At 71.8% G+C, this 55,906-nt stretch carries 49 protein-coding genes and 2 pseudogenes (2 of these 51 cut by a window edge); 38 read left to right on the top strand and 13 right to left on the bottom strand.

The features are described 5' to 3' along the window. Both KCQ71_RS07415 and KCQ71_RS07410 read left to right on the top strand, forming a co-directional pair. Window positions 1-609: the 3' portion of a phage major capsid protein gene (locus KCQ71_RS07415; RefSeq protein WP_223404402.1), read on the top strand. Its footprint begins 549 nt before the window's first position; 609 of the gene's 1,158 nt are visible here — the last part of the coding sequence; its start codon lies off the left edge, out of view; it ends in the stop codon at window positions 607-609. A 566-nt stretch (window positions 610-1,175) separates the two neighbouring features. Further along, window positions 1,176-1,742: a DUF4145 domain-containing protein gene (locus KCQ71_RS07410; protein WP_223404400.1), complete on the top strand. Its 567-nt coding sequence runs from the start codon at window positions 1,176-1,178 to the stop codon at window positions 1,740-1,742. On the opposite strand, the gene KCQ71_RS07405 is transcribed toward KCQ71_RS07410, so the two are convergent. Further along, on the bottom strand, window positions 1,739-2,482 hold the full coding sequence (locus KCQ71_RS07405; protein WP_223404398.1) for a hypothetical protein: 744 nt from the start codon (window positions 2,480-2,482) through the stop codon (window positions 1,739-1,741). The two genes, KCQ71_RS07410 and KCQ71_RS07405, sit on opposite strands and share 4 nt — an antisense overlap. Window positions 2,483-2,576: 94 nt before the next feature. Between KCQ71_RS07405 and KCQ71_RS07400 the strand changes: the two genes are divergently transcribed. Beyond that, entirely contained in the window at window positions 2,577-3,224 is a 648-nt protein-coding gene (locus tag KCQ71_RS07400) for a DUF8453 domain-containing protein (RefSeq protein ID WP_223404396.1), read from the top strand. On the opposite strand, the gene KCQ71_RS07395 is transcribed toward KCQ71_RS07400, so the two are convergent. Then, window positions 3,221-4,648 carry a recombinase family protein gene (locus KCQ71_RS07395; protein WP_223404394.1) on the bottom strand — a complete coding sequence of 476 codons (1,428 nt, stop codon included), beginning with the start codon at window positions 4,646-4,648 and terminating at the stop codon, window positions 3,221-3,223. The two genes, KCQ71_RS07400 and KCQ71_RS07395, sit on opposite strands and share 4 nt — an antisense overlap. A 64-nt stretch (window positions 4,649-4,712) precedes the next feature. Here KCQ71_RS07395 and KCQ71_RS27870 point away from each other — a divergent pair, with 64 nt between their 5' ends. The 4 genes from KCQ71_RS27870 (at window position 4,713) to KCQ71_RS07380 (ending at window position 7,966) form a co-directional block, all read left to right on the top strand. Then, entirely contained in the window at window positions 4,713-4,820 is a 108-nt protein-coding gene (locus KCQ71_RS27870; RefSeq protein WP_372453963.1) for a magnesium chelatase subunit ChlI family protein, read from the top strand. Beyond that, window positions 4,813-5,985 (top strand): DNA-processing protein DprA, encoded by a 1,173-nt coding sequence (gene dprA / locus KCQ71_RS07390; RefSeq protein WP_223404392.1) that lies wholly within the window; start codon window positions 4,813-4,815, stop codon window positions 5,983-5,985. The genes KCQ71_RS27870 and dprA overlap by 8 nt, the downstream gene beginning before the upstream one ends. Window positions 5,986-6,119: 134 nt before the next feature. Next, window positions 6,120-7,088, top strand: a complete 969-nt coding sequence (locus KCQ71_RS07385; RefSeq protein ID WP_223404390.1) for a tyrosine-type recombinase/integrase — start codon at window positions 6,120-6,122, stop codon at window positions 7,086-7,088. 86 nt (window positions 7,089-7,174) lie between these two features. After that, entirely contained in the window at window positions 7,175-7,966 is a 792-nt protein-coding gene (locus KCQ71_RS07380; protein WP_223404388.1) for a class I SAM-dependent methyltransferase, read from the top strand. A gap of 136 nt (window positions 7,967-8,102) precedes the next feature. Here KCQ71_RS07380 and KCQ71_RS07375 read toward each other — a convergent pair. After that, window positions 8,103-8,627 (bottom strand): annotated as a pseudogene (locus KCQ71_RS07375) (M23 family metallopeptidase); the annotation flags it as partial. A gap of 344 nt (window positions 8,628-8,971) precedes the next feature. Between KCQ71_RS07375 and rpsB the strand changes: the two are divergent. The 5 genes from rpsB (at window position 8,972) to KCQ71_RS27560 (ending at window position 13,716) form a co-directional block, all read left to right on the top strand. After that, on the top strand, window positions 8,972-10,036 hold the full coding sequence (rpsB, locus tag KCQ71_RS07370) for a 30S ribosomal protein S2 (RefSeq protein ID WP_223404386.1): 1,065 nt from the start codon (window positions 8,972-8,974) through the stop codon (window positions 10,034-10,036). 42 nt (window positions 10,037-10,078) lie between these two features. After that, window positions 10,079-10,924 carry a translation elongation factor Ts gene (gene tsf / locus KCQ71_RS07365; protein WP_223404384.1) on the top strand — a complete coding sequence of 282 codons (846 nt, stop codon included), beginning with the start codon at window positions 10,079-10,081 and terminating at the stop codon, window positions 10,922-10,924. A 196-nt stretch (window positions 10,925-11,120) separates the two neighbouring features. Beyond that, a complete protein-coding gene (gene pyrH / locus KCQ71_RS07360; RefSeq protein WP_154793560.1) occupies window positions 11,121-11,882 on the top strand; it encodes a UMP kinase in 762 nt (253 codons plus the stop codon). Beyond that, window positions 11,879-12,436 carry a ribosome recycling factor gene (gene frr, locus KCQ71_RS07355; protein ID WP_223404382.1) on the top strand — a complete coding sequence of 186 codons (558 nt, stop codon included), beginning with the start codon at window positions 11,879-11,881 and terminating at the stop codon, window positions 12,434-12,436. Before pyrH ends, frr begins: the two co-directional genes overlap by 4 nt. 11 nt (window positions 12,437-12,447) lie before the next feature. Beyond that, a complete protein-coding gene (locus KCQ71_RS27560) occupies window positions 12,448-13,716 on the top strand; it encodes a phosphatidate cytidylyltransferase (RefSeq protein ID WP_308116617.1) in 1,269 nt (422 codons plus the stop codon). Window positions 13,717-13,856: 140 nt separating this feature from the next. Here KCQ71_RS27560 and aztD read toward each other — a convergent pair whose 3' ends face one another. Then, window positions 13,857-15,140, bottom strand: coding sequence for a zinc metallochaperone AztD (aztD, locus tag KCQ71_RS07345; protein ID WP_223404380.1), 1,284 nt, complete (start codon window positions 15,138-15,140; stop codon window positions 13,857-13,859). Window positions 15,141-15,226: 86 nt separating this feature from the next. Here aztD and rlmN point away from each other — a divergent pair, with 86 nt between their 5' ends. From rlmN to KCQ71_RS07315, 6 genes are all read left to right on the top strand, one after another. Further along, window positions 15,227-16,384: a dual-specificity RNA methyltransferase RlmN gene (gene rlmN, locus KCQ71_RS07340; RefSeq protein ID WP_223404378.1), complete on the top strand. Its 1,158-nt coding sequence runs from the start codon at window positions 15,227-15,229 to the stop codon at window positions 16,382-16,384. Window positions 16,385-16,476: 92 nt separating this feature from the next. Continuing rightward, entirely contained in the window at window positions 16,477-17,025 is a 549-nt protein-coding gene (locus KCQ71_RS07335) for a DivIVA domain-containing protein (protein WP_223404377.1), read from the top strand. Then, the gene (gene dxr / locus KCQ71_RS07330; RefSeq protein ID WP_223404375.1) at window positions 17,022-18,206 is read left to right on the top strand and encodes a 1-deoxy-D-xylulose-5-phosphate reductoisomerase; all 1,185 of its coding nucleotides are present in this window, start codon (window positions 17,022-17,024) and stop codon (window positions 18,204-18,206) included. The genes KCQ71_RS07335 and dxr overlap by 4 nt, the downstream gene beginning before the upstream one ends. 148 nt (window positions 18,207-18,354) lie before the next feature. Further along, window positions 18,355-19,716: a M50 family metallopeptidase gene (locus tag KCQ71_RS07325; RefSeq protein ID WP_223404373.1), complete on the top strand. Its 1,362-nt coding sequence runs from the start codon at window positions 18,355-18,357 to the stop codon at window positions 19,714-19,716. A 35-nt stretch (window positions 19,717-19,751) separates the two neighbouring features. Further along, entirely contained in the window at window positions 19,752-20,912 is a 1,161-nt protein-coding gene (ispG, locus tag KCQ71_RS07320; protein WP_223404372.1) for a flavodoxin-dependent (E)-4-hydroxy-3-methylbut-2-enyl-diphosphate synthase, read from the top strand. A 26-nt stretch (window positions 20,913-20,938) separates the two neighbouring features. Next, window positions 20,939-21,817, top strand: coding sequence for a GNAT family N-acetyltransferase (locus tag KCQ71_RS07315; RefSeq protein ID WP_223404370.1), 879 nt, complete (start codon window positions 20,939-20,941; stop codon window positions 21,815-21,817). Window positions 21,818-21,944: 127 nt separating this feature from the next. Here the strand turns inward: KCQ71_RS07315 and KCQ71_RS07310 are convergent, their stop codons facing one another. Next, window positions 21,945-22,820 carry an Fpg/Nei family DNA glycosylase gene (locus tag KCQ71_RS07310; RefSeq protein ID WP_223404368.1) on the bottom strand — a complete coding sequence of 292 codons (876 nt, stop codon included), beginning with the start codon at window positions 22,818-22,820 and terminating at the stop codon, window positions 21,945-21,947. A 76-nt stretch (window positions 22,821-22,896) separates the two neighbouring features. Between KCQ71_RS07310 and KCQ71_RS07305 the strand changes: the two genes are divergently transcribed. After that, window positions 22,897-24,711, top strand: a complete 1,815-nt coding sequence (locus KCQ71_RS07305; RefSeq protein ID WP_223404366.1) for a proline--tRNA ligase — start codon at window positions 22,897-22,899, stop codon at window positions 24,709-24,711. Here the strand turns inward: KCQ71_RS07305 and KCQ71_RS07300 are convergent. Next, window positions 24,703-25,689, bottom strand: coding sequence for a hypothetical protein (locus KCQ71_RS07300; RefSeq protein ID WP_223404364.1), 987 nt, complete (start codon window positions 25,687-25,689; stop codon window positions 24,703-24,705). The two genes, KCQ71_RS07305 and KCQ71_RS07300, sit on opposite strands and share 9 nt — an antisense overlap. Window positions 25,690-25,820: 131 nt before the next feature. On the opposite strand from KCQ71_RS07300, the gene rimP reads away from it, so the two are divergent. From rimP to rbfA, 5 genes and pseudogenes are all read left to right on the top strand, one after another. Then, window positions 25,821-26,327: a ribosome maturation factor RimP gene (gene rimP, locus KCQ71_RS07295; protein ID WP_223404362.1), complete on the top strand. Its 507-nt coding sequence runs from the start codon at window positions 25,821-25,823 to the stop codon at window positions 26,325-26,327. 13 nt (window positions 26,328-26,340) lie between these two features. Continuing rightward, window positions 26,341-27,348, top strand: a complete 1,008-nt coding sequence (gene nusA, locus KCQ71_RS07290) for a transcription termination factor NusA (RefSeq protein ID WP_223404360.1) — start codon at window positions 26,341-26,343, stop codon at window positions 27,346-27,348. A gap of 102 nt (window positions 27,349-27,450) precedes the next feature. Then, on the top strand, window positions 27,451-27,816 hold the full coding sequence (locus tag KCQ71_RS07285; protein ID WP_154793574.1) for a YlxR family protein: 366 nt from the start codon (window positions 27,451-27,453) through the stop codon (window positions 27,814-27,816). A 57-nt stretch (window positions 27,817-27,873) separates the two neighbouring features. Beyond that, window positions 27,874-30,783 (top strand): annotated as a pseudogene (gene infB / locus KCQ71_RS07280) (translation initiation factor IF-2); the annotation flags it as partial. Window positions 30,784-30,915: 132 nt separating this feature from the next. Then, the gene (gene rbfA / locus KCQ71_RS07275; RefSeq protein WP_223404356.1) at window positions 30,916-31,359 is read left to right on the top strand and encodes a 30S ribosome-binding factor RbfA; all 444 of its coding nucleotides are present in this window, start codon (window positions 30,916-30,918) and stop codon (window positions 31,357-31,359) included. 31 nt (window positions 31,360-31,390) lie between these two features. On the opposite strand, the gene KCQ71_RS07270 is transcribed toward rbfA, so the two are convergent. After that, entirely contained in the window at window positions 31,391-32,809 is a 1,419-nt protein-coding gene (locus KCQ71_RS07270) for an MFS transporter (RefSeq protein ID WP_223404354.1), read from the bottom strand. A gap of 81 nt (window positions 32,810-32,890) precedes the next feature. Between KCQ71_RS07270 and KCQ71_RS07265 the strand changes: the two genes are divergently transcribed. Together KCQ71_RS07265 and truB are read left to right on the top strand one after the other, a co-directional pair. After that, window positions 32,891-33,478: a TetR/AcrR family transcriptional regulator gene (locus tag KCQ71_RS07265; protein ID WP_223404353.1), complete on the top strand. Its 588-nt coding sequence runs from the start codon at window positions 32,891-32,893 to the stop codon at window positions 33,476-33,478. Then, window positions 33,475-34,362, top strand: coding sequence for a tRNA pseudouridine(55) synthase TruB (gene truB, locus KCQ71_RS07260; protein ID WP_223404351.1), 888 nt, complete (start codon window positions 33,475-33,477; stop codon window positions 34,360-34,362). Before KCQ71_RS07265 ends, truB begins: the two co-directional genes overlap by 4 nt. A gap of 16 nt (window positions 34,363-34,378) precedes the next feature. Here truB and KCQ71_RS07255 read toward each other — a convergent pair whose 3' ends face one another. Both KCQ71_RS07255 and KCQ71_RS07250 read right to left on the bottom strand, forming a co-directional pair. Further along, entirely contained in the window at window positions 34,379-35,575 is a 1,197-nt protein-coding gene (locus KCQ71_RS07255; protein ID WP_223404349.1) for a hypothetical protein, read from the bottom strand. Further along, window positions 35,572-36,075, bottom strand: a complete 504-nt coding sequence (locus KCQ71_RS07250) for a hypothetical protein (protein WP_223404347.1) — start codon at window positions 36,073-36,075, stop codon at window positions 35,572-35,574. Before KCQ71_RS07250 ends, KCQ71_RS07255 begins: the two co-directional genes overlap by 4 nt. A gap of 206 nt (window positions 36,076-36,281) precedes the next feature. On the opposite strand from KCQ71_RS07250, the gene KCQ71_RS07245 reads away from it, so the two are divergent. The 9 genes from KCQ71_RS07245 to KCQ71_RS07205 all read left to right on the top strand — a co-directional run bounded on the left by KCQ71_RS07245 (window position 36,282) and on the right by KCQ71_RS07205 (window position 45,687). Then, complete coding sequence (locus KCQ71_RS07245; RefSeq protein ID WP_223404345.1) at window positions 36,282-37,013, top strand: D-Ala-D-Ala carboxypeptidase family metallohydrolase; 732 nt, start codon at window positions 36,282-36,284, stop codon at window positions 37,011-37,013. A 25-nt stretch (window positions 37,014-37,038) separates the two neighbouring features. Continuing rightward, the gene (locus tag KCQ71_RS07240) at window positions 37,039-37,626 is read left to right on the top strand and encodes a hypothetical protein (RefSeq protein ID WP_223404343.1); all 588 of its coding nucleotides are present in this window, start codon (window positions 37,039-37,041) and stop codon (window positions 37,624-37,626) included. A gap of 86 nt (window positions 37,627-37,712) precedes the next feature. Then, complete coding sequence (locus KCQ71_RS07235) at window positions 37,713-38,438, top strand: PadR family transcriptional regulator (protein WP_223404341.1); 726 nt, start codon at window positions 37,713-37,715, stop codon at window positions 38,436-38,438. A gap of 82 nt (window positions 38,439-38,520) precedes the next feature. Then, window positions 38,521-39,510 (top strand): bifunctional riboflavin kinase/FAD synthetase, encoded by a 990-nt coding sequence (locus KCQ71_RS07230; RefSeq protein ID WP_223404623.1) that lies wholly within the window; start codon window positions 38,521-38,523, stop codon window positions 39,508-39,510. 136 nt (window positions 39,511-39,646) lie between these two features. Next, a complete protein-coding gene (gene rpsO / locus KCQ71_RS07225) occupies window positions 39,647-39,916 on the top strand; it encodes a 30S ribosomal protein S15 (RefSeq protein ID WP_133108806.1) in 270 nt (89 codons plus the stop codon). 206 nt (window positions 39,917-40,122) lie between these two features. Beyond that, entirely contained in the window at window positions 40,123-42,360 is a 2,238-nt protein-coding gene (locus KCQ71_RS07220; RefSeq protein WP_223404339.1) for a polyribonucleotide nucleotidyltransferase, read from the top strand. Beyond that, window positions 42,353-43,735, top strand: a complete 1,383-nt coding sequence (locus tag KCQ71_RS07215) for a M16 family metallopeptidase (protein WP_372453954.1) — start codon at window positions 42,353-42,355, stop codon at window positions 43,733-43,735. The genes KCQ71_RS07220 and KCQ71_RS07215 overlap by 8 nt, the downstream gene beginning before the upstream one ends. A gap of 38 nt (window positions 43,736-43,773) precedes the next feature. Continuing rightward, window positions 43,774-44,544, top strand: coding sequence for a 4-hydroxy-tetrahydrodipicolinate reductase (gene dapB / locus KCQ71_RS07210; RefSeq protein ID WP_223404337.1), 771 nt, complete (start codon window positions 43,774-43,776; stop codon window positions 44,542-44,544). Between the two features lie 159 nt (window positions 44,545-44,703). After that, window positions 44,704-45,687, top strand: coding sequence for a sigma-70 family RNA polymerase sigma factor (locus tag KCQ71_RS07205; protein WP_283248622.1), 984 nt, complete (start codon window positions 44,704-44,706; stop codon window positions 45,685-45,687). A 37-nt stretch (window positions 45,688-45,724) separates the two neighbouring features. Here the strand turns inward: KCQ71_RS07205 and KCQ71_RS07200 are convergent, their stop codons facing one another. The 4 genes from KCQ71_RS07200 to KCQ71_RS27215 form a co-directional block, all read right to left on the bottom strand. Further along, window positions 45,725-46,066, bottom strand: coding sequence for a hypothetical protein (locus KCQ71_RS07200; protein WP_223404335.1), 342 nt, complete (start codon window positions 46,064-46,066; stop codon window positions 45,725-45,727). 150 nt (window positions 46,067-46,216) lie between these two features. Further along, complete coding sequence (locus KCQ71_RS07195) at window positions 46,217-46,843, bottom strand: TIGR00645 family protein (protein WP_223404333.1); 627 nt, start codon at window positions 46,841-46,843, stop codon at window positions 46,217-46,219. A gap of 200 nt (window positions 46,844-47,043) precedes the next feature. Next, complete coding sequence (locus KCQ71_RS07190; RefSeq protein ID WP_223404331.1) at window positions 47,044-50,709, bottom strand: ATP-binding cassette domain-containing protein; 3,666 nt, start codon at window positions 50,707-50,709, stop codon at window positions 47,044-47,046. A 40-nt stretch (window positions 50,710-50,749) separates the two neighbouring features. After that, window positions 50,750-52,963 (bottom strand): alpha-amylase family protein, encoded by a 2,214-nt coding sequence (locus KCQ71_RS27215; RefSeq protein ID WP_283248621.1) that lies wholly within the window; start codon window positions 52,961-52,963, stop codon window positions 50,750-50,752. 171 nt (window positions 52,964-53,134) lie between these two features. On the opposite strand from KCQ71_RS27215, the gene KCQ71_RS07180 reads away from it, so the two are divergent. The 3 genes in view from KCQ71_RS07180 to KCQ71_RS07170 are tightly spaced (each overlapping or abutting the next) and all read left to right on the top strand, a layout consistent with a single transcriptional unit that may run on beyond the window. Next, a complete protein-coding gene (locus KCQ71_RS07180) occupies window positions 53,135-54,784 on the top strand; it encodes an extracellular solute-binding protein (RefSeq protein ID WP_223404329.1) in 1,650 nt (549 codons plus the stop codon). After that, complete coding sequence (locus tag KCQ71_RS07175) at window positions 54,781-55,770, top strand: ABC transporter permease (protein ID WP_372453953.1); 990 nt, start codon at window positions 54,781-54,783, stop codon at window positions 55,768-55,770. The genes KCQ71_RS07180 and KCQ71_RS07175 overlap by 4 nt, the downstream gene beginning before the upstream one ends. Next, window positions 55,767-55,906, top strand: partial view of a carbohydrate ABC transporter permease gene (locus KCQ71_RS07170; RefSeq protein WP_223404326.1) — the beginning only. The gene runs 841 nt beyond the window's last position; the window shows 140 of its 981 coding nt (coding positions 1-140); its start codon is at window positions 55,767-55,769; the stop codon falls past the right edge of the window. Before KCQ71_RS07175 ends, KCQ71_RS07170 begins: the two co-directional genes overlap by 4 nt.

The following is a 55,906-nucleotide window of genomic DNA, read 5'->3' as shown; positions in this document are numbered from 1 at the left end:
GAGGAGGCCCGGCTCCGGGTCATCGCGGTGCTGTCCGAGCCGGTCGACAAGTACCTCCTGGAGGATGCCTCCAACCTCCGCACGTGGGTCGGCGCCGAGCTGGTGGACGCCATCCTGGACGCGCTGGAGCTGGAGGTCCTGGCCGGGGACGGCACCGGTGAGCACTTCACCGGCCTCGCCAACACCAGCGGCATCCAGACCCAGGCGTTCGCCACCGACCGCATCACCACGCTGGCGTCCGGCCTGTCCAAGGTGGAGGACATCGGCGGAGCGGCGTTCATCGCGCTGGCCTCGACCGACTGGCTGGCCATCCAGACCGCTCGCAACAGCGGCGGCAACTTCGACCTCGGCGGGCCCATCGACGCCTCCGCGCGCACCGCGTGGGGCACCCAGGTCGTGACCGTGCCGGGCCTCGCGGCGGGGGATGGGTACGTGGTCGGCAACGACAGCGTCGAGGTCACCACCGACGGCGCTGGCATCCGCGTCGAGTGGGGCATGCCGGGCGACACGTTCACCCGCAACCAGGTGGTGGCCCGCGTCGAAGGCCGGTTCAACCTGGACGTGACGCGCCCGCACCGGGTGGTCCGGCTGGCGCTGACCGGCGCCTGAGTCCCGGAGCGTGGCCGGGCTCCCCGAACCGGCCACGCTCCATCCCGACCGACCCCCGCGAGCCACCCGTGCCGCGGGGGTCGGTCTCGCTACAGCTCCACCCCCGCTCGCACGCGAGTTGGGCCAGTCTCAGCCCCTCACCCACGCAGCGCCCTACGGCCGCGAGAGAGGCCATCTCGCACGCGAGAGCGCGACCGTTCCAGAGCGTTCCAGTCCACTCCCATTTCAACGCCTTCGCGCACGCGCGCGCGAGAGGGCCCAGACCGTTCCAGAGCGAGACGGTTCCACTGACCTGGGGTGGGGGTCCCGTCGCGGTAAGGATCGCTGCCGGCGGAGGGCTCCGCTGTGCGCGCACGCTGTGATGGAGACGCCCCCATACTCCCCGATAGCGATGCGACTCTCCACTAGGCTCGGTTTCCATGGCGACGAGGACCTGCTGGAACTGTGGCAAGGATGCGCACCAGACCCAGCGCTCGACCGAACCGCACCACGAGAGTGCGGCCGAGCTCGATAGTGTCCTGCGGTGGTTCGCGCTCTTCCGATGCGATCAATGTGGTTGTGGAACTATGGGCGAGATCAAGGTCTCTCGGGCTGCAATTATCCCGAGCAACGCAATGCAAAGCTCGGGTTGGCAAATGACCGCGCTTAGCGCGGATGGCGCCGTAGTGAACGCGATCAAGGACGTCTTTGAGCGTGGAGTCGGAGTGCTATGGCATCCCTTTGCCTCGGGACATGGCGAGCCGGAGGACGTCCCCAGCCCGATCTCCGAGGCGGCTGCGGAGGCATGGACCTGTCACGCGGCCGGGCTGCACCGGGCGGCGGCGATCATGGCACGCGCGGTGGTTGAGGCGACAGCCAAGGACAAGGGCGCTACTTCTGGCAGTCTCATGGCCAAGATCGACAAGCTGTACGACGACGAGGTCATCGGGAAGGGCGTCAAGGGAACGGCCCACGAGATTCGGTTCATTGGTAACGAGATGGCGCACGGTGACTTCGTGATCAACATCGGCGAGGACACTAGCGCGGACTTGCTGTCGTTCATGGACGAGCTCTTGTATGAGGTCTATCAGCGAGACGCGAAACTGTCCCGGTTCCGAGCGGCGCGGCAGAAGACGGCACCTGGTAGTCCTTAGTCCCCCTCGGCGCTCACGCGCTGCTCGTCGTTGTCGACTGCGGGCTCATCGGACGACGGTTCAGCAGCACGTGCCCGGACGGGGAGGCGCCGCCTCAGCCATGCCGCTGCTCGTCGTAGCGGGCTCGGCGGTCTGGGGCGTGACGCCTCCGCCAGGTCCCGAAGGCGTCGATGCATCTCGTCCGTTGTCCCCAGCTCTTCAACCTCGTCGCTGTACGAGCGCCACCAGCGACGGCCACGGACGTCCTTGAACGAGACGTAGCACGGTGGCACAACCTCCCAACCAGGGTGCGCCGAGGCGTAGCCGAACCCCTCAAGGCGTGCCCCCATCTGATGCTGAGGGAGCAGCAGGACTTGGTGCCCGATCACGTCAGGTAGCGGTCGATAGCCGGGCACCGGTGTCGCAGCCTCGGGAGGGAAGTTGTTGTACGTCTTGGCGACGTGGAGCTTCACGTCGAAGATCGGGTCGGCCGAGAGGTTGTGTGCATAGACCTCGACGTCGACGGGCTGCCGCACCACGCCGTCCGAGCCCGGCACCGGCAGGCCTATCTCCACGTACTGGTACCAGACGGGGACTCGCCGGACCTCGGCGGTCTCGTCCGTCGTGACGCGCTCGGCGAGCTTCGCCTCCGCTGCCTTGCGCCCGCGCAGCTCAACGAAGAACAGCACGCCAGGCACGAGGGCGGCCAGGATCGTGGCGCCTGCCGTCACCCACACCGCCCAGAGCTCCTCGGGAGTCATGCCGGTCAGCGTAGGAGCCACCACCGACGCGCGTGGGCGAACTGGGTGTGTCGTTCGGCTAACCCGCCGACTCCAACGCTGATACCCATGGGCTATGGAACCGTCAACGTGGATAGCCATCGCCAGTGCAGTCGTGGCCCTGGTAGCCCTGTTCTTCACAGCGATAGCTGCCTCCGCAGCCAAGCGCCAAGCCGATGCGGCCGTGGCCCAGACCGAGGTCCAGCGCGCCCAGGCAGACGCTGCGATCGCCCAGACTCAGCTACAGCAGGAGCTGGCGAGGCAGAGCCAGCAGCCCTACGTGTGGGCTGACATCCTGCCCGACATGCAGCAGGGCACCACCTTGCAGCTCGTCGTGGGCAACGCCGGGCCGACTCTGGCAACCAACGTCCGGGTGACGGTCGACCGCCCGCTGCCGTCGGTCGGTAGGACCGCCGAGTGGGTCACACGGGTGCAGGAGCGCCTCGCCGATGGCATCAAGTCGCTGTCGCCGGGACGTACGATCCATTGGGCCCTCGGGACGGGCCCCGAGTTGCTCAAGGACGATGGCTCGCAGACGTACCACATCGTGGTCGAGGCGGACGGGCCGAGCGGGCCGCTCGACCGGGTGGAGCACGACGTGGACGTGTCGGACTGGCGCGAAGCACGTGACGCCCCAGACGGCTCGCTGCACCACGTGCGAGGCTCGATCAAGGACCTCAACAAGACCGTCGACGAACTCGGGAAGAAGCTCCTCGCGCGCTAGCCGTCTGACGCCTCGGCGCCTCGCCAGTCGATGCCGACCGACTCCGGCCGGAACGTCCGGGTGCCTCGGCCGGGCGGGTGCAGCGTGACCGTCATCAGCGCGTCAATGACCACGCGGCGCCGGTCGGTCTCCATCGCCTCCCACGCCGCGGCGACGTCCTCGGCGCCCACGAGCGGCCCGAGCTTGTCCACCCGGCCAGCGTCGGCCATGTCGGCGTCGATGGCGGCGAGGCGGTCGGTCAGTCGGGCGGTGATGGTGCGGAGCTGAGCGGAGGTCACCGCGCCGTCGGCGAAGTCGATCGCGACCGACTCCAGCCGGGCTCGGAGTGCACGGGCCTCGGCGCGGAGTGCGGAGGCGTCCGGCTTGGTGTGGTCCACCAGGAGCTCCGCAGCGTCCGGCTGGGAGAGTCGAGCCACCACGAGCTCGCCCACGTAGGCGTCGACCGGGTCGCTCTGGCGTCCGACGTGACCACTGCTGCCCGAGCAGCGGTACATGCCGTACTTGGCGACGGCGCCCCCGGCGTGCACGGTCGCCCCGCACACACCGCAGCGGGCCAGCCCGGTCAGGAGCCGCTTCGACCCGCGCGGGCCGGTGCGCCGCGTCGGGTTGGTCAGGACCTCGCTCGCAGCACGCCAGGTCTCCTCGGGGACCAGTGCGGGCCACTCCGCCCGGACCACCTGGCCGTCCTCACCGATCACCAGAGCGCGCTTGTGGGCACGGAGCCCGGCGTAGCGGGCGTTCATGAGGACCGCGCGGACGTTGTCGTGACGCCACAGGCCACCCGGCGCGTCCGGTCCGGCGCCGCGGGCGGTCCGGGGAGCCTGCCCGGTGCGGAAGCCAGCGGCGTTCCAGCGCCGAGCGATGCCGCCGAGGGGCACACCGGACAGCAGCAGGTCGTAGCCCTCGCGGACCGCAGCGGCCTCCTCGGGGCGCACCGTGACGCCGTCGGCGTCATACCCGAACGGGCGGCGCCCCGAGGTCCGCAGGCCCTTGCGAGCGGCCGAGTCCTGGGCGCGTCGCTGGCGCTCGCCCTTGCGCCGGACCTCGAACCGGGCGAGCGCCGCGGTCATGGTGGCGCGGAACTCCCCGTCGGCCGTGGTGAGGTCGATCTCACCGTCCACCGTGGCCACCATGGCGCCGGTCTCGATGATCGTTGCGAGGTCCTGGATGGTGCGGAGCAGCCGGTCGATGTCCACCGCCACCACGACGGTGTCGTCGGTGCCCGCGTCGAGCTCGGTCATCAGTGCGGCCCATGCCGTGCCCGCACCGCGAGGCTTCGACGCCGACGTGTCGTTGTCTACGAACTCCCGGTGGACTGTCCATCCGCGCGCCTCCACCAGGGCCCGGCACCGTGCGCGCTGTCGCTCGATGCCCTCGGCGGCGTCGAGCGATTGCCGGTAGTACAGGAGTGCGCGGCGGGTCATGGGGGCTCCTCGGGCGGGTCGGGTCGGGCAGGACCTAGTATGGCTTCACTTACGCCGTTTGGCAGTGCACTGGGTCGCGTGGACGCTGGCCGATCTCGCCGAGCGGGACCAACCGACGAGTACCGACGTGGGCGAGGCGCTCGCGCTGCGGATGGTGGGCACCCATGCCTGACCGGCTGCCCTTCGACCACCTCGACGAGCATCTCGCCCGCGCTGCCTGGAGCCGACTCGCGGAACCGGACGACCGGGCTGCGAACCGGCTGGTGGCCACCCTCGGGGCGGGCCCGGCCCTGGATTGGCTGCTTCATGCCAACCGGGGCTTGTTCCCAGCGGTGCCGGCGCAGCCGCCGCGCGGCGACTGGCGTACCGCGGTCGCTCGATGGACGCCACGGCTCGCCGATCTCGACCCCCGGCGCGAACTCGACGTGATCGCCCGCCGCGGTGGGGACCTGATCCTGCCCGGCTCGCCGGCCTGGCCCGCCGGTCTGGACGAGTTGGGGGAGTCCGCGCCGATGTGCCTGTGGGTGATCGGTGCCCGTGACCCGGCGACCCTGGCGGCCTCGTCGGTCGCACTCGTCGGTTCCCGGGCGAGCACCGCCTACGGGGAACGGGTCACCACCGACCTCGCGATGGGCATGGCCGACAAGTCCATCACCGTGGTGTCCGGCGGCGCCTACGGCATCGATGCAGCCGCGCACCGGGCCACGCTGAGCGTGCACGGACCGGCGTTGGCGGTGATGGCCGGCGGACTCGACCGGTACTACCCGAACGGGAACTCCCAGCTCCTGGCGCAGGTCGCGGCCACCGGAGCCGTGGTGGCCGAGGTACCGCCGGGCACCGCGCCGATGCGGACCAGGTTCCTGTCCCGGAACCGGCTCATCGCGGCGCTGGCCCGGGCCACCGTGGTGGTCGAGGCGGCCTGGCGATCGGGTGCGCTCAGTACCGCCGCCAAAGCCGCCGAGCTGCTCCGGCCGGTCGGGGCGGTGCCGGGACCGGTGACCTCCGCGGCCTCCGCCGGCTGTCATCGGCTGCTCCGGGAGTCCGATGCGATCTGCGTCACCGACGCCGCCGAGGTCGCCGAGCTCGTCCAGCCTGTCGGGACGGCGCTGCCCGAGGAGCCGGTGGTGGCCGCCGGACTCCTCGACGATCTCGACCCCGAGCAGGCCCGGGTGCTCGACGCACTCCCTGCCCGAGGCGAGGCGGTGTTCGGCGCCGTCGTTCGTAGCGCCGGGCTGGACGAGGTCTCGGTGCGGGCCGCGCTCGGGTTCCTCGAGCTGGCCGGTCGGGTGACCCGGGACGGTAGCGGGTGGCGGCGGGTGCGCGTTCGTCGCGGCTGAGGGTGCGTGCCGTGGCCCACCCCGCCTGACGCGCGGATGCGGGCCGTGCGCCGTAGTCCGGCCCGACCCTGCCGTGTGGACGAAGGTGCGTGCCGGTGGCCCGGTCCCACCCTGCCCCGTGGCAGGCTGATTCCATGTCTGCACCGCGCTCGCGTGCCGGCGCGACGCGGCCGCGCCGGGTCCCCGAGCGCCCCGGCGACGCCGCCATGCTCGCCGCCTTCGTCGCACACCTGCAGGCCCAGCGCGGGCTGTCCGAGCACACCAGCCGGGCGTACCGCGGCGACGTGCGCACGCTCCTGGACGCCGTCCCGACCGTCGACGCCGACACCCCCACCGACCTGGACGCCCTCGACCTGACCGCACTGCGTTCCTGGTTGGCCGGCCAGTCGGCACGAGGCCTGTCCCGCTCCACCCTCGCTCGCCGCGCCGCGGCCGCGCGCACGTTCACGGCGTGGGCGAAGCGGACCGGCCGGATGGCCGAGGACCCGGCGCTCCGGCTGCTCGCGCCGCGCCCGGACTCGGTGGTGCCGGCCGTGCTCGCCGTCGACGAGGCCGACACGCTGCTGACCGTGGCCAGGACCCGCGCCGACGACGGCGAACCCGCCCACGTGCGCGACTGGGCCGCGCTCGAACTCCTCTACGCCTCGGGTCTGCGGGTGTCCGAGCTCGTGGGTCTCGACCTCGCGGATGTCGACCAGGGCCAACGACTGGTGCGGGTGCTCGGTAAGGGCAACAAGGAACGCATGGTGCCGTTCGGGGTGCCGGCCGCCCGGGCGCTCATGCAGTGGGTCGACGTCCGCGGGGGACTGGTGGACCCGGCGGCGACGACGAACGCCCTGTTCCTCGGGCACCGGGGCCGGCGCCTGGGGACGAGGCAGGTCCGTAGCGCGGTCCATGAGCTGGCGGCTGCCGCCGGGGTCCGCGACCTGGCGCCCCACGGCGTCAGGCACTCCACGGCCACCCACCTGCTCGAGGGCGGATCCGACCTGCGCTCGGTCCAGGAGGTCCTCGGGCACGCGTCGCTGGCAACGACGCAGCGGTACACCCACATCTCGGCGGAGCGGCTGCGCGCCTCGTTCCAGCAGGCCCACCCACGGGCCTGACCCCCGTCGCCTCTCCGGCGTGGCCACCTCACGTAGCCCCGGCATCTCACGTTGCCGCCGCGGGCAGGCCGACTAGCCTGTGAGGTATGGCACAGGAGCCGGAGTCCCGTTCCGCCCTGGACGTGGCCCGAGACTACGAGGACGCGGTCTCGCCGATCGTCGCCCCGTTCGTGGCGGCGCTGATCGACGCCGCCCGGATCCCCGTCGGCGGCTCCGTCCTCGACCTGATCTGTGCCACGGGCGTCGCGACCCGGGCCGCGGCCGAGGCCGCCGGGCCGATGGGCCGGGTGGCCGGCCTGGACGACGATCAGGACCTGCTCGACGTCGCGGCCGATCATCGCGGTCTCGTGATCGAATGGGTGCAGGCCCACCCCGACGCCCTGCCGTTCCCGAGCCGGACCTTCGACCGGGTGATCAGTCAGCAGGGGCTGCAGCGGATCCCCAGCCTGCGCGTGAGCGTCGAGGAGGCCTGCCGGGTCCTCCGGGTGGACGGCGGGTTCGCCGCCACGATCTGGCTGCCTCTGGACCGAAACCCGTTCTTCGCCGCCGAGGCGCGTGCCATCGCCGCCGTTGCCGGGACCGAGGCGCTCGTCGGAGTCGAGGAACTCCCGGACCGGCTGGCGCTCGTGGCCCACGAACTACGCGCCGGTGGCCTCGTGGACGTCACCACGGCGGAGGTGACCACCACCGTGGACGTCCCCGCCGACGAGGGGTTCATCGCCGACCACCTGGCCACCTCCTACTGGGCCAGGGACCTCGACGTGACCGGCCGAGCGGAGGCCGCCGCGGCGGTGCTGGCGGACCTGGCCGACCACCGCACGAACGCGGGCACCCTGAGTCTGCCGTTCGCGTCCGCGGTGGTGCACGCCTTCCCGTGAGCCACGCGATCGCGTCCGGAGCGGGCGCCCGACCGCTCGGAGCGCCGGCGTCGTCGACCGGATAGAGGCGGATCACCGGATCCGCGACCAGCAGCGTCAGCGGATCCAGGTAGCGCTGTCGACCCAGCCGGGCTCCCCAGTGCAGACACCACTGGGCCGGCCCACAGTGTGGGCCGGCGTCGCCGCGGGCGAGCTGGCCGATCACGTCGCCACGGCGCACCACCGTGCCTACCGGCAGGGTCGTGGAGACCGGTTCGTAGGTGGTGCGGATCCCGTCGGGATGGTCGACGGAGAGCACCGGCCGGTCCACGACGCGGCCCGCGAACGCCACCACACCGTCCGCCGCGGCCAGGACGTCCTGACCCGGCGTGCCGGCGAGGTCCACGCCCCGGTGCCCGGGCGACCAGACCTGCTCGGGTTCGCTGAACGGTGTCAATACCGCCGGTTCCGGGGTCAACGGCCAGCCGTACCCGCCGGCCACGGGCGGTGATGTCGGTGCGGTGCCGGCCTGCGTGCCCGGCTCGACGGTGGGCGAGTCGATCCGGGGTCCTCCTGGTGGCGCCCCGCTCACAGCCGAGGGGTCCAGCGGTGCCAACAGGGCGAGCCCGGCTGCCAGCGTGATCGCGACGACGCCGAGGGTGGTGGAACGGGTACCGGCCATCGGCTCAGCCAACCCGACGTCGCCCGGTCGGTCGCCGGCGCGACGGGGGCCTGGGGACGGCGAGTCACCCGGCGCGGGGCTGTGTGGGGCCGCCCCGAGGATCCGGTAGACTCGCACCTGCAGGTGGTACGTCCTTCGGGACTGCCGCCTGACATCGCGCGCTCACAGACCACTCCCAGCGAGTGGGGTCGTGCGGCATGGTCCGGATCCTCGATCCGGTGCCGAACGGCCGTGAGCACCAGGAATGAGCACCACCCGGTGACTCAGGGACAACCGAGTTGTGCCCGGCCCAAGCGCCGCGGCACGTGATGTGTGGGGTCCGCCCCACGTCGAAAGGACGAGCCATGGCCGTCGTCAGCATGCGTCAGCTCCTCGAGAGCGGTGTCCACTTCGGGCACCAGACCCGCCGTTGGAACCCCAAGATGAAGCGCTTCATCTTCACCGAGCGCAACGGCATCTACATCATCGACCTGCAGCAGTCGCTGCTGGACATCGACCGCGCGTACGAGTTCGTCAAGGAGACGGTCGCACGTGGCGGCACAATCCTCTTCGTCGGCACCAAGAAGCAGGCGCAGGAAGCCGTGGCCGAGCAGGCCACCCGCGTGGGGATGCCCTACGTGAACCAGCGCTGGCTCGGCGGCATGCTGACCAACTTCGGCACCGTGAGCAAGCGCCTGCAGCGCCTCAAGGAGCTCGAGGAGGTCGACTTCGACGACGTCGCCTCCAGTTCCTTCACCAAGAAGGAGCTGCTCATGCAGCGCCGTGAGCGCGACAAGCTCGCCCGTACCCTCGGCGGCATCCGCGACATGGCCAAGGTGCCTTCCGCCGTCTGGGTCGTGGACACCAAGAAGGAGCACCTCGCCGTTGCCGAGGCGCGCAAGCTCAACATCCCCGTCGTGGCCATCCTGGACACCAACTGCGACCCCGACGAGGTCGACTTCCCGATCCCGGGCAACGACGACGCGATCCGCGCCGTCAGCCTGCTGACCCGCGTGGTGGCCGACGCCGCCGCCGCGGGTCTGGTCTCCCGTCACGGTGGCGGCAGCGATGCGGCCACCACCGAGGCCGAGCCGCTGGCCGAGTGGGAGCGCGAGCTGCTCGCTACCCACGAGGCGCAGCAGGGTGCCGAGGCCAGCGCCGAGGGCACGGCCGCCGAGGCGGCCGCTGCCGAGGCGAGCGCGCCTGCCGCGCCCGAGGTCGTCGTGGAGGCGGCGGAGGCCGCTGACGTGACCCCGGCCGTCGAGGAGACCCCGGCTGCTGAGGAGACCCCGGCTGCTGAGGAGACCCCGGCTGTCGAGGAGACCCCGGCTGTCGAGGAGACCCCGGCCGTCGAGGAGACCCCCGTTGCCGAGGAGACCCCGGCCACCGAGGCCGCCGAGGAGAAGCCGGCCGCTCCCGAGCAGGCCTGACGCACAGTCCCCAAGACACCAAGGATCTGGGAAGGATCAGACATGGCGAACTACACCGCTGCCGACATCAAGGCCCTGCGCGAGCGCACGGGTGCCGGCATGCTCGACGTCAAGAAGGCTCTCGACGAGGCCGACGGTGACGCCGAGAAGGCGATCGAGATCATTCGGGTCAAGGGCCTGAAGGGTGTGAGCAAGCGCGAGGGCCGCTCCGCCTCGGACGGTCTGGTGGTGGCCTCCATCGACCCCACGCCCGACGGCGAGGGTCAGGTCGGCGTGTTGGTCGAGATCAACTCCGAGACCGACTTCGTGGCCAAGAACCAGGTGTTCATCTCGCTCGCCGACCGCGTGGTGGCCACTGCGGTGGCCTCCGGTGCGGCGGACGCGGACGCGCTGCTGGCTGCCGAGTCCGACGGGGTGCCGATCTCCTCCGTGGTGGACGAGACCGCCGCAACCCTTGGCGAGAAGATCGTCGTCCGCCGGGTGGCCCGACTGGCCGGTGAGCACGTCACCTCGTACCTGCACCGCACGGCCAAGGACCTCCCGCCGCAGGTGGGCGTCCTGGTGTCCTCGGACGCCGCCGGCGCCGCGGTCGCGCACGATGTGGCGCTGCACATCGCGGCCTACTCCCCGCAGTACCTCAGCCGCGACGAGGTCCCCGCCGACAAGGTGGCCGACGAGCGTCGGATCGCCGAGGAGACCTCCCGCAACGAGGGCAAGCCGGAGCAGGCACTGCCGAAGATCGTCGAGGGTCGCCTGAACGGCTTCTTCAAGGAGGTGGCTCTCCTGGACCAGCCCTTCGCGAAGGACCCGAAGAAGTCGGTGGGCCAGGTCGTCACCGAGGTGGGTGGCACGATCACCGGCTTCGCGCGGTTCCGCGTCGGCGCCTGAGCAGCAACCTTCGGCGGTGGGCCCGGTACGGAAACAGCGCACGGGGCACCCCCGTGAAAAGCTCAACCCAACCCGGGGGCGCTTTCCCACCACCCGGGGGGGGGGGCCCGGGGCCGGACCCGGGGCGGGGCCCACCGCTGTCATACGCTCACCCCAGCACATCCACTCAGCGTTCTCACCCAGGAGGATCTCGCCGATGCCTGCGCTCACCCCTGCCCCGACCACACGTCGGGTCCTGCTCAAGCTCTCCGGAGAGGTGTTCGGCGGTGGCAGCGTGGGGCTCGACCCCGACGTGGTCGCCTCGATCGCACGTGAGATCGCCGAAGCCGTCCACGAGGGCGTCCAGGTCGCGATCGTGGTCGGCGGTGGGAACTTCTTCCGAGGTGCCGAACTGTCCCAGCGCGGCATCGACCGTGCCCGGGCCGACTACATGGGCATGCTCGGCACCGTGATGAACTGTCTGGCCCTGCAGGACTTCCTCGAGAAGGCGGACGTCACCACGCGAGTGCAGACCGCCATCACGATGGGCCAGGTCGCCGAGCCCTACATTCCGCTGCGCGCGATCCGGCACCTCGAGAAGGGCCGCGCCGTGATCTTCGGCGCCGGCGCCGGGATGCCCTACTTCTCCACGGACACGGTCGCGATCCAGCGTGCGCTGGAGACCCACTGCGAGGAGGTCCTCGTCGGCAAGAACGGCGTCGACGGTGTCTACACCGCGGACCCCCGCGTGGACCCGACCGCCACCAAGCTCGACTTCCTCACCTTCGACGACGCCATCCAGAAGGACCTGCGGGTCGTGGACTCCACCGCCCTGGCGATGTGCCGCGACAACCAGCTCTCCATGCGCATCTTCGGCATGGAAGGGCCGGGTAACGTGGCCGCTGCCCTCCGAGGTGAGAAGATCGGCACATCAATGACGTCCGGTGCAGGAACCGACCAGAGCAAGGAGCAAGCGTGATCGACGAGACCCTCTTCGAGGCCGAGGAGAAGATGGACAAGGCCGTCGAGGTGGCGCGTGAGGACTTCGGCAACATCCGCACGGGTCGCGCGAACGCCGGCATGTTCAACAAGCTCGAGGTTGAGTACTACGGTGCCCCCACGCCGCTCCAGCAGCTCGCCTCGATCACCATTCCAGAGGCCCGCACCGTCATGCTCACCCCCTATGACAAGACCTCGATGACGGCGATCGAGAAGGCCCTGCGCGAGTCCGACCTGGGCGTGAACCCCAGCAACGACGGCATCCAGATCCGGATCATCCTGCCGACCCTCACCGAGGAGCGGCGCCGCGACTACGTCAAGCTCGCCAAGACCAAGGGCGAGGACGCGCGGGTCGCCGTGCGGAACGTGCGCCGGCGCGCCAAGGAGGAGCTCGACCGCATCGCCAAGGACGGCGAGGCCGGCGAGGACGAGGTGAACCGCGCCCAGGCCGAGCTCGACGCGCTCACCAAGAAGCACACCGACACCGTCGACCTGCTGCTCGCCGGTAAGGAGAAGGAACTGCTCGAGGTCTGAGCGGCCCGGCCATGGTTGATCCAAGTCCGCCACCTGCCACCGGGAGCGACGGCGCGCCGCTCTCGCGGCGCGCCCTGCGCGCCGCGGAACGGGCCGCACGGCTCGAGGCGGAGCTCGACGGCACCGCCGCCGACGCCGAGCCGTCCGGGCCCGCTGCGGCGGCAGACCGTGCCGCAACGACGGGCCGCGCCGACAAGCCCGCGCCGCTCGCGGCGCGGGCAGGCTCTTCGGGCTCGGCCGCGTCGCCCGAACCCGCGACGACCTCACCCAACGGCTCCGCCGGCAGCGCCGCGACGCCGTCGGGCAGTCCTGCGGACCCGGCGACCGGAACTCGCGGCGCCGCGCCCGATCGGCTGACGGCGACACCTGGCGCACGGCCGACCACCGGCGCCTCGACGCCCTCCGCCGAACCCGCAGGCTCCGGTGACTCGGCAGCGTCCGCGGCCTCCGCCGAGGAACCCGCGCCGGCCTCGCGCGCCGGCCGCAACCTGCCCGCTGCGATCGGGGTCGGCCTCGGCCTCGGTGCCGTCCTGATCGCCTCCCTGTTCATCCGCAAGGAGGCCTTCGTCGTCCTCGCCGTCGTCGCGTGTGCGATCGCGCTGTGGGAACTCGAGCGGGCGCTGCGCACCCGGGACATCCGGCTGCCCTACCTGCCGCTCGTGGTCGGCACCGTCGGCATGCTCGTCTCGGCCTACCAGGCCGGCATCGAGGCGTTGCTGGTCGCGTTCCTGCTCACGGCCGGTGGTGTGTTCGTGTGGAGGGTCCTGGACGGCGGGGGCGGCGACGCGTTGCGTGATGCCACCGCCGGCATCTTCGCAGCCGCGTACATCCCGTTCCTCGCGGGTTTCCTGATGATCATGCTGTCCGCCGACGACGGGCAGTGGCGGGTCCTGATGTTCGTGGCGCTCGTGGTCGCCAACGACACCGGGGGCTATATCGCCGGGGTCCTGTTCGGCCGGCACCCGATGGCACCCTCGGTGAGCCCGAAGAAGTCGTGGGAGGGTGCCGCCGGGTCCGTGGTGCTGGCCGCCCTGGTGGGGGTCGGCTTCGCGATCTTCGCCATCGACGCCACGTGGTGGGCGGGTCTGGCCATCGGAGTGGTGGCCGTGGCCGGGGCGACCATGGGCGACCTGTCCGAGTCCATGCTCAAGCGCGACCTCGGGGTCAAGGACATGGGCAAGATCCTGCCCGGGCACGGCGGCATCCTGGACCGGGTGGACTCGATCCTGATCTGCTCCCCGGTCGTGTTCGCCCTGCTCCTGGTGGTCGCGCCGGCCTGAGTCGCCTGACGCGCCGGCCGGTCCATCCGAGCACCCACCTCGGCCACGGCGTCGTCCGGGGCCGGTACCGTACCCGTTCGGCCGTCCAGGCCCGAACGGGTACGGCTCCCTCGTCCGGTGGACGAGGGTCGTGACGGTCGTCAGCCGGCCACGGAACTGAGTTCGTTCGGGACCACCGGCAGCACGGCGCTGTCGATCACCTCGGCGCCGGGCAGATCCACCACGAACACGGTCGACGTGGCCGGCTCGGTGACGTACGCGAACGAACCCTCGACCCGTAGCGTCGGGCGCGGGTCCTGCCACTGCTCGGGCTCGGTCCAGGGTCCGGTCACCGGGACCTCGGCGGTCACCGTGCCCGCCTCGGGATCGATGATCCGCAGCGTCCCATCGGTGCCGAGCACGAGCGCCTCGCCGCCGGGGCCACGGGCGAGCGAGCGGAAGCTGTAGCTCACGCCGAGATCCACGAGCCGGATCTCGGCCGTCCGGGTGTCGATCAGGGAGATCCGGGTGGGCCGTTCGAGGTCGGCCTCAGGGTCGGACTTGTAGTCGCCGAGCACCACGGGGGAGGCGTCCGAGCCGGCCAGGTTCCCGATCCGCCCGTACGCGTCCGGCGCCGCCGCGTGGGTGAACGCCGAGCCGGTCACGATCAGCGCGCCGTTCTCGCAGCCGAACACGACCGTCTCGTCGGCGGCCACTGTCTCACCGTGTACGCCGGGGCAGGTCTCGGCGCGCGCGACCTCGGCTCCCTCGGCGTCCAGGAGCACCACGCCGGAGCGGGACTCGGAGTCGCCGATGGTGTGCAGGAGGCTGTCGTCGGTGCGCACCACTGCGACGCCGTGGTGGGCCTGCGGGGTGCTCGTGGTCGCCAGCACCGGGGCCTGTGCACCGGCTGCCAGCTCGTGCGGGTCCAGCACGGTGATCTCGCCGGTGCCATCGGCGAACAGCACGGTGCGCTCGGCGTGGGTGACGACGTGGCCGGGGTGGTCCGCCGTGATCACGACGTCGGTGAGGAGTGGGTCGGTCGTGTAGGAGTGCGAGTGGTCCCCGTGCGCTTGGCTGAACGCGCCGGTGTCGAGCAGCCGGAACTCCTCGCCGAGGGTCAGGAACAGGTGCCGCCCGTCCCCGGCGGGGTTCACGCGGACGAACCCCTGCGCCGGGAAGTCCGCGAGCACCTCGAGCGAGAGGGCGTCGACGATCAGCACGCCGCCGTCATAGGTGACGGCCAGCCGCGGTGACGGTCCCGCCGCCTCCTCGGTGGGCCGGCCGTCCTCGGGCGCCGACTCCTCGCCGTCGTGGTCGTGTTCGTCGTGGGTCGCGGTGCCGCCGGCGTCCTCGGTGGTCGCCGTCGGGGCGGCGCAGGCGCCGAGGAGGACGACGGCGGAGGTCAGCAGGGCGAGTGGGGCCAGTTTTCGTGTTCGTCTCATAGCGAGAATGATTCTCACTCTGTTTAGTCCACGTCAAGTCGGGTGGCGGCGCGGCGTCGCCGAGCGTCTGGGAGACTGGTGGCACCATGACCACTCCCGCACAGCCCCAGGTCCTACCCGGACACGCTCCCGATGCCGGTGACCGCCCGCGCCTGTCCTTCGCGGTGCCGCGCCGCGGCAAGCCGCCCCGGCACCTGGCCGACCTCACCTCCGCAGAGCGCGCCGCCGTCGTCACCGAGCTCGGCCAGCCCGCCTACCGGGCCAAGCAGATCGCCACGCACTACTTCGGCCACCTCACCCGCGACCCGGAGGCGATGACCGATCTGCCCGCCGGGATGCGCGAGGACCTGGTCCCGCAGCTCCTGCCCGAGCTGCTCACCGAGGTGCGCCGGCTGGAGGCCGACGGCGGTGACACCGTCAAGATGCTCTGGTCCCTGTTCGACGGCGTCAAGGTCGAGTCGGTCCTGATGGGCTACTCCGACCGGGCCACGCTGTGCGTGTCCAGCCAGGCCGGCTGCGGCATGGCCTGCCCGTTCTGCGCCACCGGCCAGCAGGGCCTGACCCGGAACCTGTCCACCGCCGAGATCATCGAACAGGTGCGCCGCGCCGCCGTCAGCTGCCGCGACGGCGAACTGCCCGGCGGCTCCCGCCGGCTCACGAACATCGTGTTCATGGGGATGGGTGAGCCGCTCGCGAACTACCGCACGGTGATCAACGCCGTGCGCCGGATGGTGGACCCGACGCCGGACGGCCTGGGCATGTCCGCCAGGCACATCACCGTCTCCACGGTGGGTCTGGTGCCGGCCATGAAGAAGCTCACGGCCGAAGGCATCCCGGTCACGCTGGCGCTCTCGCTGCACGCCCCGGACGACGAGCTGCGCTCGCAGCTGATCCCGATCAACAGCCGCTGGACCGTCGGCGAAGCGCTCGACGCCGCCCGTGAGTACTTCGAGGTGACCGGCCGCCGGGTCAGCATCGAGTACGCCCTGATCAAGGACATGAACGACCACGGGTGGCGCGCGGACCTGCTCGCCGCCGAGCTGCTCAAGCGGGGCAAGGGCTGGGTGCACGTGAACCCGATCCCGCTGAACCCGACGCCGGGCTCGATCTGGACCGCGAGCGAGAAGGACGTCGAGGACGAATTCGTGGCACGCTTGCGCTCGGCGGGGATCCCGACCACGGTGCGGGATACTCGCGGGAGCGACATCGACGGGGCGTGTGGGCAGCTCGCCGCGGAGGTGTGAGCGCCGATTCACCACCGTGAGTCGGGCCCGGGGCACCCGGGCCACCCCCATAGGCTGGGCACGTACGCGCCGGAACGAGGAAAGGATCGTCGATGGAGGGCCTGTTCTCCACCGTCGGGAATCTGTCGAGCGGGTATGACCGTGAGCAGGTCGATGAGTTCTTCGAGCGGGCCAAAGCCTCCTACGAGGGCAGCGGCGAGGAGACCTTGAGCGCCGCGGACGTGCGCCAGGTCGCCTTCGACCTGGTCCGGCACGGTTACAACCCCGCGGCCGTGGACGCCGCCCTGGACCGGCTCGAGGGTGCGTTCATCCAGCGCGACCGTGCCGACTTCATCGCCACCCACGGCCAGGAGGCCTGGATGGAGCAGGTGGCCGAACGGGCGACCACGCTCTACCCGCGCCTCGTCCGGCCCGACGGCGAGCGGTTCGCCCCACCCGAGCGGGGTCGCGGCTACGACGCCGAAGCCGTGGACGAGGTCCTGGACCGGCTCGTGGACTACTTCGACTCCGGCGCCAAACTCTCGGCCGCGGAACTGCGGCAGGCCACCTTTCCCTCGGCGCCGCGCTCGCGTGCGTACGGCGAGGGCCCGGTGGACGCCTACCTCGACCGCGCCGTGGACGTGCTGCTCGCGGTCGAATGACCCGCACCGTCGCGCTGCTCGGGTCCACGGGGTCTGTCGGGACCCAGGCGCTCGACGTGATCGCCGCGGCGCCGGAGACGTTCCGGGTCACCGCGCTCGCGGCCGGCGGCGGCCACCTCGAGCTGCTCGCGGAGCAGGCGGTCCGGTTCGGCGTCGAACTGGTCGCCCTGGCCGACGGGAGCGCTGCAGCATTCGCCGACCACCTCGACGACGCCGCGCGGCGGCTCCGCCGGCCCCGGCCCCGGCCCGAGGTCCTCGTCGGTGCGGACGCGGCCTGCGCCGTCGCCGGCGTCGGTGCGGACGTCGTCCTGAACGCGATCACCGGCTCGATCGGGCTCGCCCCCACCCTGGCCGCGCTGCGCGCCGGCTCCACGCTCGCGCTCGCGAACAAGGAGTCGCTGGTGGCCGGGGGAGCCCTGGTGCACGCCGCCCAGCAGCACCCGGACCAGATCGTGCCGGTCGACTCCGAGCACTCGGCGATCGCGCAGGCGCTGCGCTCGGGCACGCCGGCGGAGGTCGCCCGGCTGATCCTGACCGCCTCCGGCGGGCCGTTCCGGGGGCGGACCCGCGCCGAGCTCGCGGACGTGACGCCGCAGCAGGCGCTCGCGCACCCGACCTGGGCGATGGGTCCGATGGTCACCACGAACTCCGCGACACTGGTCAACAAGGGGCTCGAGCTCATCGAGGCGCACCTGCTGTTCGGTGTCCCGGTCGCGGACATCGTGGTGGTGGTGCACCCGCAGTCCGTGGTGCACTCCATGGTCGAGTTCGTGGACGGTTCCACGATTGCGCAGGCGTCCCCGCCGGACATGCGGTTGCCGATCTCCCTCGGCCTCGGCTGGCCGGACCGGGTGCCCGGTGCCGCGGCCGCGTGCCGGTGGGACCTGGCCACGTCGTGGACCTTCGAACCCGTGGACGACGGCGTGTTCCCGGCTCTCGGGCTCGCCCGCGCCGCGGTCGCCGCGTCCGCCACCCACCCCGGGGTGCTGAACGCCGCGAACGAGGAGTGCGTGACCGCGTTCCTCGGAGGGCGGATCGCCTTCCTGGACATCGTGGACACGGTCGCCGCCGTGCTGGACGAGCATGCCGGCACCAGCGCCGCGGACCTGAGCATCGAGGCCGTGGCGGACGCGGAGCGGTGGGCGCGGGCGCGCACCGGGGAGCTGCTCGCCCACCGCTGAGAGCCGCACGTCCTCGCCTCGCCGACCGGTGGTGCGATCTGCCCACCGGCACGTGGGTGATTCGGTGGCTCGCTCTCAGCAACGCGACGTACTCTGAGGCGGCACTGCGCAGCCGGGACGGTCCCGGGCCCGGTGCGCTGGGGTAGGAATGGACTTCTGGTTGGGTGTGCTGTTCGTGGCGGTGGGGTTGATCATCTCCATCGCGCTGCACGAGATCGGCCACCTGGTGCCGGCGAAACTGTTCGGCGTCAAGGTCTCCCAGTACTTCGTCGGGTTCGGCAGGACGCTCTGGTCCACCAAGCGCGGCGAGACCGAGTACGGCATCAAGATGCTGCCGCTCGGCGGGTACGTGCGGATGGTCGGGATGTTCCCACCCGCCCGCGAGGAGGTCGGCGAGGACACTGATGGTCGACCGGCCGAGGCGAGGCTGCGCCGTCGGGGCCTGCGCGGACTGATGGACTCGATGGCCGAGGACGCCCGCTCCGCCAGCGCCCAGGAGATCGGCGAGGAACTCGCCGACGGGCAGCGGCACCGGGTCTTCTACCAGCTCAGTACCCCGAAGAAGCTGGCCGTGATGTTCGGCGGTCCCGTGGTGAACCTGATCATCTCCACGGTGTTGTTCGCGATCATCCTCACCGCGTTCGGGACCGCGACGGCCAGCAACCGGATCAGCAGCGTCTCCGAGTGCGTCGTGCCGGTGACCGAGCAGCGCGAGTGCGCCGCCGGCGACGCCGAGTCGCCCGCGGCGATGGCAGGCTTCGAGGCGGGGGACCGGATCGTCTCCTGGAACGGGGAGCCGGTGACCGAGTGGGCGGACATCTCCACCTCGATCACCGACGGCGGCACCGAGGCAGCGACGGTCGTCGTCGACCGCGGCGGCGAAGAGGTCACACTCACCGTGACGCCGGTCCTCGAGGACCGGCCGGTCGTCGAGGACGGTGCCGTGGTTACCGACGCCGACGGCGAACCGGTGCTCGCGCCGGTGCCGTTCGTGGGCATCTCGGCGGCCTACGAGCTGGTGCCCCAGCCGCTGTCCGCGGTGCCCGCGTTCGTGGGGTCGGTGTTCACCGGCACGGTCGACGTGGTGATCTCGCTCCCGCAGCGCCTGGTCGCGATCGCCCAGGCCGTGTTCGGGACCGAGGAACGCGACCCGGGGGTGGTCGGGCTGATCGGTGTGGGCCGGTTCGCCGGCGAGATCGCCTCCATCGACTCGGCCGACTACGGAGCCGCCGAGCGCACCGCGGACCTGCTCTCGCTGGTCGCGTCGCTGAACATGGCGCTGTTCGTGTTCAACATGATCCCGTTGCTGCCGCTGGACGGCGGGCACATCGCCGGGGCCCTGTTCGAAGGGGCCCGGCGCCGCCTCGCGCAGGCGTTCGGGCGCCCGGATCCGGGGCACGCGGACACCGCGAAGCTGATGCCGCTCACGTATCTGGTCATCATCGTGCTGGGCGGCATGAGCCTGCTGCTGGCCTTCGCGGACATCGTCAAACCGGTCACCCTGGGCTGAAGCGCCCGCGGCGGCCACGGTGTGATACTTGACGCGTGAGCGTTCCGATCAGTCTGGGCATGCCCGAAGTCAAGGAGACCCCGCCGGTGCTGGCGCCGCGGCGAGCCACCCGCAGGATCCGGGTCGGCACGGTGGACGTCGGCGGCGGCGCCCCGATCTCGGTGCAGTCGATGACCACCACGCCGACGAGCGACATCAACGCGACCCTGCAGCAGATCGCCGAACTCACCGCGGCCGGGTGTGACATCGTCCGGGTGGCCGTGCCCACCACCGAGGACGCGGCCGCGCTGCCGGTGATCGCGAGGAAGTCGCAGATCCCGGTGATCGCGGACATCCACTTCCAGCCCAAGTACGTGTTCGCCGCCATCGACGCCGGCTGCGCGGCGGTGCGCGTGAACCCGGGCAACATCCGCAAGTTCGACGACCAGGTCAAGGAGATCGCCCGCGCCGCGGCCGACGCCGGCACCTCATTGCGGATCGGGGTGAATGCAGGCTCGCTCGACAAGAGGCTCCTCGAGAAGTACGGCCGGGCCACCCCGGAGGCGCTCGTGGAGTCCGCCGTCTGGGAGGCCTCGCTGTTCGAGGAGCACGACTTCCACGACTTCAAGATCTCCGTCAAGCACAACGACCCGGTGGTCATGGTGCGGGCCTACGAGCTGCTCTCCGAGGCGGGGGACTGGCCGCTGCACCTCGGGGTCACCGAGGCCGGCCCGGCGTTCCAGGGCACGATCAAGTCCGCGACCGCGTTCGGCGCCCTGCTCAGCCAGGGCATCGGCGACACGATCCGGGTGTCCCTGTCCGCACCCCCGGTCGAGGAGGTCAAGGTCGGCATCCAGATCCTGCAGTCGCTGAACCTCGCCGAGCGCAGGCTCGAGATCGTCTCCTGCCCCTCGTGCGGGCGTGCGCAGGTGGACGTGTACTCGCTCGCCGAGCGCGTCACCGCCGGCCTGGAGGGCATGGAGGTGCCCCTGCGCGTGGCCGTCATGGGCTGCGTCGTCAACGGGCCGGGGGAGGCCCGGGAGGCCGACCTCGGGGTGGCCTCAGGGAACGGCAAGGGCCAGATCTTCGTCAGGGGCGAGGTCATCAAGACCGTGCCCGAGGCGCTGATCGTCGAGACCCTGATCGAGGAGGCCATGCGGATCGCGGACACCCAGCCGGCCGGTGCGACCGGCGGCCCGGTCGTCACCGTGTCCTGACCCGCCAGGTGAGGCACAATCGCACCATGCCCACGTGGCCATGGCGCACACCCCTGCAGACCCACCCCGATGTGGTGGTCCAGGACGCGCGCTCGGCGGACGTGGCCGAGCTGATCGCGTTCGCCAAACAGGACCCGGTCGACGCGGCGCTGCTGGGGGAGCACGTCGAGGCGATGTCCTCCTACGGGTTCTACCGCGACCAGCTCCTGTGCATCCGGGAACCGCAGGGGCTGACCGGCCTGTGCTGGACCGGCGGGAACCTGGTGCCGTTGCGCCTGTCCGACGTTGCCGTCGAGGCCGTCGCCGATCACGTGCGCCGACGCTCCCGCCGGTTCTCCTCCGTGGTCGGTCCCGCCCACGACGTGATGCGCCTGTGGGAGGCGATGCGCGGCTTCGCACCCACGCCCAGGGACATCCGCCCGGACCAGCCGTCCATGGTGATCGACGGCGACCCGCTCGTCGCGCCCGACCCCGGGGTCTCACTGACGTCCGTGAACGACCTCGACCTGCTGCTGCCGGCGTGCGTGGCGATGTTCACCGAGGAGGTCGGCTACTCCCCGCTCACGGCCGGTGGTGGGTATGAGCGCCGGGTCCGGTCCCTGGTCCAGGGCGGCCGGTCGCTGTCCAGGATCGAGGAAGGCCCCGAGGGTCGACGCGTGGTGTTCAAGGCCGAGCTCGGCACCGTGGCGCTCGGCGTCACCCAGGTCCAGGGGGTCTGGGTGCACCCGGACCTGCGCGGCCAGGGCCACGCCGTGGCCGGCATGGCCGCCGTGGTCGCGTACGCCCGCGCCCAGGTCGCCCCGCTGGTGTCCCTGTACGTGAACTCCTACAACGCACCCGCGCTCGCGGCCTACCGCAAGGTCGGCTTCCGTGAGGTGGGGACGTTCGCGACGATCCTGTTCTAGGGCGTGCCTGCCCGGACGCACCGCCGCCGCGAGAGTGCTGTGGTGGTTGCCACTCGTGCCCTGTCGGCGAGCCGGCTCCGGTGCACCGACGGCGCGGTTGGGTGCGAGTGCCATGGCGGCCGCGGGCTCAGCGCAGCAACCTGGACATCCGCCGGTCGGCGAGGATCTTCCCGCCGGTCTGGCAGGTCGCGCAGTACTGCAGCGCCGAGTCGGCGAAGGAGACCTCCCGGATCACGTCCCCGCAGACCCCGCACTCCGCTCCGGCGCGACCGTGCACGCGCATCCCGGACCGCTTCGCGTCCTTCAGCTCGGCCGCGGGGCGGCCCGAGGACGCCTCGATCGCGGGCCGGAGCACCTCCCCGATGGCGTCGTAGAGCCGGGTCACGGCCTCGTCGTCGAGCGAGGAGCTGATCGCGAACGGGCTCATCCGGGCCGCGTGCAGGATGTCGTCGCTGTAGGCGTTCCCGATCCCCGCGATCGTGCCCTGCTCGCGCAGCACGCCCTTGATCTGCTGCTTGCGCCCGGACAGGATCGCCGCGAACGCGTCCCGGGTGAACTCCGCCGAGAGCGGCTCGATGCCGAGGCTCGCGATCGCCGGAACCTCCTCGGGGGAGGCGACCACGTACACGGCCAGGCGCTTGCGGGTACCGGCCTCGGTGAGGCTGAAGCCGGACCCGTCGTCGAGGTCCACCCGCAGTGCCACCGGCGACTTCGGGGACCGGGACACGCCTCCCGGGAGCTTCTCGTGCCAGCGCAACCACCCGGCCCGGGCGAGGTGGAAGACCAGGTGGAGGTCGCCGTCGGGCAGGTCCTCGACCCGCAGGTCGAGCCACTTGCCCCGACGAGCGACCCCGGCCACCGTGCCGCCGGCGAGCGCATCCGGCGCGGGGGAGAACGTCTTCAGCGTCTGGATCCCGAGCACGTGCACGGCGGCGACCCTGCGGCCGACGGTGCGTTCGGTGAGGAAGTCGACGAGGCCCTGGACCTCCGGTAGTTCCGGCATCGTCCCAGTCTGGCAAGGGAGTTCGGCACATGCCAGGGAGAATCTCGGCCCGTTGCAGCGAGATAGACTCGCCCGCGTGCTGATGCGGATGTCGAAACTGTTCCTGCGGACCCTGCGAGAGGACCCGGCCGACGCCGAGGTCGCGAGCCACCGCCTCCTGGTGCGGGCGGGCTACATCCGCCGCACCGCCCCTGGGATCTACTCCTGGCTGCCGCTCGGACTGAAGGTCCTCGCCAAGGTCGAGGCGATCGTGCGTGAGGAGATGGATGCGACGGGGGCGCAGGAGGTGCACTTCCCGGCGCTGCTGCCGCGGGAACCGTACGAGGCGACCGGTCGCTGGACCGAGTACGGTCCGAACCTGTTCCGGCTCCAGGACCGTAAGGAGGCCGATTACCTCCTCGCGCCCACGCACGAGGAGATGTTCACCCTCCTGGTCAAGGACCTGTACTCCTCGTACAAGGAACTGCCACTCACGCTCTACCAGATCCAGACCAAGTACCGCGACGAGTCCCGCCCCCGCGCCGGCCTGATCCGTGGCCGTGAGTTCATCATGAAGGACGCCTACTCCTTCGATATCGACGAGGCCGGCCTGGCTGCCTCCTACGACGCCCAGCGGGCCGCGTACGAGCGCATCTTCACCCGACTCGGCCTGGACTACGTGATCGTCTCGGCGATGTCCGGGGCGATGGGCGGCTCGCGTTCGGAGGAGTTCCTGTTCCCGTGCGAGATCGGTGAGGACACGTTCGTGCGCTCGCCCGGCGGGTACGCCGCGAACGTCGAGGCGGTGCATACGCCGTCGCCCGAGCCCGTCGAGGCGGCCGTGGTCGCCGGCCTGCCCGCCGCGTACGTCGCGGACACGCCGGACACCCCGACGATCGAGTCGCTGGTCGACGTGGCCAACGCCACGCAGGCCAAGCCCGACGGCGTTCTGTGGACGAGCGCAGACACGCTGAAGAACGTCGTGGTCACCCTGGTCTCGCCCGCCGGTGCCCGGGACCTGCTCGTGATCGGCCTGCCGGGGGACCGGCAGGTGGACGCCAAGCGCCTCGAGGCCGCGGTGTTCCCGGCCGAGGTGGAGCAGGCCACGGCGAAGGACCTGGCCACCCACCCCGAACTGGTCGCCGGGTACATCGGGCCGAGCGTGCTCGGGCCGAACGGTGCGCCGCGTGGTTCCGACGGCACCGACAGTGCCCAAGGGGCAGTGCGCTACCTGCTCGACCCGCGCGTGGTGGACGGCACGGCCTGGATCACCGGGGCGAACGAGTCGGGCAAGCACGTCTTCGGGCTCGTCGCCGGGCGCGATTTCACCGCCGACGGCGTCATCGACGTCGCCGAGGTGCGCGTCGGTGACCCCGCCCCGGACGGTTCCGGTCCGCTCGAACTGGCCCGTGGCATCGAGATCGGTCACATCTTCGCGCTCGGGCAGAAGTTCGCCAAGGCCCTCGACCTGAAGGTTCTGGATCAGAACGGCAAGGCCGTCACGGTCACCATGGGTTCCTACGGGATCGGGGTCACCCGGGCGCTGGCGGCCATCGCCGAGAAGACCTGCGACGACAAGGGTCTGTCCTGGCCGGTCCAGGTCGCGCCCGCCCACGTGCACGTGCTCGCCGCAGGCAAGGACGAGGCCGTCCTCACGACGGCGGAGGGGCTGGCCGCGCAGTTGGCGGCGGCCGGCGTCGAGGTGCTCTACGACGACCGGGTGAAGGTCTCGGCGGGCGTGAAGTTCGCCGACGCCGAGCTGCTCGGACTGCCGTTCGCGCTGGTGGTCGGTCGCGGGCTGGCCGACGGTGTGGTGGAGGTCCGTACCCGCGCCTCCGGCGACCGCGAGGAGCTCGCGCCGGACGCCGCGGTGGCCCGGCTGCGGGAGCTGCTGGCGGCGGCGTCAGCCTAGGCCAGGATATGTCGCGACCCGCAGGTCCGGGTCCTGGCTGAGGAACGCGGCCTGGGTGGCGAGCGCGATCAGCGGCGCCCGGTCGGCACCCTCGGTGTCGGGCACCTGGGCGAGCCAGCCGGGCAGCAGCTCGGCGATGAGTGTCGCCCGGGCGCCCTGCAGGTCCTCGGTGTCGATCGAGTACGCGGCCGCACGGGGGTCGGCGTCGGTGCCGTCGATGCCCGCCGCGATGGCGACGTCCTCGGCCATGTCGCGTAGCGTCACCGCCGCACCGGCGGCCTCGCTGCGCTCGGCCTCGTCGCCGCGGGCCGCGATGACCTCCTGCGTGTAGCCGAGCGCGTCCAGGGTCCGGACCACCGGCGCCGCCGACGCCGGGAGCGTGTCCGGTATGTCGAGCTCGGCGGTCGCCGGATCGGCTGTGCCGTCGGGAACGTCCGACAGGCCCAGGTCGGCGCGGAGTTCGGCCGCCCACAGGGCCCGGTTGATCGCGATCGAGGCGAGCAGGGTGGCCAGGTCCGCGTCGGCATCCGGATCGGCGGCGCGGTCGACGGCCGTGGAGCCCTCGAGCGCATCGAGCACGTCCGCGCCGGTGACCGGGCCCGACGGCGTGGTGCCGGCATCGGTGGGCTCCTCGCCGGAGTCCGTGCCGTCGGTCGCGGAGGGCCGCGGCGGCGCGGTCCATACACCACCGAGATCGGTCAGGTGGGTGGTCGCGTCGGAGGCGATGTGCGCGAGATCACCCGGCACGTCCCCGGTCGCGCCGGACGCCTGCGCGTCGGCACCGGCCGCCTCGGCGAGCGCCAGGATCTCGGCCGTCTCCAGCGCGGCCTCCTGCCGCAGGATCTCGCCGGGTTCGGGGCTCGGGACCTCCGGGGGCGGCCCGTCCAGGCGCACCCCACACCCACCCAGGAGGAGGGCACCGGACACCAGCAGGGCGCCGAGTAGGCGACCCGGGGAGCGGCGGGTGGAGGTGTGCACGCGTTGATCCTGCCACGGCGCACACCTACGCTGGGGTGTTCGCCGTGGGACCGCGCGCCCCCGGAGCGGGGCGGGCATGATTGGTCCACACACCATCACTGAGACAGTGACAACTTCACAAGGAGAGTCCGATGAGCCGATCGCAGGGCCCTGGCGCCGACGTGGGCGCCCTGTTGTTCGAGGCACTTGAGCCGGTCGTCACCGATGGCGGGCTGTTTCTCGAGGACGTGTCCGTGGTCGGCTCGGGCCGGCACCGGGTGGTGCAGGTCACGGTCGACCTGGCCGACGGTCCGGGCGGGGTCGACTCCGACCTCCTCGCCGACGTGTCCAAGGCCGTGTCCACGCGCCTGGACGAGGTCGACGACCTGATCGACGGCGCCTACCTGCTCGAAGTCTCCACCCCGGGTGTGTCCCGGCCGCTGACCGAGCCGCGCCACTTCCGCCGCGCCGTGGGCCGGCTGGTGACGCTCACCACCTCCGGTGGCACACTCACCGGCCGGATCCGTGAGGCAGATGGCACGACGATCGTCCTGCAGCCCACCGCGGATCCCGCCGAGCCCATCACCGTCCCCCTGACCGACGTGGTCCGGGGCACGGTCGAGGTCGACTTCCGCCGCGTCGACGACGCGCAGGACTGAGAGGAACGCTGTCATGGACATCGACATGAACACCCTGCGCATGATCGAGCGGGAACGGGACATCCCGCTGGACGTCCTCGTCTCCGCGATCGAGCAGGCGCTGTTGTCCGCCTACCACCGCACGGAGGGCGCCGCCGAGGACGCCCGCGTGGAGCTGGACCGCACCAGCGGTCACGTCACCGTCTACGCGCGGGAGCGGCTCGAGGACGGCGAGTACGGCCCCGAGTACGACGACACCCCGGCCGACTTCGGCCGGATCGCCACCTCGACCGCGCGCCAGGTGATCCTGCAGCGGCTGCGGGACGCCGAGGACGACGCCGTGCTGGGGACCTTCCGCGGCAAGGAGGGTGACGTCGTCGCCGGTGTGATCCAGCAGGGCTCCAACCCCAAGGTGGTCCTGGTGGACATCGGCGGGATCGAGGCGGTCCTGCCGGCCCACGAGCAGGTGCCGACCGAGACCTACACCCACGGCGAGCGGCTACGCGCCTATGTGCTCGAGGTCACACGCGGGCCGAAGGGTCCGTCCATCACGATCTCGCGCACCCACCCGAACCTGGTCCGGCGGCTGTTCGCCCTCGAGGTGCCCGAGGTCGCCGACGGCAGCGTCGAGATCGCGGCGCTGGCCCGGGAGGCCGGGCACCGCAGCAAGATGGCGGTGCACTCCAACGTGGCCGGACTGGGCGCCAAGGGTGCCTGCATCGGACCGATGGGGCAGCGGGTCCGGGCGGTCATGGCCGAGCTGCACGGCGAGAAGATCGACATCGTCGACTACAGCGAGGACCCCGCCACGTTCGTGGCGTCGGCGCTGTCCCCGGCCCGCGTCAGCAGCGTCGAGATCGTCGACGAGGCGTCCCGGTCGGCCCGCGTCGTGGTCCCCGACTACCAGCTCTCGCTGGCCATCGGCAAGGAGGGCCAGAACGCACGGCTGGCCGCTCGTCTGACCGGGTGGCGCATCGACATCCGGCCCGACACCCCGGTGCCGGGCGACGCGTACCCGGGATCGCCGGGCGAGCAGGAGTAGTACACTCGTCTGTGGGCCTCCGCGCCCGACCCTCCCACCTGCAGACGCACGCCGTTCAGGTGTGCCGGATTCCGGCCACCCGTGAGCTAAGAGGTCATTGCGATGACTGAGAGCATCCGACGGTCCCAGACCGCCGGACCGGTACGCACCTGCGTGGGATGTCGAGAGCGGGGTCCACGGTCCGGCCTGGTACGCCTGGTGGCAGATCGAACGATCGCGGCTCACGCCGTCGTCGTCGATGTGACCACGAGCGCACCGGGACGGGGAGCCTGGGTGCATCCGCACCCCGACTGCCTGGACCGCGCCGTCAACCGCCGAGCGATCGGACGCGCGCTTCGACTCGAAGCGCCGGCCGAGGTCTCCCGGGTGGAGGAGTGGTTCGTCCGGAACGTCCGCACGACACCGTCGATCATCGAACAAGAGAGCGGGTCAGAAGCCGATGGGCACCCGATGAGTACCCAGCGATGAGTAAGCAGCACTAACGACGGTCCGTCCCTGTCTTGGGCGGACCGAGACAGGAGAGTTGTGGCAAAGGTCCGCGTCCACGAGCTAGCGAAAGAGCTCGGCGTCGACAGCAAGTCTGTGATGGCGAAGCTGAACGAACTCGGAGAGTTCGTCAAGTCCGCCTCCTCTACCATCGAGCCGCCCGTCCAGCGGCGGCTCCGCGAGGCCTTCCCGGCCGCGGAGGCCGCACCGGCCGCCCCGGCGAAGAAGGCCGCAAGCAAGCCCGCCCCGGCCCCGCGCCCGGCGACGGCGAAGCCTGCCCCCGAGGCCGCTCCGGCGGCTCCGGTCGCCAGGCCCGCCGAGCAGCCCGCACCGGCGCCGAGCGAGGCCGCACCGGCCGCCGAGGCGCCCACGACGCCGGCACCGGCTGCCGCACAGGCTCCGGCGGCACCGGCGGCGGAGGCCCCGGCCCCCGGCCCGCGGACCCCGCAGGAGCGTCCCGACGAGGCCACGGCCGGCGCTGCCGACCGGCCGACGCCGGGCGCCCGCCCGGCGCCGCGCCCGTCGACGGCACGTCCCGGCAACAACCCGTTCGCGCCGTCGCAGGGCATGCCCCGCCCCGGCGCCCGACCCGAGCGTGGCGAGCGCCCCGATCGTGGCGACCGCCCCGAGCGTGGCGACCGCCCCGGCGGTCCTCGGCCGCCCCGACCCGGGAACAACCCGTTCGCACCGTCGCAGGGCATGCCCCGTCCGGGCGGCACCGGCGCTGCGGGACCGCGTCCCGGTGGCACCGGTGGCCCGCGCCCCGGTGGAGCGAACCGGCCGACGCCGGGCATGATGCCCGGCCGCAGCGCCGTGTCCCGGCCCGGTGCACCCGCCCGTAGCGGCGGTCCCGGCGGTGGCCGTGGTGGCCCCGGCGCCGGCCGTGGTGGTCCCGGCGGCGCTGGTGGTGGCGGTGGCTTCGGCGGCCGTCCCGGCGGCGGTGGTGGCCCCGGTGCTGGTGCTGGTGGCGGTGGCTTCGGCGGCCGTCCCGGTGGCGGTGGCCGTGGCGGCCGTGGCGGCACGCAGGGTGCGTTCGGTCGCGCCGGTGGCCGTCCCGTCCGTGGTCGCAAGTCCAAGCGGGCGAAGCGTCAAGAGTTCGAGCAACAGTCCGCGCCGTCCATCGGCGGCGTCCAGGTCCCCCGAGGCGACGGTTCCACCGTCATCCGGATCCGGGCCGGTGCGTCCCTGGCGGACTTCGCGGACCGGATCGATGCGAACCCCGCGAGCCTGGTCACGGTCCTGTTCCACCTCGGTGAGATGGCGACCGCGACCCAGTCGCTGGACGAGGACACGTTCCAGTCCCTCGGCGCCGAGCTCGGGTATGTCATCGAGATCGTCTCGCCCGAGGAGGAGGACCGCGAACTGCTCGGCACCTTCGACATCGACCTCGAGGCCGAAGAGGCCGCCGAGGACGACTCGGACCTGCAGCCGCGGCCGCCGGTCGTGACCGTCATGGGTCACGTCGACCACGGTAAGACCCGGCTGCTCGACGCGATCCGCAGCACCGACGTGGTGGCCGGCGAGGCCGGTGGCATCACCCAGCACATCGGTGCCTACCAGGTGCAGACCCAGCACGAGGGCGCCGACCGTGCGATCACGTTCATCGACACCCCCGGTCACGAGGCGTTCACCGCCATGCGTGCCCGTGGTGCGCAGGTGACCGACATCGCGATCCTGGTGGTCGCCGCGGACGACGGCGTGATGCCGCAGACCGTGGAGGCGCTGAACCACGTGCAGGCCGCTGGTGTGCCGATCGTGGTCGCCGTGAACAAGGTGGACAAGCCGGACGCGAACCCGGACAAGATCCGCCAGCAGCTCACCGAGTACAACCTGGTGGCTGAGGAGTACGGCGGCGAGACCATGTTCGTGAACGTCTCGGCGCGCAACCGCACCGGCATCGACGACCTCCTCGAGGCCGTCCTGCTGACTGCGGATGCCGCACTGGAACTGCGGGCGAACCCCAACAAGGACGCCCGTGGTGTGGCCATCGAGGCCAACCTGGACAAGGGTCGCGGCGCCGTCGCGACCGTGCTGGTCCAGTCCGGGACGCTGCGCGTCGGGGACGCCATCGTGGCGGGCACGGCCCACGGCCGGGTCCGGGCGATGTTCGACGAGCACGGCGAGACCGTGCCCGAGGCAAGCCCGGCTCGTCCGGTGCAGGTCCTCGGTCTGACCTCCGTGCCGCGCGCCGGTGACACCTTCCTGGTGGCCCCGGACGACCGCACGGCACGCCAGATCGCCGACAAGCGTGAGGCTGCGGAACGGGCCGCCACGCTGGCCAAGCGCCGCAAGCGGATCTCGCTCGAGGACTTCACCCAGGCGCTCGAGCAGGGCAAGGTCGAGACCCTCAACCTGGTCCTCAAGGGCGACGTCTCCGGTGCCGTGGAGGCACTCGAGGACGCGCTGCTCAAGATCGACGTGGGCGACGAGGTCGAGCTGCGGATCATCCACCGCGGTGTCGGTGCGATCACGCAGAACGACGTCAACCTGGCGACGGTGGACAACGCCGTCATCATCGGCTTCAACGTGCGGCCCGCGGAGCGGGTCACCGAGCTGGCCGACCGTGAAGGTGTCGAGATCAAGTACTACTCGGTCATCTACTCCGCGATCGAGGACGTCGAGGCTGCGCTCAAGGGCATGCTCAAGCCCGAGTTCGAGGAGGCTCAGCTCGGCACCGCCGAGGTGCGCCAGGTGTTCCGTTCCTCGAAGGTCGGCAGCATCGCCGGTTCGATCATCCGCTCGGGCACGATCCGGCGGAACACGAAGGCCCGGCTGTTGCGCGACGGCGTCGTCATCGCCGACAACCTCACGGTCGAGTCCCTGCGTCGCGAGAAGGATGACGTCACCGAGGTCCGCGAGGGCTTCGAGTGCGGTATCGGCCTCGGGTACCGGGACATCCAGGAGGGCGACACCATCGAGACCTTCGAGATGCGCGAGAAGCCGCGCGCCTGCGCGTCGCGGATCGGCAGGGCGGTGGCTCCGCGTGGGCCGGGCGGGATCTCTCCCGCCCGGCCCACGCAGCCATCGTGATCAGAACACCGGTGCCGCTCGGGTACCGACCACAGGAGGAGGAGCACGGTCATGGCAGACAGCGGACGTGCGCGCAAGCTCAGCGAGCGGATCCAGCAGATCGTCGCGACCATGCTGGACACCCGGATCAAGGATCCGCGGCTCGGTTTCGTGACCGTGACCGACGTCCGGGTCACCGGTGACCTCCAGCACGCGACGGTGTTCTACACCGTCCTCGGCGACGACGAGGCGCGGTCCGACTCGGCCGCGGCCCTGGAGTCCGCCCGCGGGCTGATCCGGTCGGAGGTGGGCAAGCAGACCGGGATCCGGCTGACCCCCACCCTGGAGTTCGTCCTCGACGCGGTGCCGGAGACGGCCGCCCACCTCGAGGAAGCGCTCCGCAGGGCGGCCGAGCACGACGCCGAACTCGCACGTCTGCGCGAAGGCGCGGCGTACGCGGGCGAGGCCGACCCGTACAAGAAGCCGGCGACGGACGACGGCAGCAGCGAAGCCTGACCCGCCTCGCCGCCGTCTCGGTCGACCGGTCTCAGCCGCGCCGGTGGCGGGGTAGGAACATGGACACCCCGGTGGCGACGGCGAGTGTGGCCGCTCCGACGGCGAGCGCCGGCACGAGCCCCCTCGCGTAGGTCCCGGGTTCGAAACCGCCACCCGCCCCGAGGAATACGGCGGTCAGCACGGCCACGCCCAGCGTCACACCGATCTCGCGCATGGTCGAGTTGACGCTCGAGGCGGTCGCCCGTTCGGACTCCGCCACATCGGCGAGCACCGCGGTGGACAGCGGCGCGAACGTCAGGCCCATGCCGAGGCCGGCGAGTACGAACGCGGGCACCAGCGCCGCGTAGACGGACGGGTCCGTGTGGATGCTCCACGCCATCCACCCGAGGGCCACCGTCTGCAGGGCGAGGCCGGTCACCACGAGTGGGCGCACCCCGATGCGGCCGGCCAGAACACCGGCGAGGGGCGCGACGAGCATGGGCGCCGCCGTCCACGGCAGGGTGCGGACACCGGCCTCCAGGGGCGAGAAGCCCTGGGAGATCTGCAGGAACTGCGTGAGCAGGAAGACGGCGCCGAACATGCCGAGCGAGAACGTGAACGCGGCGGCGTTCGCCGCGCTGAAGCTCCGGAGGCGGTAGAGCCGAAGGGGCACGAGCGCGTGGTCCGTGCGCGCCTGGCGCAGCACGAACAGGACCAGGAGCACGACGGCGGCGGCCAGCATCGCGATGATGCGCACCGACGACCACCCCGCCTCGTTCGCGTCGACGATCGCCCAGACCCCGACGAGGATCCCCGTGCCGGCCAGGACCAGGCCGGGCAGGTCGAGACGCTGACGCCGACCCCTGGTCGCCCTCAGGCCGCGGATCGCGAGCGGGATGGCGACGGCGGCGACCGGCACGTTCAGCCAGAAGATGGCCGCCCAGTTCACGCCCTCGACCACGGCGCCGCCGACGAGCGGGCCGATCGCGATGCCGAGACCGGACACGCCGCCCCAGACCCCGATCGCGAGGGGCCGCCGGTGGTCCGGCACGGCGTCGGCCAGGAGGGTCAGGGACAGCGGCAGGATCGCGGCGGCGCCGACGCCCTGGAGTGCGCGTGCCGCGATCAGGGCCTCCGACGATCCGGAGAGCGCAGCCGCCACGGACCCCAGCGTGAACACGACGATCCCGGCCAGGAAGACGCGGCGTCGGCCGAGCCGGTCGCCGAGTGTGGCCGCCGGGATCATGAACGTGGCGAACGCGAGCGTGTACGCGTTCACGAACCACTGCAACTGCTCCACGGACGGGTGCAGCTCGGCGGCGATGACTGGCAGCGCACCGGTCATGACGAGGTTGTCGAGCGTCGCCATGAACATCGGCAGCGATGCCGCGAGCAGCGCGAGCCAGACGGGAACGACCCGCGTGGTCGGCGGTGCCCCGGCCGGGTCGTCGCGAACAAGGGTGGTCGTCACAGGAGTCTCCGATCGAAGGTTGGCATCAACTGATTACAAGATGCGAACCGACGGTAGTTATCCGCTGATAACATGTCAACCATGAATTCCGACGAGGCTCCGGCGACCGAGGGCGCCCGCCGCATGAACCGGGTCGAGCGGCGCGAGCAGATCCTCGCCGCAGCCGTCGTTGCGTTCGCGGAGGGCGGCTACGCCGGCACGACCACCGACCAGGTCGCTCGGGTGGCCGGGGTGTCGCAGCCCTACGTCGTGCGGTTGTTCGGCACGAAGGCGGACCTCTTCTACGAGGTGTTCGACCACGTCGCGAGCCAGATCCTGGAACGGTTCGAGCGGGTCGCGCCCGGTCCGGACGCGAAGGAGCGGATGGCGGACGCCTACGCCGACCTCATCGGGGACCCGAACCGGCTCCGGGTCCTCATGCACGGCTTCGTGGTTGGCGCCGAACCCGCCGCCGTCGGCACGCGCGCCCGAGAGGTGCTGGGCCGTGTGTTCGAGCTGTACCGCAGCCGCACCGGCGGCGACGTGGAGGCGGCGCGGACGTTCGTGGCGACCGGGATGCTGCTCAACGTGCTCTCCGCGCTCGAGGCGCCCCGGCACGTGGGCGAGGACCAGAACCTGGCCGCGCTGGTCGAGTGCTCGATCGGCCGGATCGCGCAGGGCACCCGATGATCGACGGGATCGTCCTCGTCGACAAGCCGGACGGCCTCACGTCCCACGATGTCGTCGCGCGGGTGCGCCGGTTCGCCGGCACGAAGAAGGTCGGGCACGCCGGCACGCTCGACCCGATGGCCACGGGCCTGCTGGTGCTGGGCGTGAACCGCGCCACCCGGCTGCTGACCTACCTGGTCGGGGCGGACAAGACCTACCTGGCCACCATCCGGCTGGGGCAGGGGACCGTCAGCGACGACGCCGAGGGCGAGGTCACGGCGACCCCGGGCCTGCCCGAGACCGACGACGAGGCGGTGCGCTCCGCCGTCGCCGGCCTCACCGGTGCGATCGAGCAGGTGCCGAGCGCCGTCAGCGCGATCAAGGTCGACGGCAAGCGGTCCTACGCCCGGGTGCGTGCCGGTGAGGACGTGAACCTGCCGGCCCGGCCGGTCACCGTCCATGCCTTCGAGGTGCTCGCGCGGCGGCCCGGCGTCGCTGCCGACGGCACGCCCGTGCAGGATCTCGACGTCGAGGTGCGTTGCTCCAGCGGCACGTATGTGCGAGCGCTCGCGCGTGACCTCGGGGCCGCGCTCGACAGCGCCGGCCACCTCACGGCGCTGCGCCGGACCCAGGTCGGCGATTTCGACGTGGCGGAGGCGCAGACCCTGACCGAACTGGCCGACGACGGCGTGCGGGCCCTGGGGATGAGCGAGGTCGCCCGTCGTACCCTGCCCGACCGGGACCTCACCGACGCCGAGACCACCGAGCTGCGGTACGGGCGCCGCGTGCCGCCGTCGGGCCGTGACGGCGTGGTGGCCGCGTTCGCACCCGACGGACACGTGGTGGCGCTGGTCACCGACCGGGGCGACGTCGCACGTCCGGTGCTCGTGCTCGACCCGGCCTGATCGGCGGCTCGCCTGGTCACTCGCCCGGTGTGACGGTGCCACGCAGGACGCGGGTCCGCATGGTCGAGCCCGGCTCGATCCCGACGCTGCGCCACCACCCGTCGAGCTCGGGCGAGTCGGAGCGGGCGAGGAGCTCGGCGTACTCGCTGGAGGAGTGCGTGTTGACCGAACCCCAGACGCCGGTGACGTCGATCGCGGCGTCCGGGGCGCCGCCGATCCGGGCGACCGGGTCGAGCGGGTTGCGGACCGAGACGAGCGTGGTGCCGGCCGGGAGTTCGAAGTTCCCGCCGCCCGCGCCGGCCGTGACGATCGAGGCGATGTCGTAGCGGGCCCGGACGTAGGGGTCGGCCGCGAGGTCGAGCGCGGCGAAGCTGCTCTGGCTGTGCGTGGCCAGGTGGATCGGCACGCCCTCGGGCACCCGGTCGAGGGCCGCAAGCATGACCCGCCGGATCGGGGTGTCCTTGCCGGACGCGGCGCCGACCGCGCCGTACGCGCCCATCGGGTTCGTGCCGTCGACGTCCAGGGACCAGTCCTGGGTACCGGGCACGTACAACAGCGCGACCTGGCTGCCGTCCGGCCGGGTGATCACGTCGAGGCGTACCGCGCCGTCGTGGTCGTACAGGTCGGCCATGTCGTGGAGCAGGTCCGCCGGTCCGGTGGGCAGCGTGTCGGTGATCGCGACCTCGTCGGTGACCTCGGCGACCGAGGTCCGACCAGCCCGGTCGTCCGCGACGCCGACCAGGTGCTCGACGAGCCGCGGCCCCGCGACCACACTGAGGACGGCTCCGACCGGTCCGCCGAGAGCGCTCCCGATCAGGCCGAGCAGGACCTGCCCGGCGCCGCGCGCCCAACCGGCCTCGCGCGCCTCCCGGGCGGCGTCGGCAGCCGCGTCGAGGCCGGTCGAAGGGCCGACGGTCGTGGGAGGTGCCGGTCCGGTGCTGCCGGTCCAGGTGCTGGCGTTCTCCTGCTCGACGGCGTCCGTTACGACCTGCGCGGACGCGTTCAGCAGGGCGTCGCTGACGCCCCGTAGGCCGGGCGCACAGCGTCCGGTCCAGTCGTCGGCGAAGCGCTGGCGATCCGGGCCCGACCAGGCCAGGGCGGCGACGGCGATCTCGACCCGGCCCGCGACGTCGCCCAGGGTCCGTGCCCCCGCCGCGGCCGCCGACGACCAGTCCCGCAGCGCGGTGACGTCGGCCCCGTGGGTGACGCTCACGTGGCCCGCTCCTGCACCAGGGCTTGCACGGCACCCGCCAGGCCCGGCCCGGCCTCGACCGCACGGATCGTGCCGCCGGCATCGGCGACCATGACCACGGCGTCGGCCCCGAGACCACCCGCGACCTCGGCGACGGCCTCGCCCACCGGTGTGCCGCCGTCGACCGCCGCGATCTCGAAGCCGCCGCGGCCGTCCGGGGCGACGAGCAGCACCCGGTCCCGGCCGACCGCTGCCAGCGCGGCCAGGGCGTCCGCCGTCCCGACCGACACCAGCGCCGAGGCGGCCGTGAGCACGTCCCCGGCGATGGCCGCGTCGGCCCGCGGCAACTCGTCCTCGCCCAGCGCACGGGGCGAGACCTGCGAGCGCTGTCCGGCCGGAGCGGACGCCGGGACGCCGAGCGCCGCCGCCACCAGGGCGGCCGACCGACCCGGCCGCAGCGAGAGCAGCCACGCGAGTTCCGCCGTCGTGAGCCTGAGCGCCGCGGTGGGAGAGGAGGACATGGCGCCGACGCTAGGGGACCGACGCCGAGCCGGACCAGGCCGGCTCGGGCGGAACGTTCCGCCGCCGGCACGACGGTGCCGTCGCCGGCGCGGCCGGGCGCTGCTAGATTCGCCGCGAGGCCACGTCGGGGGACCGCCTCCTCGGTGCACCGCGTCGCGCTCGTTCGGCAGTACGAAACGCATCCGCCACACCGAGAGGATCCGTCATGTCGCTCACCCGCCGTCGTCTGCTCACCACCGCGCTCGCGGTGCCCGCCCTGCTGATCGCCGCCGAGGCGATCGCACCGACCGAGGCCCAGGCCTACGCCTGGAGCCGCACCCTGCGCGAGGGCTCGCGCGGCTCGGACGTCACCGAACTCCAGATCCGCGTCGCGGGCTGGGCCGCCGACTCACCCACGCGCACCCGGGTCGCCGCCGACGGCGTCTTCGGCCCGGCCACCAAGGCCGCGGTGCGGAGGTTCCAGCGCGCCTACGGTCTCGGCGTCGACGGCATCGTCGGCGCGAACAGCCAGCGTGCCCTGAATGCGCTGCAGAGTTCGGACGGGTCCACCACGCACTTCGACTTCAGCGAGTTCCACTCCAAGGACGGCGCCGGCTTCAGCAACGGCAGGATCTCATCGGGCCAGGTGAAGGAGAACGTGCGCCGAGCGATGTACAAGCTCGAGGCGGTCCGTAGGAAGGCGGGCGACCGGCCGATCCGGATCAACTCCGGATTCCGGTCGGTCGCCCACAACCGCGCGGTCGGCGGGGTCAGCAACAGCCAGCACATGTACGGCATCGCGGCGGACATCGTCATCTCCGGGCTGTCCGTGACGGCGACGATGAACCACGCCAAGACCTCGGGCTTCTCCGGCATCCTGCGCTACCCGACGTTCACCCACGTGGACAGCCGCGTCGACCACGGTTACGGCGGCGGCGGCTGGACCTGGCACAGCTGACGGCCCGCGTCGTTAGCGTGGGTGCATGACCGCCTTCCAGGATCCGACCGTCGCCTCGCCCTCGGTGCCCGTCCTGCGTCTCGACACGCACGAGCTCGCAGCGTTGCTCGGGAACACTCCGACGCCTGCGGCTCGGATCAGCAGAGCCGTCTACGGCCTCGATCCCGAGACCGGCAGCGACGGCAGCCCGGACCTGGACCAGGGCCGAGAATCGCTGGTCGGTCGGGGCCTGCTCGGTCCGTCCGGAGCGATCGGGGACGCGAAGCGGGTGTCGCACGTGCTCACCCACTCCCGTGCCTGGATCAGGGTCATCGGTGCCTCCGGGGACGCCGCGCACGTGGTGATGGGGGTGGGGCGCGCCGTGCTCAGCTCACCGATCCCGAACGGCCACGAGTTCGCGCCGATCGTCGCGTCGGTGGCGGTCGCAGAGGCGGTCGCCGACCTCGTCGGCGCGGTGGTGCAGCGCTCGGGCAGGCCCGCGAAGGTCCATGTGGTGCGCCTCGGGGCGGGGCGCACCGATGACGTCATCGACGTGCCCGTCGACTTCCTGGAGCGCGACGTCGTGGTCGACGTGGTGCGCTCGCTCGGCCTCCCGCTCAGCGACGTCCGCTGAGCCCGCGCGGTCGAGGGGTCGAACCGGTTCTTGACCGTGCGGCATATCGCGATATATCGTGAGCGTGTCGACGGAAGGATAACGACATGACACACCACGATGACTCACACATCAGCGGCGCTCGCGGGCGCCGAGGCCGGGGTGTTCCCGGTGAGTCCCGCGCCCGTCGGGACGGCTACGGCGACGCGTTCGAACCCGGGCAGATGCCCGACGACCTCGCCGGGCGGGGCTTCGGTCCGCGGCGGCGACGTGGGGGCCGCGGGCCGATCCCCGACGGGACCGGCGCACCGGACTTCGGGGGCGGACCGCACCGCGGCCACCGTGGCCATGGCCGAGGCCGCCGCGGGCCGCGTCCGCGTGGCGACGTGCGCGCAGCGATCCTGCTCCTCCTGGCGGAGGAGCCGCGGCACGGCTACCAGCTGATCCAGGAGATCGGCGAGCGCAGCTCCGGAGCGTGGACGCCGAGCCCCGGCTCCGTCTATCCGACGCTGCAGGCACTCGAGGATGAGGGATTGCTCACCATCGAGGACATCGACGGCAGGCGCACCGCCGCACTCACCGAGGCGGGCCGGGCGTACGTGGAGGAGAACCGTGCGTCGCTTGGGACGCCCTGGGAGGTCGGTGGCCCCGATGCCGCCCTGGCCGTGCGGCGCAGCATGATGGCCTTCATGGATGCCGCGAAGCAGGTGGTGCGGGTCGGCGACACCGCGCAACAGCAGGCCGCCGTGGCGATCCTGGACCGAGCCCGCAAGGACCTCTACCGGGTCCTCGCCGAGGACTCCGACGCCGCCGACACCGACGCGGACTCGTAACGACTTCGCGCGCACCCACCCGGAGGTGGCACGCTTGGCCTCGGTGTCCCGACCCGGGACGACATGGGAGGCGAACAAGAACGTGCGGCGCTGGAACGGCATCACGGAGATTCCTGCGGATCTGGCCGCGAGTGTGCTCACCATCGGCAACTTCGACGGCGTCCACCTCGGGCATCGTGCGGTGCTCGCCGAGGTCGTGGCCGCGGCGCGCGCCGAGGGGGTTCCGGCCGTGGCCGTCACGTTCGACCCCCACCCGGCCACGGTGCACCGGCCCGGGAGCGCGCCGACGCTGCTCACGGGTCTCGACGACCGGTTGGCGCTGATGGCGCAGACCGGGCTCGACGCCGTCCTCGTCATCAACTACACCGAGGAGTTCGCCCGGCAGGCGCCGGAGGAGTTCGTGCGCCGCTACTTCGTGGAGGCGCTGCACGCGCGCCGCGTCGTGATCGGCGAGGACATCCGGTTCGGCTGGGGCAACGTGGGGGACCGCACCACGATGACCGAGCTGGGCCGTCGCCTGGGGTTCGAGGTCGAGGTCGTCCACGACGTCGCCGAGCCGGGGGAGCGGCGCTGGTCCTCCACGTGGGTGCGGGAACTGCTCGCCGAGGGTGACTGTGCGGGCGTCACCCGCGTCCTCGGGCGGCCGCACCGGATGCGCGGGGTCGTCGTCCACGGCGAGGCCCGCGGGCGCGAGATGGGGTTCCCGACGGCGAATCTCGACACCGAGGCGACCGGCACCATCCCCGCCGACGGCGTGTACGCGGGCTGGCTCGTGCGGTACCCGGGGACGCCGGAGGAGATCTCGTTGCCTGCGGCCATCTCGATCGGTACGAACCCGACCTTCGACGGTGTCCAGCGCCGAGTCGAGGCCCACGTGCTCGGCCGCACCGACCTCGACCTGTACGACGAGGTGGTGGTGGTCGAGTTCGTGCGCCGCCTGCGTCCGACGCTTCGCTACGAGGGCATGGCGGCCCTGATCGAGCAGATGCGCCAGGACGTCATCTCCGCCGCCGACGTTCTCGGAGTGCCGCACCCCGCCCAGCTGCCGACCTCCGGATCCGCCACGCACTGAGGTCGGACTCCCACCCGATTCCGCGGCCCGGTCCGGCGGGTGATAACCTGAGCGTTGCCGTCAGATCGGCCGCGGATTCGTCATGCCCGGGAGAACATGCCCCGGAGCTCCGCGCAACGAGTACACAAGGAGAACCGTGGCCCTCGATGTCGCAGTCAAGAAGCAGATCATTGCCGAATACGCCACCCACGAGGGTGACACCGGCTCCCCCGAGGTCCAGATCGCGCTGCTCTCGCGGCGGATCAAGGACCTGACCGAGCACTTCAAGGAGCACAAGCACGACCACCACTCGCGTCGTGGCCTGCTGCTCCTGGTCGGCCAGCGCCGTCGCCTCCTCGGCTACCTGCGCGACGTCGACATCGAGCGTTACCGCTCGCTCATCGAACGTCTCGGCCTGCGCCGATAGTGACGTGACCGGCCGGTCCGGAGCCCAGGGTTCCGGGCCGGCCGGTTCATGTGCCCGCCGGTGCGCGGGCGCCGTATCACCCACAACTACAGACAAACCAACCACTCGGGGCTTTCGTTGGTCCTCGGTAGTGGCTTCCGGACTGGCGTCCGTGGGCCTCGATCGATGACCGCCGAGCCCCGGACGAACACGAAGGAGGGCACCCCATGGAGGGTCCCGAGATTCAGTTCGCCGAAGCCGTCATCGACAACGGCAGTTTCGGCACGCGCACGGTCCGCTTCGAGACGGGTCGTCTCGCCAAGCAGTCGGGCGGCGCCGCCGTCGCGTACCTCGACGAGGACACGATGCTGCTGTCGACCACGACGGCCGGCAAGTACCCCAAGGACCAGTTCGACTTCTTCCCGCTGACGGTGGACGTCGAGGAGCGCCAGTACGCCGCCGGGAAGATCCCCGGCTCGTTCTTCCGCCGTGAGGGACGTCCCTCGACCGAGGCGATCCTGGCCTGCCGCCTGATCGACCGGCCGCTGCGTCCGCTCTTCGTCAAGGGCCTGCGCAACGAGGTCCAGGTCGTCGAGACGATCCTCGCGATCCACCCCGACGACTCCTACGACATCCTCGCCATCAACGCGGCGTCGATGTCCACCCAGCTCTCCGGCCTGCCGTTCTCCGGCCCGGTCGGGGCGGTCCGGATCGCCCTGATCGACGGTCAGTGGGTCGCCTTCCCGCGCTACAGCGAGACCGAGCGCGCCGTGTTCTCCATGGTCGTCGCCGGCCGCGCGGTGACCGTCGCCGACGGCACCACCGACGTCGCGATCGCGATGATCGAGGCCGAGGCCACGGACAACGCCTGGACGCTCATCAAGGAGCAGGGCGTCGGCGCCCCGACCGAAGAGGTCGTCGCGCAGGGCCTGGAGGCCGCGAAGCCCTTCATCAAGGTGCTCGTCGAGGCCCAGCAGGACCTCGCCACCCGCGCCGCGAAGGAGGTACAGGAGTTCCCCCTGTTCCCCGACTACCAGCCGGACGTCTACGCCGCCGTGGAGGCCGAGGTCGGCCAGGCGCTGTCCGACGCCCTCGCCATCGCAGGCAAGCAGGAGCGCGATAGCCGGATCGACGAGATCAAGGACGCCATGGTCGGCGCCCTGCAGGCCGGATTCGACGGTCGCGAGAAGGAACTCTCCGCCGCCTACCGCGCGGTCACCAAGAAGCTGATCCGTCAGCGCATCCTCACCGACGGCTTCCGTATCGACGGGCGTGGGCTGCGGGACATCCGCACCCTCTCCGCCGAGGTCGAGGTCCTGCCCCGCGTGCACGGTTCGGCGCTGTTCGAGCGCGGCGAGACCCAGATCCTGGGCGTCACCACGCTGAACATGCTGAAGATGGAGCAGCAGCTCGACACGCTGTCCCCGCAGACGCGCAAGCGCTACATGCACAACTACAACTTCCCGCCCTACTCGACCGGTGAGACCGGCCGCGTGGGTAGCCCGAAGCGGCGTGAGATCGGGCACGGCGCCCTCGCCGAGCGCGCGATCATGCCGGTGCTGCCGAGCCGCGAGGAGTTCCCGTACGCGATCCGTCAGGTGTCCGAGGCCCTCGGCTCCAACGGCTCGACGTCCATGGGTTCCGTGTGCGCCTCGACCCTGTCCCTGCTGAACGCCGGGGTGCCGCTGCGCGCGCCCGTCGCCGGCATCGCGATGGGGCTGGTCTCGGACACCGTTGACGGGGAGACCCGCTACGCGGCGCTCACCGACATCCTGGGTGCCGAGGACGCGTTCGGCGACATGGACTTCAAGGTCGCCGGTACCCGCGAGTTCGTCACCGCGATCCAGCTCGACACCAAGCTCGACGGCATTCCCGCCTCCGTGCTCGGTGGTGCGCTCACCCAGGCCCGCGAGGCCCGGCTGCACATCCTGGACGTCATGGCCGAGGCCATCGACACCCCGGACGAGATGGCCCCGACGGCGCCGCGCGTGATCACCGTCCAGGTCCCGGTATCGAAGATCGGCGAGGTCATCGGGCCGAAGGGCAAGATGATCAACCAGATCCAGGAGGACACGGGCGCCGACATCTCCATCGAGGACGACGGCACCGTGTTCATCGGCGCGACGGACGGCCCTTCGGCCGAGGCCGCGCGTCAGGCGATCAACGCGATCGCCAACCCGCAGATGCCCGAGGTGGGCGAACGGTTCGTGGGCACGGTCGTCAAGACGACCTCCTTCGGCGCGTTCGTGTCGCTGTCCCCGGGCAAGGACGGGCTGCTGCACATCTCCCAGGTGCGCCGCCTCGTCGGTGGCAAGCGGGTGGAGAACGTCGAGGACGTGCTGTCCGTGGGCCAGAAGGTCGAGGTCGAACTGGCCGAGGTCGACCCGCGCGGCAAGCTCTCGCTGCACGCCGTCATCGCCGAGGACGACGCCGAGAAGTCGGAGTCCGCGCCCGCGGATGCGTGACGTGTCCGAACTGATCCTCGGCCCGGCCCGCTCGCCGGGTACGGAGATCACCGTGGAGACCGGAGCCGGCGCCGTCGTGCGCCGCTCCGTGCTCCCCGGTGGCATCCGGGTGCTGACCGAGGCCATGCCCGGTCAGCGCTCGGCCGCGATCGGTGCCTGGGTGGCCGTCGGGTCTCGTGACGAGACCGACGGCCACCACGGCTCCACGCACTTCCTCGAACACCTGCTGTTCAAGGGCACGCCCTCCCGGGACGCGATGGAGATCGCCTCGGCGTTCGACGCCGTCGGGGGAGAGGCGAACGCCGCGACCGGCAAGGAGCACACCTGCTACTACGCGCGGGTGCTCGATGCGGATCTGCCGATGGCGACCGACGTGATCCTCGACATGGTCACTTCCGCGACGCTCGACCCCGAGGACTTCGACAGCGAGCGCGAGGTCATCCTCGAGGAGCTCGCGATGAACGAGGACGACCCGGTGGACGTCGCACACGAGCGCTTCTCGGCCCTCGTGTTCGGGGACCACCCCCTCGGCCGGCCGATCGGAGGCACCCCGGAGAGCATCCGTGCGGTGCCCCGGGACGCCGTCCACGAGCACTACCGGCGCACCTACACGCCGTCCGAACTCGTGGTCACCGCCGCCGGCGGGGTCGACCACGACACGCTCTGCGAGGCCGTCACGCGCGCCGTCGCCGCCGGTGGTTGGTCACTGGACCCGGTGGCCGCTCCCGCGCCGCGCCGCAGCCCGACCTCCAACGGTCTGGACCTGCTCCCGGTGCAGGGCTCCGCAGCGACCGTACGCCGCAGCACGGAGCAGGCCAACGTCATCCTCGGCGGGCTCGGCCCGGTGGCCGGCGACGATCGGCGCTTCGTGCTCTCCGTGCTGAACGCGGTCCTGGGCGGTTCGATGAGTTCGCGCCTGTTCCAGGAGATCCGCGAGAAGCGCGGCCTCGCCTACTCGGTCTACTCGTTCGCCTCGGGGTACGCCGAGACCGGCGCCTTCGGCCTCTATGCCGGCTGCGCGCCGGGCAAGGTGGCCCAGGTCGTCGAGCTCCTCGACGCCGAGTGGGCCCGCCTGGCCACGACGGTGATGGACGACGACGAGCTCGCGCGGGGCATCGGCCAGATGTCCGGTGGACTCGTCCTCGGCCTCGAGGACTCCGGCTCCCGGATGTCGCGCCTCGGTCGTGCCGAGATCACCATGGGCGAGTTCGTCGGCCTCGACGAGACGCTCGCGCGGATCCGGTCCGTGACCGCCGAGCAGATCCGCGAGCTGGCCGCGGAACTGTACGCGGCGGCGCGCCACCTGGTGGTCGTCGGCCCGTTCGAGGAGGACGTCGCGGCCACCGCGTTCGGGGCTCTGCCGACCGCTGCCTGAGGCGAGGAGTCGGCGGGCGCGCGGCTAGCATGGCGATCATGCCGAACACTGCCGCTGCGCCCCTGACAATCGCCGTCCTCGGAGCCGCCGGGCGGATGGGATCGACCGTCTGCGAGGCCGTCGAGAACGCGGCCGATCTCGTTCTCGGGCCTCGGCTCGACGTCGGTGACGACGTGGCGACCCTGGCCGGCAGCGGGGCCTCGGTGGCCGTGGACTTCACCGTGCCGTCCGCCACCGAGGCGAACGTGCACGCCCTCATTGACGCAGGCCTGCACGCAGTGGTCGGGACCACCGGCTGGACCGAGGAGTCCCTGGGCCGGGTGCGTAGCCACCTCGCCGAGGACGGTCGCGGCCTCGGCGTCCTGATCGCCCCGAACTTCGCACTCTCCGCGGTGCTCGCGATGCGCTTCGCCGCCCAGGCGGCCCGCTACTTCGAGTCGGCCGAGGTCATCGAGCTGCACCACCCGAACAAGGTGGACGCACCGTCCGGTACGGCCGTGCACACGGCCCGCGCGATCGCCGCCGCCCGCGCCGAGGCGGGCCTGGCCGCCGGCCCGGACGCCACGGAGACCTCCCTCGACGGCGCCCGCGGCGCCGTCGTCGACGGCGTGCACGTGCACGCCGTCCGGCTGCGCGGCCTGGTCGCGCACGAGGAGGTGCTGTTCGGCAACCCGGGGGAGCAGCTGACGATCCGCACGGACAGCTTCGAACGGTCCTCGTTCATGCCGGGCGTGCTACTGGCGGCGCGCGCCGTGCCCGAGCACCCGGGGCTCACCGTCGGGCTGGACGGGTACCTGGATCTCGGCTGATCCGGCCGACCCCGGCGTCCCGGAACCCCCGGGACCGGCGTCCCGGACCCCCAGCCCGGCGTCCCCGGGACCCTTCGAATCGGCCCGATGACCCCGGCGGTCGGACCGGACCGGGATTGCCCTGTTCGGGTGTCGGGGGTCGGGGTTAGCATTCCGATCATGTCAACGACGCGATCTGTCGATGCCGAGTTCGCCGAGATCATCGCTCCTTACGAGCGCGAGATCTTCGCCCACTGCTACCGGATGATGGGCTCGGTCCACGATGCCGAGGACCTCGCCCAGGAGACCATGCTGCGCGCGTGGCGCGGCTACGCCCGGTTCGCCGGCGCCTCCTCGGTACGGACCTGGATCCACAAGATCGCGACGAACACCTGCCTGTCCGCGCTGGAGTCGCGGCAGCGCCGGCCGCTGCCGACCGGGCTCGGTGCTCCGAGCACCGCCGCCGACGCGCCATTGGTGGAGCAGGACATCCTCTGGCTCGAGCCGGCCCCGGACGGTGCGCTCGGTCACGACGACCCGGGGGACGTGGCCGAGTCCCGGGAATCGGTGCGACTGGCCTTCGTGGCCGCGCTGCAGCTCCTGCCGCCGCGGCAGCGTGCCGTGCTGATCCTGCGGGACGTCCTGGCGTGGCGTGCCGCCGAGGTCGCAGAGGCGACCGGTCAGAGCGTCGCCGCCGTGAACAGTCTGCTGCAGCGGGCCCGGGAGAAGGTGGCGCAGGCCGCGCCGACGCGAGAGGACGCGCTCGAGCCGCACTCCGCCGCCGAGCGGGAGCTGCTGGCCCGCTATGTCGACGGGTTCGAGCGTTACGACATCGCGGGCCTGGTGGAGCTCTTCACCGCGGACGCGGTCTGGGAGATGCCGCCGTTCGAGGGCTGGTACACCGGTCCGGAGACCATCGGTGAGCTGATCGCCACCCAGTGCCCGGCCTCCGGGCCGGGGGACATGCTGCTGGTGCCCACCCGGGCGAACGGGCAGCCGGCCTACGGGCTCTACATGCGCGGCGAGGACGGCCGCCATCACCCGTTCCACCTTCACGTGGTCGAGTGCTCCGGCGGGGGCGTGCGGCACGTCGCCGCGTTCTTCGACACCTCGCTGTTCGAGACCTTCGGACTCCCGCCGGTGGTGGACGCCCCGACCGCCTGACGGTGCTCCTACCGACGGTGTCGGTGCCCGACGGCGGTCAGCTCGCCGTCGTGAATGAGGTCGCCACGTCGACGCCACGGGTCGGGGCCGGATCGTTCGGCGCCGTTTCCGCGGCACCCGGACCGGCTGCCGCCGCCTCGGTGGCGGAGGCCGCGATCAGGTGCTCCCGGTCACGCCGCCGGCGGTCCGCGCGCTCCAGGACGATGCCCAGCCCGATCCCGAGCAACGCGCCTGCCGCGACCCCTACCGCGATGTCCACGACGATGTTGCCGAGCGCCACGCCCACGGCCATGCCGAGCCCGGTGCCGGTGCCCAGCCAGGAGCCGCGCGGCGAGATCACGGTGGGCTGCCGAGTGCCTGGGATTCTGGTCTGGCTCATGGCTCCAGCCTAGGAATCTTGCCGTTGCGGCGCGTCCGTCGCCCGGACGATCCTGGCCTCCCCCCAAGGGTGGACGGCGCTCATCCGGGTGGTCGTCGGACAGTCCTGGCGAGCCGCCGTCCTCATCCAGACGGATGAGGCCGCGGCGGCTCAGTGCTGGGACTCGAGAGGCCGACCGTCGGCCGGATCGTCGGCCGGAGCGGCTGCGCCGGCCGCGGACCGTGCGTGCGCGGCCCGCTGGTGGGAGGTGAGCGACATCCGGTCGATCCACGCCAGTGCGAGCGCCGAGAGGATGAACGCGATGTGGATGACGGTCTGCCAGAGCATCACCTCGGGTCGGGTGTTGTTGCTCTCGATGAACGTGCGGAGCAGATGGATCGAGGAGATCCCGATGATCGACATCGCGAGCTTCGTCTTCAGCACGTTCGCGTTCACGTGGGAGAGCCACTCCGGCTGATCCGGGTGGTCGTCGAGCCGGATCCGCGAGACGAACGTCTCGTACCCGCCGATGATCACCATGATCAGGAGGTTCGAGATCATCACGACGTCCACGAGTCCGAGCACGATCAGCATGGTGTCCGCCTCCTCCATCGGGTGGCCGGAGAAGACCTCGGTGATCAGGTGCCACAGCTCCTGCATGAACATCCATACGTACGCTGCCTGAGCCACGATCAGGCCCAGGTACAGCGGCGCCTGCAGCCATCGGGACAGGAAGATCAGATAGCCAAGGGACGAGGCTGCGGGGTGGCTGGAGTTACGGTCGGCTCGCTTGAGCATGCCGGGGGTTTCCTCTCGGTCCGTCGGTGGGGTCGTGCCCCCACTGACGGCGGGGGAGCGCGCCGATATTAGCAGTCGCTCGTGACCAGTTCGTGACCTAGAACGAGGCTGTGGGCATCTCGGTTCCCGGATGTGAGATAGATCGCTCCGCGTCGGTCGTGAGGGCCGATCCCGGTCGGCGGGATCACCCGGGCCGAGCCTCAACCGGCGAGGTGGCTCCACCTCGGCGCGAGCTGGTCCCAGGGTCCAACCTCGGCCACGGTGCCGTCGACCAGCACCACGACGCGGTCCGCCCGAGCCAGGGCGGCTCGCTTCGACGTCGCGCCGACCACGGTGGTGCCCCGTTCGCGCAGGGCGGCCCACAGCTCGATCTCGGTCGTGGCGTCCAAGGCGCTGGAGACGTCGTCGGCGAGCAGGAGCTCGGTGTCCGCGGCGAGGGCGCGCGCGAGTGCGAGGCGTTGCACCTGACCGCCGGACAGGCGCACGCCGCGGTGCCCCACCAGTGCGTGGGGCCCACCCGCCTCCTCCACGTCCTGCGTCAGCCGCGCGCCGCGGATCGGGCCGTCGAGGTCACGGGCGTGGTCCAGGCGGACGTTGTCGGAGAACGTGCCGGACAGCACCCGCGGCACCTGAGCCACGTGCGCGACCTGGGCCGGCCGTAGGAACGCCTGCGCGTCGCTCACCGCGACCCCGTTCCACCGGACGTCACCGGTGTGCTCCACCAGGCCGGCGAGCGAGGAGAGCAGGGACGACTTGCCCGAGCCGACCTGCCCGAGCAGCAGGACGAGCTCGCCCCGCCGGATCTCGAGGTCGACGTCGTAGACGCCGATCGTGCCGTCGTCGTGCACCGCACTCAGGTGGCGCAGTTCGAGGCGCTCGAGCGGTTCGTGCTGGGGCGCCGTGGGCGCGGGCGCGGCGCCGGTGACCAGGTCGACCCCGGTCCGGGCGGCCACCAGGTCGGCGCCGTCGGCGAACCGCGCGGTGGCGACCTGCCACGCCCGGGTGCCCGGCGCTTCGGTGATCACGGCGCCGGCGACGACCCCGAACCACGCGAACCCCATCACGGCGTTGGCGACGAGCAGGGTGGTGGCCAGGTCCCACCGGCCGGTGAGCAGGAACCCCCACGCCACGACGACGCCCAGGTAGAGGGTGACCATCGGGACCGAGTCGAGCACGGCCTGGACGCGGTGCTCGAAGATCGCCGCACGCACCCGGCCCGAGTCCACCTCGCCGAGGTGCCGGCGCACGTCCGGGGTGCGGGCTGCGAGTTTCACCGTGCGGGCCGAGTCCAGCGCGGAGACGAGGGCCCGGCCGAAGCGGGCCCGGGCCGCGGACGACGCGGTCGCCGAGCGGCCCGCGATCGGCCTGCCGATCGCCGAGGCCGCGGCGGAGACCACCATCACGGCCAGGAGCACGGCGCCCGCGGTCCAGGTCCCGCTGATCAGCGCGGTCACCACCACGATCAGGAGACCGTTGACGAAGTCGACCCACCGGTCCGCGTACCGGGCGAACCGGTCCGCGTCCATCGCTCGGGCCACGACCTCGCCCGGCGGCGTGGCGGGCAGCCGGTGCTGCCGGGTCTGTCCGTACATGACGGTCATCCGGATCCGCAGCAGGACCTCGACCCACCAGCGCGGGTACAGGCCGATGGCTCGGGACAGGATCAGCGGCTGCGAGAGCAGCAGCACCGCGAGCGCCACGACGAGCACCACGGGAACCGTGCCGGTCTGGACCTGCTGGACCGTGCGGCCCCAGAGGTAGCCGCTGAGCGCACCCTGCGCCGCGACGAGGCTCGCCAGCAGGAACAGGAGGGCGGCGAACAGCCCCCACCGCGGCCGCACCAGCATGGCGTTGAGGATGCCGCGGGCCAGGCTGGGCCCCGTGCCGGGCTCGGGGACGTCCGGCGGGGTGCCGGTCCGGCGGCGTCCGCCGACCGACTCCGCAGCGTTCGGCGCGCTCGGCCCACCACCGGAACGCGCTGACATCTCCTCGTCGGTTGCGCTCAGCTGGAGCGTGTCGCCTGATTCCGCGCCGGCGCCGGCGTCGGCCCGGTTGGCGTCGAGCTTGTTGTCGGAGGCACCGTCCTTCTCGTAGTCCTCGTCGTCCAGCGAGCCGTCGCTCGCGCCGGCCTCCACCAGCGTGCGGAACGGGCCCGGCGTCCGGGCGAGCTCGGCGCGCGGTCCCTGCTGCACCACCCGGCCGTGATCGAGCACGGCCACCAGCCCGGCTCGCTCGATGGTGCCGAGACGGTGGGCGACCAGGACGCCGGTGCGCCCGCTGAGCAGACGGTCCGACGCGGCCACCACGCGGGCCTCGGTGAGCGGGTCCATCCGGGCGGTGGCCTCGTCAAGGACCACCAGTTGCACGTCCCGGACGAGCAGACGTGCGAACGCGACCAGCTGCTCCTCGCCGGCGGACAGCGTGGTACCACCGGGGCCGAGGAGGGTGTCCAGGCCATCGGGCATACCGGACGCCCAGTCGGTCAGCCCGAGCTCACGGACCGCCGCTTCGATGTCCTTGCGCGGGACGTCGGCGAACAGCGCGATGTTCTCGGCAAGCGTCCCGGCCAGTATCTCCGTGCGCTGGGTGACCACCCCGACGGCGCGACGCAGCTTCTGCAGGTCGAGGTCGCGGACGTCGGCGCCACCGAGGAACACCATGCCACGCTCCGGCTCCACGGCCCGGGACAGCAGCGCGGCCAGCGTCGACTTGCCGGAGCCGGTCCGGCCCACGAGCGCGACCGTCTCGCCCGCCGGGACCCGCAGGTCGACGCCGCTGAGCGCGAAGGTGCCCTCGGCGTAGGAGAACTCCAGGTCGCGCAAGGTCAGGTCGAGCGACCCGGCCGGGACGTCGTCCCCGCCCTCGGGTTCGGGCTCCAGGGCCAGCATCTGCCGCAACCGCAGCACCGCGCCGAGCCCTTCCTGGATATCGGGCAGGTGGTGGACCAGGTTGTCGATCTGTCCGATGAACATCGCGGTGACCAGGAACAGCGTCACCAACTGCTGCACGGACAGGCCACCGTCGGCAGCGATCACCGCGCTGACCACGGCGATCGCGGCCAGCAGCGAGTAGGTCAGCAGGCCGGCCCGCCGGATCAGCCGCTCCTCGACCCGCACCACCTTGTGGAACTTGTCGTGGACGAGCGCCGAGAGCTGAGCCAGGCGGCGCACCGCGAACGCCTGACCGAGGCTCGTGCGCAGGTCGTTGCGGGCGGCGACGGCCTCCTCGAATGCCGCGGCGTGGTCGGTCCAGGCCATCTCCTCGATCACCTTGCGGCGTGCGATCTCGTCGAGCATCTTCCGGGTCACGAACCAGACGACCACGGCGAGCAGCGGGAACAGGAACCACGACGGCCACCAGGTGAGGCCGGCGACGATCCACATGGGCACGGTGCCGGCGACGGTGCGACCCGCGCCCCAGAGCTGACGGCGCACCAGGGTCCCGACGGCGTGGGTGTCGTCGTCGACCCGGTCGAGTACCTCGCCCACGGCCTGCTCGGAGAGCGCAGCGAGCGGCTGACGCAGGGCCGCGCTGAGCAGGTCGCTACGGAGCTTTCCTTCGGCCCGGTCCACCACACCTGCCCAGATCACCTGGCCGACGCCGTCGAGCAGCGCGCCGCCCACCACGCACAGCGCGAGCAGCGCGAGCCCCGCGAGCGTGGCGTTCTCGGCCAACCGGCCGGCCGCAGCCGTGCCGAGCACCTGGCCGAGGGCGCCGATCGTGAGCGCGACCAGGGCGATGGCAGCCGCAGGCCGACGCAGGCGCCGCCAGTCGAGCCGGCGAGCCGGGTCGGTCGGGACCGGGGCAGGCAGCGGCGACGCCTCGGGAACGGGCGCGGTCTCGGGGGTGTGTGGTGCGTCGATCATCGCCCCCGAGGTTACGTCCAGCCACCGACATGTCCCGCCTCTATTTTCCGCGCGGCGACCCGGCCCCGCGCGCCGTCCCGCCGGTGCCGAGAGACTCCTGGGCACCGGGTGTCACCACGATCACCTCGTGGCCGGTCAGGGCGGGTATCGACACCCAGAGGCGAGGCCCGTCCCGCCGGGTCACCAACGGGTCCCCGGAGACGAGGCCGTGGGCATGGGTGAGCGCCCCGTCCGGGTCATGGACCCCGAGCCGGTACGGCCCGATGCTCCACAGGTCCTCGACGGTGCCGGGGGTGGCCTCCGAGCGGCCGGCGTCCAGGAGGTGGATCACCCACCGCTCGCCCTGCCGGTACGGCCGCAGGTCGATCCGGCCCGGTCCCTCCAGGAGCACGGGCTCGGGTCCCTGGAGGGTCCACCGGACGAGGCCGGCGAGCAGGTGGTGGTGGTCGGCGAGATCGTTGCGGCCCGCGCACCGGTCGAGGTCGGCGGCGAGGTGGACGGTGCGCCCGCGCCCGCCCGTACCCTCGGTGACCACGATCGCAGGCAGTGCCGGCTCCGACACGGGCGGACGCCACGAGGTCTCGGGTGGGTAGACACCGAAGGCCGGGACTGCGGTGGCCAGAACGTGCGCGCCGGGCTGGGCCGTCACGTGGTCCAGGCGGCCGCCGAAACCGATCAGGTCGGTACCGGCGAGCGCGGACCAGATGGCCGCGGCCGACTCGGGCCAGTCGGTGGTCCGCTCGAGGTAGGTGTGCCGGCGGGCGTCCTCGAAGCCGCCGGTGTGCGGGCCCGTCTGCCCGCTGGCCGTGCCGAGCGGGCGGGTGCCGAGGATCTCGGCGAGCGGTCCGGCCGGAGCCGGGTCCCCGTTCTCGTCGAGGGCGCCGAGCGGTCCGGAGGCGATCAGGTTGCCGTCCGCCGCGACGAACGAGGCGACGGCGTCGCGTTGCGCGGCGGTGAGCACGGCCAGCTGCGGCAGCACCACCGTGGTGAACCGATGCCCCCGAGCCGCCAGGTCGTCGATGTGCAGGGGGGTGGCCGGGATCCGGGCCGTGAGCAGGGCCCGGCGGAACCCGTCCGCCGGGGTCGTCGTGCGGGAGACGGCGTCCTCCCCGCCGTACACGGCGGCATTCAGCTCCGACCAGACCAGCGCCACCCGGGCCACCGGGGTGCGGTCACGCAGGTGGGCCTCGTTGCGCCGGTGCCACGCGAAGTGCTTCCCGGCCCGGTCGTACTGGCGCCGGTCGCCATGGACCGCGCCGATGTGGTGCCACCACGGGTCGATGCCGCCCGCGGCGCCCGCCGCCATCCACAGGGTCGCCTCGCCGGCGGGCACGGACGCGAGCCGGAACACCGGGTTGCCCGACCGGTACATCGCCATCGACTCGGCCAGGACGGACCCGGCGGGCATCAGCTCGGTGTGCCTGCGCCCGGTCTCGGCGTTGTCCTCGAAGCCTCGCCGGCCCCGGAACTGGTGGTCCAGCAGCGCGAGGCGGGCGTCGGAGAGCAGGGCGCGGGCGTCGATGAACCGGTCCACCTGGGCGGTGACCGAGCCGGGCAGCATGCCCAGCCAGAGGCAGTCCGCGCCGCCGAGGTCACGCACGATCCGGGCGTTCTCGGTCCAGATCCGGCTCCGGCGGGCCACGTTCCAGCGGTACCAGGACCGGTAGGTGGCATCCGTATGGTCGATCACGGTGGGCAGGGCGAACCCGGTCGCGTCGCGGAAGCCCGTACGGCAGTGCTCGCAGTGGCAGACCCGACGGCGGTCCAGGCCCGCCCAGCTGTTGTCGGCGAAGCCGTCGGGCCGGTAGGCCGTGATGATCTCCGCGAGCACGGCCGGCAGGTGCTCGGAGTAGTACGGGCTGTTCACGCACGCCACCGTCAGGTCGCCGGCTCGGTACGGCGCTCCCGACCCATCGCGGGCCAGCCACTCGGGCCGGCGCGCCGCGGCGTCGGCACCCACCCGGGAGGAGTCCATCCGCGCCACGACGGCCAGGCCGGCCGCCCGGGCATCGGCGACGACCTCACCGAAGAGGTCCCGGTCGCCGAGATGCCGGGCGCGGGCGTGATCCTCGATGGCGGTGGGGTAGTAGGCGACGATGCCACCGGCGTTGACGATCACCGCGTCGATCCCGGTGGTCCGCCACTGTTCGCGCCAGAGGTCGTTGGGGTACCGCGTGGGGTCCAGTTCGGTGAGGTTCGTCTGACCCCAGCGGCGGACCTGGGTGAACCAGGGATCGGATGCGGCGCCGGTCATGAGGTGTGCGCTCCTTCGCGTGACGGTGTGTGTAGATCTTGGCTTGCCAGAGAACTTGTTTGACAAGATTACATTGCGACTGCAAACTATCAGCGAACCGCTTCGACAGTCCGTTCGGCGTCCGAGCGGTTCGCAGACCCCACGCCACGACGAAGTGAAGGTGATCCACAGATGAATCCCCGCCAACCGACGCGTATCGCTCGGCGTTCGTTCCTCACCCTGGCCGCGGGCAGCGCCGCAGCCGTGCCGCTGCTCGCCGCGTGCGGCTCCGGCCCCACGGGATCCGAATCGGGCCCGTCCGGCGGCGGCGCTGCCGTCGACGTCGACTCGGTGATCCCGGACTACATCCCGCGGGACATCGTCACCCCGGACTTCCCGAGCGTCGACGGCTCGACCCCCGGCTACCTGAGCTTCCCGGACGAGTTCGTGGCTTCGGTGGAGGAGGTTCCCGGCCGCGGCAGCTCCTTCACCGCGATGACCCCGCTGTGGTCCACGGTGCCACCCGGCCTTCCGGACAACAGCTACATGGTCACCGTGAACGAGGAGATCAACGCCGACTTCCGGTTCCAGATCACCGACGGCAACGCCTACGGCGAGAAGCTCCAGGCGGTGCTGGCCGCCGAGTCCAGCGTGCCCGACTTCGTCACCATCCCGTCCTGGACCCTGCCGCCGCGCTTCGGTCAGGCGGCCGAGAACCTGTTCGCCGACCTGACGCCCTACCTGGCCGGGGACAAGATCTCGAAGTACCCGAACCTGGCCAACATCTCCTCGGATGCGTGGCGCTGCTGCGTCTTCAACGGCAAGCTGTACGGCCTGCCGTACCCGAGCGACCTGATCAACTCGGTGATCTTCTACCGGCACGACCTCACCTCGGAGCTCGGCATCGAGGTGGCGCCGGCGAACGCACAGGAGTTCCTCGACCTCGCCCTCGAGCTGACCGACCCCGGCGCGAACCGCTGGGCCATGAACGACATGTGGGCCGGAGCCCAGCTCATGTTCCGGGTCCCGGACAAGTGGATCCTCGAAGGCGGCAACCTGGTGCACCGGGTGGAGAGCGAGGCGTACCGCCAAGCACTGGAGTTCCAGGCGGAGCTGTTCGCGGCGGGCGTGGTCCACCCGGACGCGGTCGCAGGTAACGAACAGCAGGCACGGCAGCGGTTCATCTCCGGCGAGGTCCTCATCACGCCCGACGGCGCGGGTGGCTGGCTGAGTGCGACCCGGGAGGCCTACGCCGGCAACCCCGGCTACAACCAGCAGCCGGTCCCGGCGTTCGCCGGCGACGGCGGGACGCCCGTGATCTTCAAGGGCACCCCGTCGAACCTGTTCACCTTCATCAAGCAGACCGACGACACCGAGCGCCTCGAGGAGCAGCTCGCCCTCGCGAACTACTTCGCGGCCCCGTTCGGCACGAAGGAGCAGATGCTCCTCGAGTACGGCGCCGAGGGCGTGCACCACGACCTCGACGAGGCGAACGTGCCGACGCTCAACGAGACCGGACTGCGCGAGGTGGCGCGGACCTACACCTGGATCACCCGGCCGCCGATCGTCGCCTCCCAGGTGCAGTACCCCTCCTACGTCGAGGACTTCGCCACCTGGATGGCCGGCGCGATGGAGTACGCCGTCGACCCGGTGTTCTACACCCAGCAGATCGTGGAGCCGCCGGAGTTCGGGGCTCTCGAGCAGCCCTTCATCGACCTCGAGATGGACATCGCGCGTGGCCGCAGCGACATCTCGGCCCTGGACGCGGCGGTCGAGAACTGGCGCTCGGCCGGTGGTGAGCAGCTGCGCGAGTTCTACGCCGAGTACCTGGACGAGCAGTGACGGCTGCCCCGCAGGCGGCGCGGCGGCGCGAGCGGGCCGCCGCGCCGGCTCCGGAGGTGAGGACCGCACCGCGCCGCAAGCGCCCGTCCCTGTCCCGGCTGCGCGAGGACTATCCGCTGCTGCTCATGTGCGCGCCGGTGATCATCCTGCTCGCGGTGTTCATGTACGCCCCGATGCTCGGAAACGTCATCGCCTGGATGGACTACTCGCCCTACGTGGGGATCCTCGGCTCGGACTTCGTCGGCTGGTGGAACTTCCAGCGGGTCGTCGCCGACCCACGGTTCTGGCACGCGGTCAGCAACACGCTGATCATCACCGGGTTCCAGCTGGTGTTCTTCTTCCCGGTGCCGATCGCGATGGCGATCCTGCTGAACAGCGTGCTCACCCGGCGGGTCCGTACCGCGATCCAGTCGATCGTGTACCTGCCGCACTTCTTCTCGTGGGTCATCGTCGTCTCGATCTTCCAGCAGATCCTCGGCGGCGCCGGGCTGGTGAACCAGTTCCTGCGCTCCCGTGGGCTCGAGGCCGTCGAGGTCATGACGAACCCGGACACGTTCCTGCTCCTGATCACCTCCCAGCAGGTCTGGAAGGACGCCGGCTGGGGCATGATCGTGTTCCTCGCGGCGCTGTCCACGGTGGACCGCTCGCAGTACGAGGCGGCCGCCGTGGACGGCGCGGGGGCCTGGCGAAGGATCTGGCACGTGACCCTGCCGGCGCTCCGGCCGGTGATCATCCTGCTCCTGATCCTGCGGCTCGGCGACGCCCTGACGGTCGGGTTCGAGCAGTTGATCCTGCAGCGCGACGCCGTCGGCGCCGGGGCCGCCGAGGTGCTGGACACGTTCGTGTACTACTCGGGCATCGTCTACGGCGACTGGAGCTATGCGGCCGCGGCCGGCCTGATCAAGGGCACCGTGAGCCTGATCCTGGTGCTCGGGGCCAACAAGATCGCGCACGTGTTCGGTGAGGCAGGGGTGTACCAACGATGACCACGACAGTCCCCAGAACGTCCGCCCGGGCGAGCGGCCCGGGAGGTGCCGCGGCACGTGGACCCGGGCGCCGCCGTCGGCACCCCGATCGGCCGCCGTACGAGGCGGAGCCGGGCCCGGTCGCCAAGACCGCCAA

Source organism: Occultella gossypii (genome assembly GCF_019947135.1).
Classification (GTDB): Bacteria; Actinomycetota; Actinomycetes; order Actinomycetales; family Beutenbergiaceae; genus Occultella; species Occultella gossypii.
Note: the sequence above shows the minus strand (reverse complement) of the source record. Positions and strands in the feature narration are given on the sequence as shown.

What these genes read in the sequence shown, in the direction of transcription:
- KCQ71_RS07410 (WP_223404400.1), top strand. Translation starts at nt 1,176, where the DNA reads ATGGGCGAGATCAAGGTCTCTCGGGCTGCAATTATCCCGAGCAACGCA.
- KCQ71_RS07405 (WP_223404398.1), bottom strand. Translation starts at nt 2,482, where the DNA reads ATGACTCCCGAGGAGCTCTGGGCGGTGTGGGTGACGGCAGGCGCCACG.
- KCQ71_RS07400 (WP_223404396.1), top strand. Translation starts at nt 2,577, where the DNA reads ATGGAACCGTCAACGTGGATAGCCATCGCCAGTGCAGTCGTGGCCCTG.
- KCQ71_RS07395 (WP_223404394.1), bottom strand. Translation starts at nt 4,648, where the DNA reads ATGACCCGCCGCGCACTCCTGTACTACCGGCAATCGCTCGACGCCGCC.
- dprA (WP_223404392.1), top strand. Translation starts at nt 4,813, where the DNA reads ATGCCTGACCGGCTGCCCTTCGACCACCTCGACGAGCATCTCGCCCGC.
- KCQ71_RS07385 (WP_223404390.1), top strand. Translation starts at nt 6,120, where the DNA reads ATGTCTGCACCGCGCTCGCGTGCCGGCGCGACGCGGCCGCGCCGGGTC.
- KCQ71_RS07380 (WP_223404388.1), top strand. Translation starts at nt 7,175, where the DNA reads ATGGCACAGGAGCCGGAGTCCCGTTCCGCCCTGGACGTGGCCCGAGAC.
- rpsB (WP_223404386.1), top strand. Translation starts at nt 8,972, where the DNA reads ATGGCCGTCGTCAGCATGCGTCAGCTCCTCGAGAGCGGTGTCCACTTC.
- tsf (WP_223404384.1), top strand. Translation starts at nt 10,079, where the DNA reads ATGGCGAACTACACCGCTGCCGACATCAAGGCCCTGCGCGAGCGCACG.
- pyrH (WP_154793560.1), top strand. Translation starts at nt 11,121, where the DNA reads ATGCCTGCGCTCACCCCTGCCCCGACCACACGTCGGGTCCTGCTCAAG.
- KCQ71_RS27560 (WP_308116617.1), top strand. Translation starts at nt 12,448, where the DNA reads ATGGTTGATCCAAGTCCGCCACCTGCCACCGGGAGCGACGGCGCGCCG.
- aztD (WP_223404380.1), bottom strand. Translation starts at nt 15,140, where the DNA reads ATGAGACGAACACGAAAACTGGCCCCACTCGCCCTGCTGACCTCCGCC.
- rlmN (WP_223404378.1), top strand. Translation starts at nt 15,227, where the DNA reads ATGACCACTCCCGCACAGCCCCAGGTCCTACCCGGACACGCTCCCGAT.
- KCQ71_RS07335 (WP_223404377.1), top strand. Translation starts at nt 16,477, where the DNA reads ATGGAGGGCCTGTTCTCCACCGTCGGGAATCTGTCGAGCGGGTATGAC.
- dxr (WP_223404375.1), top strand. Translation starts at nt 17,022, where the DNA reads ATGACCCGCACCGTCGCGCTGCTCGGGTCCACGGGGTCTGTCGGGACC.
- KCQ71_RS07325 (WP_223404373.1), top strand. Translation starts at nt 18,355, where the DNA reads ATGGACTTCTGGTTGGGTGTGCTGTTCGTGGCGGTGGGGTTGATCATC.
- KCQ71_RS07315 (WP_223404370.1), top strand. Translation starts at nt 20,939, where the DNA reads ATGCCCACGTGGCCATGGCGCACACCCCTGCAGACCCACCCCGATGTG.
- KCQ71_RS07310 (WP_223404368.1), bottom strand. Translation starts at nt 22,820, where the DNA reads ATGCCGGAACTACCGGAGGTCCAGGGCCTCGTCGACTTCCTCACCGAA.
- rimP (WP_223404362.1), top strand. Translation starts at nt 25,821, where the DNA reads ATGAGCCGATCGCAGGGCCCTGGCGCCGACGTGGGCGCCCTGTTGTTC.
- nusA (WP_223404360.1), top strand. Translation starts at nt 26,341, where the DNA reads ATGGACATCGACATGAACACCCTGCGCATGATCGAGCGGGAACGGGAC.
- KCQ71_RS07285 (WP_154793574.1), top strand. Translation starts at nt 27,451, where the DNA reads ATGACTGAGAGCATCCGACGGTCCCAGACCGCCGGACCGGTACGCACC.
- rbfA (WP_223404356.1), top strand. Translation starts at nt 30,916, where the DNA reads ATGGCAGACAGCGGACGTGCGCGCAAGCTCAGCGAGCGGATCCAGCAG.
- KCQ71_RS07265 (WP_223404353.1), top strand. Translation starts at nt 32,891, where the DNA reads ATGAATTCCGACGAGGCTCCGGCGACCGAGGGCGCCCGCCGCATGAAC.
- truB (WP_223404351.1), top strand. Translation starts at nt 33,475, where the DNA reads ATGATCGACGGGATCGTCCTCGTCGACAAGCCGGACGGCCTCACGTCC.
- KCQ71_RS07250 (WP_223404347.1), bottom strand. Translation starts at nt 36,075, where the DNA reads ATGTCCTCCTCTCCCACCGCGGCGCTCAGGCTCACGACGGCGGAACTC.
- KCQ71_RS07245 (WP_223404345.1), top strand. Translation starts at nt 36,282, where the DNA reads ATGTCGCTCACCCGCCGTCGTCTGCTCACCACCGCGCTCGCGGTGCCC.
- KCQ71_RS07240 (WP_223404343.1), top strand. Translation starts at nt 37,039, where the DNA reads ATGACCGCCTTCCAGGATCCGACCGTCGCCTCGCCCTCGGTGCCCGTC.
- KCQ71_RS07235 (WP_223404341.1), top strand. Translation starts at nt 37,713, where the DNA reads ATGACACACCACGATGACTCACACATCAGCGGCGCTCGCGGGCGCCGA.
- KCQ71_RS07220 (WP_223404339.1), top strand. Translation starts at nt 40,123, where the DNA reads ATGGAGGGTCCCGAGATTCAGTTCGCCGAAGCCGTCATCGACAACGGC.
- KCQ71_RS07215 (WP_372453954.1), top strand. Translation starts at nt 42,353, where the DNA reads ATGCGTGACGTGTCCGAACTGATCCTCGGCCCGGCCCGCTCGCCGGGT.
- dapB (WP_223404337.1), top strand. Translation starts at nt 43,774, where the DNA reads ATGCCGAACACTGCCGCTGCGCCCCTGACAATCGCCGTCCTCGGAGCC.
- KCQ71_RS07205 (WP_283248622.1), top strand. Translation starts at nt 44,704, where the DNA reads ATGTCAACGACGCGATCTGTCGATGCCGAGTTCGCCGAGATCATCGCT.
- KCQ71_RS07200 (WP_223404335.1), bottom strand. Translation starts at nt 46,066, where the DNA reads ATGAGCCAGACCAGAATCCCAGGCACTCGGCAGCCCACCGTGATCTCG.
- KCQ71_RS07195 (WP_223404333.1), bottom strand. Translation starts at nt 46,843, where the DNA reads ATGCTCAAGCGAGCCGACCGTAACTCCAGCCACCCCGCAGCCTCGTCC.
- KCQ71_RS07190 (WP_223404331.1), bottom strand. Translation starts at nt 50,709, where the DNA reads ATGATCGACGCACCACACACCCCCGAGACCGCGCCCGTTCCCGAGGCG.
- KCQ71_RS27215 (WP_283248621.1), bottom strand. Translation starts at nt 52,963, where the DNA reads ATGACCGGCGCCGCATCCGATCCCTGGTTCACCCAGGTCCGCCGCTGG.
- KCQ71_RS07180 (WP_223404329.1), top strand. Translation starts at nt 53,135, where the DNA reads ATGAATCCCCGCCAACCGACGCGTATCGCTCGGCGTTCGTTCCTCACC.